The organism is Nocardia sp. NPDC005825 (genome assembly GCF_040630175.1).
Taxonomy (GTDB): Bacteria; Actinomycetota; Actinomycetes; order Mycobacteriales; family Mycobacteriaceae; genus Nocardia.
On sequence record NZ_JBEXXC010000001.1, the window covers coordinates 626686 to 684356 of the forward strand.

At 69.9% G+C, this 57671-nt stretch carries 53 protein-coding genes and 1 tRNA gene (2 of these 54 only partly in view); 32 read left to right on the forward strand and 22 right to left on the reverse strand.

What is annotated here, in order from left to right; translation table 11 throughout:
* Together ABZ382_RS02970 and ABZ382_RS02975 are read right to left on the reverse strand one after the other, a co-directional pair.
* Positions 1-89: the 5' portion of a GntR family transcriptional regulator gene (locus ABZ382_RS02970; RefSeq protein ID WP_357083038.1), read on the reverse strand. Its footprint begins 622 nt before the window's first position; the window shows 89 of its 711 coding nt (coding positions 1-89); its start codon is at positions 87-89; its stop codon lies off the left edge, out of view.
* Positions 90-130: 41 nt separating this feature from the next.
* Positions 131-481 carry a hypothetical protein gene (locus tag ABZ382_RS02975; RefSeq protein WP_357083042.1) on the reverse strand — a complete coding sequence of 117 codons (351 nt, stop codon included), beginning with the start codon at positions 479-481 and terminating at the stop codon, positions 131-133.
* 108 nt (positions 482-589) lie between these two features.
* Between ABZ382_RS02975 and ABZ382_RS02980 the strand changes: the two genes are divergently transcribed.
* Entirely contained in the window at positions 590-1555 is a 966-nt protein-coding gene (locus ABZ382_RS02980) for a quinone oxidoreductase (protein WP_357083045.1), read from the forward strand.
* Positions 1556-1563: 8 nt separating this feature from the next.
* Here the strand turns inward: ABZ382_RS02980 and ABZ382_RS02985 are convergent, their stop codons facing one another.
* Entirely contained in the window at positions 1564-2169 is a 606-nt protein-coding gene (locus ABZ382_RS02985) for a TetR/AcrR family transcriptional regulator (RefSeq protein ID WP_357083048.1), read from the reverse strand.
* A gap of 83 nt (positions 2170-2252) precedes the next feature.
* Between ABZ382_RS02985 and ABZ382_RS02990 the strand changes: the two genes are divergently transcribed.
* The 3 genes from ABZ382_RS02990 (at position 2253) to ABZ382_RS03000 (ending at position 6061) form a co-directional block, all read left to right on the forward strand.
* A complete protein-coding gene (locus ABZ382_RS02990; RefSeq protein WP_357083051.1) occupies positions 2253-3719 on the forward strand; it encodes an FAD-dependent monooxygenase in 1467 nt (488 codons plus the stop codon).
* 213 nt (positions 3720-3932) lie between these two features.
* Positions 3933-5327 (forward strand): hypothetical protein, encoded by a 1395-nt coding sequence (locus tag ABZ382_RS02995; protein ID WP_357083054.1) that lies wholly within the window; start codon positions 3933-3935, stop codon positions 5325-5327.
* A gap of 89 nt (positions 5328-5416) precedes the next feature.
* Positions 5417-6061, forward strand: a complete 645-nt coding sequence (locus ABZ382_RS03000; RefSeq protein ID WP_357083057.1) for a dihydrofolate reductase family protein — start codon at positions 5417-5419, stop codon at positions 6059-6061.
* A 138-nt stretch (positions 6062-6199) separates the two neighbouring features.
* Here the strand turns inward: ABZ382_RS03000 and ABZ382_RS03005 are convergent, their stop codons facing one another.
* Positions 6200-7072, reverse strand: coding sequence for an alpha/beta hydrolase (locus ABZ382_RS03005; RefSeq protein ID WP_357083060.1), 873 nt, complete (start codon positions 7070-7072; stop codon positions 6200-6202).
* A gap of 104 nt (positions 7073-7176) precedes the next feature.
* Complete coding sequence (locus ABZ382_RS03010; RefSeq protein WP_357083063.1) at positions 7177-8169, reverse strand: heme o synthase; 993 nt, start codon at positions 8167-8169, stop codon at positions 7177-7179.
* 315 nt (positions 8170-8484) lie between these two features.
* Here ABZ382_RS03010 and tkt point away from each other — a divergent pair, with 315 nt between their 5' ends.
* The 11 genes from tkt to ABZ382_RS03065 all read left to right on the forward strand — a co-directional run bounded on the left by tkt (position 8485) and on the right by ABZ382_RS03065 (position 25480).
* Complete coding sequence (gene tkt / locus ABZ382_RS03015) at positions 8485-10626, forward strand: transketolase (protein ID WP_357083066.1); 2142 nt, start codon at positions 8485-8487, stop codon at positions 10624-10626.
* 5 nt (positions 10627-10631) lie between these two features.
* Positions 10632-11762: a transaldolase gene (gene tal / locus ABZ382_RS03020; protein ID WP_357083069.1), complete on the forward strand. Its 1131-nt coding sequence runs from the start codon at positions 10632-10634 to the stop codon at positions 11760-11762.
* Between the two features lie 29 nt (positions 11763-11791).
* Positions 11792-13327 carry a glucose-6-phosphate dehydrogenase gene (zwf, locus tag ABZ382_RS03025; protein ID WP_357084000.1) on the forward strand — a complete coding sequence of 512 codons (1536 nt, stop codon included), beginning with the start codon at positions 11792-11794 and terminating at the stop codon, positions 13325-13327.
* A gap of 25 nt (positions 13328-13352) precedes the next feature.
* Complete coding sequence (gene opcA, locus ABZ382_RS03030; protein WP_357083072.1) at positions 13353-14261, forward strand: glucose-6-phosphate dehydrogenase assembly protein OpcA; 909 nt, start codon at positions 13353-13355, stop codon at positions 14259-14261.
* Positions 14254-14988 carry a 6-phosphogluconolactonase gene (pgl, locus tag ABZ382_RS03035; RefSeq protein ID WP_357083075.1) on the forward strand — a complete coding sequence of 245 codons (735 nt, stop codon included), beginning with the start codon at positions 14254-14256 and terminating at the stop codon, positions 14986-14988. The genes opcA and pgl overlap by 8 nt, the downstream gene beginning before the upstream one ends.
* A 196-nt stretch (positions 14989-15184) precedes the next feature.
* On the forward strand, positions 15185-15994 hold the full coding sequence (locus ABZ382_RS03040; RefSeq protein ID WP_357083078.1) for a hypothetical protein: 810 nt from the start codon (positions 15185-15187) through the stop codon (positions 15992-15994).
* Positions 15995-16113: 119 nt separating this feature from the next.
* Positions 16114-18975: a BTAD domain-containing putative transcriptional regulator gene (locus ABZ382_RS03045; protein ID WP_357083081.1), complete on the forward strand. Its 2862-nt coding sequence runs from the start codon at positions 16114-16116 to the stop codon at positions 18973-18975.
* Between the two features lie 52 nt (positions 18976-19027).
* Positions 19028-19684, forward strand: a complete 657-nt coding sequence (locus tag ABZ382_RS03050) for a hypothetical protein (RefSeq protein ID WP_357083084.1) — start codon at positions 19028-19030, stop codon at positions 19682-19684.
* A 71-nt stretch (positions 19685-19755) separates the two neighbouring features.
* Positions 19756-22677, forward strand: a complete 2922-nt coding sequence (locus ABZ382_RS03055; protein WP_357083087.1) for a BTAD domain-containing putative transcriptional regulator — start codon at positions 19756-19758, stop codon at positions 22675-22677.
* A 53-nt stretch (positions 22678-22730) separates the two neighbouring features.
* Complete coding sequence (locus tag ABZ382_RS03060; protein ID WP_357083090.1) at positions 22731-24155, forward strand: FAD-binding oxidoreductase; 1425 nt, start codon at positions 22731-22733, stop codon at positions 24153-24155.
* Positions 24156-24316: 161 nt separating this feature from the next.
* Positions 24317-25480 (forward strand): lactate 2-monooxygenase, encoded by a 1164-nt coding sequence (locus ABZ382_RS03065; RefSeq protein WP_357083093.1) that lies wholly within the window; start codon positions 24317-24319, stop codon positions 25478-25480.
* Positions 25481-25606: 126 nt separating this feature from the next.
* Here the strand turns inward: ABZ382_RS03065 and ABZ382_RS03070 are convergent, their stop codons facing one another.
* Entirely contained in the window at positions 25607-27004 is a 1398-nt protein-coding gene (locus ABZ382_RS03070; protein WP_357083096.1) for an amidase, read from the reverse strand.
* Between the two features lie 226 nt (positions 27005-27230).
* On the opposite strand from ABZ382_RS03070, the gene ABZ382_RS03075 reads away from it, so the two are divergent.
* Together ABZ382_RS03075 and ABZ382_RS03080 are read left to right on the forward strand one after the other, a co-directional pair.
* Complete coding sequence (locus ABZ382_RS03075; RefSeq protein WP_357083099.1) at positions 27231-27920, forward strand: serine/threonine-protein kinase; 690 nt, start codon at positions 27231-27233, stop codon at positions 27918-27920.
* Between the two features lie 37 nt (positions 27921-27957).
* Positions 27958-28464, forward strand: a complete 507-nt coding sequence (locus tag ABZ382_RS03080) for a hypothetical protein (RefSeq protein WP_357083102.1) — start codon at positions 27958-27960, stop codon at positions 28462-28464.
* A gap of 81 nt (positions 28465-28545) precedes the next feature.
* Here ABZ382_RS03080 and ABZ382_RS03085 read toward each other — a convergent pair whose 3' ends face one another.
* A complete protein-coding gene (locus ABZ382_RS03085) occupies positions 28546-29514 on the reverse strand; it encodes an alpha/beta hydrolase (RefSeq protein WP_357083104.1) in 969 nt (322 codons plus the stop codon).
* 53 nt (positions 29515-29567) lie between these two features.
* Here ABZ382_RS03085 and ABZ382_RS03090 point away from each other — a divergent pair, with 53 nt between their 5' ends.
* Genes ABZ382_RS03090 through fadD8 form a run of 3 tightly spaced genes read left to right on the forward strand, consistent with a single transcriptional unit; the run spans position 29568 to position 33284 of the window.
* Complete coding sequence (locus tag ABZ382_RS03090; protein WP_357083107.1) at positions 29568-30416, forward strand: SDR family NAD(P)-dependent oxidoreductase; 849 nt, start codon at positions 29568-29570, stop codon at positions 30414-30416.
* Positions 30417-30459: 43 nt separating this feature from the next.
* Positions 30460-31653 carry a Nonspecific lipid-transfer protein gene (locus ABZ382_RS03095; protein ID WP_357083109.1) on the forward strand — a complete coding sequence of 398 codons (1194 nt, stop codon included), beginning with the start codon at positions 30460-30462 and terminating at the stop codon, positions 31651-31653.
* Between the two features lie 23 nt (positions 31654-31676).
* The gene (fadD8, locus tag ABZ382_RS03100; protein WP_357083112.1) at positions 31677-33284 is read left to right on the forward strand and encodes a fatty-acid--CoA ligase FadD8; all 1608 of its coding nucleotides are present in this window, start codon (positions 31677-31679) and stop codon (positions 33282-33284) included.
* A gap of 19 nt (positions 33285-33303) precedes the next feature.
* Here the strand turns inward: fadD8 and ABZ382_RS03105 are convergent, their stop codons facing one another.
* Together ABZ382_RS03105 and ABZ382_RS03110 are read right to left on the reverse strand one after the other, a co-directional pair.
* A complete protein-coding gene (locus ABZ382_RS03105; protein WP_357083115.1) occupies positions 33304-33969 on the reverse strand; it encodes a DUF1361 domain-containing protein in 666 nt (221 codons plus the stop codon).
* A 72-nt stretch (positions 33970-34041) separates the two neighbouring features.
* Positions 34042-34836 (reverse strand): hypothetical protein, encoded by a 795-nt coding sequence (locus tag ABZ382_RS03110; RefSeq protein WP_357083118.1) that lies wholly within the window; start codon positions 34834-34836, stop codon positions 34042-34044.
* Between the two features lie 185 nt (positions 34837-35021).
* Between ABZ382_RS03110 and ABZ382_RS03115 the strand changes: the two genes are divergently transcribed.
* A complete protein-coding gene (locus ABZ382_RS03115) occupies positions 35022-35309 on the forward strand; it encodes a hypothetical protein (RefSeq protein ID WP_357083121.1) in 288 nt (95 codons plus the stop codon).
* The gene (locus ABZ382_RS03120) at positions 35302-35643 is read left to right on the forward strand and encodes a hypothetical protein (protein WP_357083123.1); all 342 of its coding nucleotides are present in this window, start codon (positions 35302-35304) and stop codon (positions 35641-35643) included. The genes ABZ382_RS03115 and ABZ382_RS03120 overlap by 8 nt, the downstream gene beginning before the upstream one ends.
* A gap of 58 nt (positions 35644-35701) precedes the next feature.
* Here the strand turns inward: ABZ382_RS03120 and secG are convergent, their stop codons facing one another.
* On the reverse strand, positions 35702-35935 hold the full coding sequence (gene secG / locus ABZ382_RS03125) for a preprotein translocase subunit SecG (RefSeq protein ID WP_154789531.1): 234 nt from the start codon (positions 35933-35935) through the stop codon (positions 35702-35704).
* A 66-nt stretch (positions 35936-36001) separates the two neighbouring features.
* Entirely contained in the window at positions 36002-36403 is a 402-nt protein-coding gene (locus ABZ382_RS03130) for a DUF6221 family protein (protein ID WP_357083128.1), read from the reverse strand.
* 992 nt (positions 36404-37395) lie between these two features.
* Between ABZ382_RS03130 and ABZ382_RS03135 the strand changes: the two genes are divergently transcribed.
* Positions 37396-37761 (forward strand): PASTA domain-containing protein, encoded by a 366-nt coding sequence (locus tag ABZ382_RS03135; protein ID WP_357083131.1) that lies wholly within the window; start codon positions 37396-37398, stop codon positions 37759-37761.
* 42 nt (positions 37762-37803) lie between these two features.
* Here ABZ382_RS03135 and ABZ382_RS03140 read toward each other — a convergent pair.
* Positions 37804-37879 (reverse strand) — tRNA-Glu (locus ABZ382_RS03140).
* Between the two features lie 756 nt (positions 37880-38635).
* Between ABZ382_RS03140 and ABZ382_RS03145 the strand changes: the two genes are divergently transcribed.
* A complete protein-coding gene (locus ABZ382_RS03145) occupies positions 38636-38755 on the forward strand; it encodes an excalibur calcium-binding domain-containing protein (RefSeq protein ID WP_357083134.1) in 120 nt (39 codons plus the stop codon).
* Between the two features lie 49 nt (positions 38756-38804).
* On the opposite strand, the gene ABZ382_RS03150 is transcribed toward ABZ382_RS03145, so the two are convergent.
* The 3 genes from ABZ382_RS03150 to ABZ382_RS03160 are packed head-to-tail and all read right to left on the reverse strand — an operon-like array spanning position 38805 to position 40726.
* Entirely contained in the window at positions 38805-39575 is a 771-nt protein-coding gene (locus tag ABZ382_RS03150) for a MerR family transcriptional regulator (protein WP_357083137.1), read from the reverse strand.
* A gap of 25 nt (positions 39576-39600) precedes the next feature.
* The gene (locus ABZ382_RS03155; RefSeq protein ID WP_357083141.1) at positions 39601-40065 is read right to left on the reverse strand and encodes a VOC family protein; all 465 of its coding nucleotides are present in this window, start codon (positions 40063-40065) and stop codon (positions 39601-39603) included.
* 34 nt (positions 40066-40099) lie between these two features.
* Positions 40100-40726, reverse strand: coding sequence for a TetR/AcrR family transcriptional regulator (locus ABZ382_RS03160; protein WP_357083144.1), 627 nt, complete (start codon positions 40724-40726; stop codon positions 40100-40102).
* 168 nt (positions 40727-40894) lie between these two features.
* Between ABZ382_RS03160 and ABZ382_RS03165 the strand changes: the two genes are divergently transcribed.
* The 6 genes from ABZ382_RS03165 (at position 40895) to ABZ382_RS03190 (ending at position 48953) form a co-directional block, all read left to right on the forward strand.
* A complete protein-coding gene (locus ABZ382_RS03165; protein WP_357083147.1) occupies positions 40895-42289 on the forward strand; it encodes a lipase family protein in 1395 nt (464 codons plus the stop codon).
* Between the two features lie 19 nt (positions 42290-42308).
* Complete coding sequence (locus ABZ382_RS03170; RefSeq protein WP_357083150.1) at positions 42309-43088, forward strand: META domain-containing protein; 780 nt, start codon at positions 42309-42311, stop codon at positions 43086-43088.
* A 61-nt stretch (positions 43089-43149) separates the two neighbouring features.
* Entirely contained in the window at positions 43150-43707 is a 558-nt protein-coding gene (locus ABZ382_RS03175; protein WP_357083153.1) for a 3'-5' exonuclease, read from the forward strand.
* Positions 43708-43861: 154 nt separating this feature from the next.
* Positions 43862-45346: an Ig-like domain-containing protein gene (locus ABZ382_RS03180; protein ID WP_357083156.1), complete on the forward strand. Its 1485-nt coding sequence runs from the start codon at positions 43862-43864 to the stop codon at positions 45344-45346.
* A gap of 281 nt (positions 45347-45627) precedes the next feature.
* Positions 45628-47718: a thiamine pyrophosphate-dependent enzyme gene (locus ABZ382_RS03185; RefSeq protein WP_357084004.1), complete on the forward strand. Its 2091-nt coding sequence runs from the start codon at positions 45628-45630 to the stop codon at positions 47716-47718.
* A gap of 293 nt (positions 47719-48011) precedes the next feature.
* The gene (locus tag ABZ382_RS03190; protein WP_357083159.1) at positions 48012-48953 is read left to right on the forward strand and encodes a M56 family metallopeptidase; all 942 of its coding nucleotides are present in this window, start codon (positions 48012-48014) and stop codon (positions 48951-48953) included.
* Positions 48954-48965: 12 nt separating this feature from the next.
* Here ABZ382_RS03190 and ABZ382_RS03195 read toward each other — a convergent pair whose 3' ends face one another.
* From ABZ382_RS03195 to ABZ382_RS03215, 5 genes are all read right to left on the reverse strand, one after another.
* Positions 48966-50237, reverse strand: coding sequence for an MFS transporter (locus ABZ382_RS03195; RefSeq protein ID WP_357084007.1), 1272 nt, complete (start codon positions 50235-50237; stop codon positions 48966-48968).
* A gap of 47 nt (positions 50238-50284) precedes the next feature.
* Entirely contained in the window at positions 50285-51391 is a 1107-nt protein-coding gene (locus ABZ382_RS03200) for a PLP-dependent cysteine synthase family protein (protein WP_357084010.1), read from the reverse strand.
* Between the two features lie 130 nt (positions 51392-51521).
* Positions 51522-51902, reverse strand: coding sequence for a hypothetical protein (locus ABZ382_RS03205; RefSeq protein ID WP_357083162.1), 381 nt, complete (start codon positions 51900-51902; stop codon positions 51522-51524).
* Positions 51903-52187: 285 nt separating this feature from the next.
* Positions 52188-52559, reverse strand: a complete 372-nt coding sequence (locus tag ABZ382_RS03210) for a BlaI/MecI/CopY family transcriptional regulator (protein WP_357083165.1) — start codon at positions 52557-52559, stop codon at positions 52188-52190.
* Between the two features lie 115 nt (positions 52560-52674).
* Complete coding sequence (locus tag ABZ382_RS03215) at positions 52675-53037, reverse strand: ACT domain-containing protein (protein WP_357083168.1); 363 nt, start codon at positions 53035-53037, stop codon at positions 52675-52677.
* Between the two features lie 118 nt (positions 53038-53155).
* Between ABZ382_RS03215 and ABZ382_RS03220 the strand changes: the two genes are divergently transcribed.
* A complete protein-coding gene (locus ABZ382_RS03220; protein ID WP_357083171.1) occupies positions 53156-53980 on the forward strand; it encodes a TIGR02452 family protein in 825 nt (274 codons plus the stop codon).
* A gap of 149 nt (positions 53981-54129) precedes the next feature.
* Here ABZ382_RS03220 and ABZ382_RS03225 read toward each other — a convergent pair whose 3' ends face one another.
* Entirely contained in the window at positions 54130-54906 is a 777-nt protein-coding gene (locus tag ABZ382_RS03225) for an enoyl-CoA hydratase-related protein (RefSeq protein ID WP_357083174.1), read from the reverse strand.
* A gap of 35 nt (positions 54907-54941) precedes the next feature.
* Positions 54942-57296 carry a galactose oxidase-like domain-containing protein gene (locus ABZ382_RS03230; protein WP_357083177.1) on the reverse strand — a complete coding sequence of 785 codons (2355 nt, stop codon included), beginning with the start codon at positions 57294-57296 and terminating at the stop codon, positions 54942-54944.
* Positions 57297-57449: 153 nt separating this feature from the next.
* Between ABZ382_RS03230 and ABZ382_RS03235 the strand changes: the two genes are divergently transcribed.
* Positions 57450-57671, forward strand: the 5' portion of a protein-coding gene (locus ABZ382_RS03235) for a hypothetical protein (protein ID WP_357083180.1). 189 nt of this gene lie beyond the right edge of the window; the window shows 222 of its 411 coding nt (coding positions 1-222); its start codon is at positions 57450-57452; its stop codon lies off the right edge, out of view.

Genomic DNA, 57671 nt, shown 5'->3' on the forward strand with positions numbered 1-57671 from the left:
CTGGGCAGCATCTCACCGGGACGCAGGGTGGCGCACAGGGTGGTGAGGGCCGACCGCAACTGCGCCTGCTTGGTCACCCGACCCGGCACGTCGTTCCGGTCCTTTCCGCCCCCGCCTGCTGCGGGCGCGGTCATTTCTCGTTGCGCGCCTTGGGGAATCGCTTCTGACGCGCGACCCAGCCCGCCATCTTGGCCCAGTGCCCCTTCGCGGGGGTCACCTTGGAGATCAGCTCGCGGTCCCATTCGTCGGCCTCGGTCAGGCCGTCGACGGTCTCGACGAGGGACTTGGCGGACTCCAGCGAGCCGACGACCCGGTCGCCCAGCACGCCGTCGGCGCCGACGAGGGTGACACGGACGCCGATGCGGCCGATGGGCTGCAGCACCGCGGTCGCGGAACCGCCGTGCTCGGCCACGAATCCCTTGACGGAATCCACGACGGACGGCGACAGCTTCTCGGGTGCCGGGGCGGCGGTAGCGCTCATGTGTCGCAGTTTACCCACCGGTAAATCAGCGTCCATGGACCGCCGTGCATCTCACACTCGGCGTGCCGCCGCGCACACCGATTCCGGGCCGGTGTCAGACTGGTCGGCATGCGCGCCATCCAGGTTTCCGAGCACGGCGGTCCCGAGGTCCTGCGGCTGGTGGAGGTGCCCGACCCGCAGGCGGGTCCCGGACAGCTGCTGGTGCGGACTCAGGCCATCGGAATCAACTTCATCGACACCTACATTCGGACCGGACGCTACCCGCAGCCGGTGCCCTACATCCCGGGTGCCGAGGGCAGCGGCGTGGTGGAGGCGATCGGCGACGGCGTCACCGACTTCCGGGTCGGGGACCGGGTGGCGTGGGCGGCCGCGCCGGGCAGTTACGCCGAACTGGTGGTCGTGCCTGCGGCCGTGGCGATTCCGGTGCCCGACGGGGTGGACCCGCCGGTGGCGGCGTCGGCGCTGCTGCAGGGCATGACCGCGCACTACCTGATCGAGTCGATCTACCGGCCCGAGCCGGGCGAGACGGTCCTCGTGCACGCGGGCGCGGGCGGGGTCGGGTTGATCCTGACCCAGCTGCTGAGCGCGCGCGGGGTGCGGGTGATCACCACGGTGTCCACCGACGACAAGGAGAAGTTGTCACGCGAGGCCGGGGCCGCCGAGGTGCTGCGCTACGACGAGGACATCGCCGCGCGCGCCCGCGAACTCACCGGCGGGGAGGGCGTGGCCGCGGCCTATGACGGGGTCGGCGCGTCCACTTTCGAATCCAGCCTGGCCGCGACCCGGATCCGGGGCATGGTGGCGCTGTTCGGCGGGGCCAGTGGGCCGGTGCCGCCGTTCGACCTGCAGCGGCTCAATCCGCTGGGCTCATTGTTCGTGACCCGGCCGACGCTGGTGCACTACACCCGCGATCGGGCCGAATTGCTGTGGCGGGCAGGCGATATCATGAACGCCATCGCCGAGGGGACGCTGCGGGTGCGGGTGGGCGGCAGCTATCCGCTCGCCGACGCCGAGCAGGCGCATCGGGACCTGGAGGGTCGCCGGACCACCGGCTCGATCGTGCTGGTGCCCTGAGGTTCTCGTCAGTCGGGATCGCGGCCGGTGAGGCCGCGGTAGACGAATCGGGTGAGGGCGTCCACGGCCTGCTCGTCGGTGAGCGCCAGGCCGCCCTCCTCCACCGCCTGCAATAGACCCATCGCCGAGGCGAACATCATGGACAGGCTCGCGTCGGCGGAGCCCGGCAGGCGCGGGCCCGACGGGCCGAAGCCGTCGAGATGGTCGGCCACCTCGTCGCGCTGTTCGGTCGCGAAACGCGTTGCGATGCGGGCGAAGTCGTCGTTGACCAGGGCGGCCTGCTGGACGGCGCGCAGCACCGGCCAGTTCTTGCGGGCGAAGGCCCAGTAGCTCGCGATGTGGTAGCGCACCGCGGCCGGGTCGGTGAAGTCGGCGATGTGCGCGGGATCGGCGGCGGAGATGTCGCTCTCGTCGGCCAGGTCCTTCAACAGCGACTGGAGCAGTTCTTCCTTGCTCGCGAAGTGGTTGTAGAACGAGCCCGCGGCGCGATCGGCCGCTGCGGTGATGTCGGTGATCTTCGTGTTCAGGTAGCCGCGCTCGGCGAACAGCCGCCGGGCGGCGGTTTTGAGCGCCTGCTCGGTCTCGGCCGACCTCTCACTGCGGCGTGCTGCCACGATCCACCTCCTTGACAGCGGAAGGTACCACCCAGAATACTGAATTCACGTTCAGTGAATTTGTATTCAGTATTGGAGTTATCATGAATCCGCAGGTCATCATTGCGGGAGCCGGGCCGACCGGACTCACCCTCGCCATCGATCTGGCGCGGCGCGGGGTGGCGGTGCGCATCGTGGACCGTGCCGCGGAGTTCTTCGCCGGATCGCGCGGGGACGGGTTGCAGCCGCGCACCCTCGAGGTCTTCGACGATCTCGGCGTACTCGACGCGGTGCTCGCCCAGGGCGCGCCGCAGGCCCCGCTGCTGGTCCACCTGGACGGGGAATTCGTGATGGAGCGGCGAATGAGCGCGTGGCGCGAGCCCACCGCCGATGTGCCGCACCCGAATCCGTGGGTGCTCGCCCAGGCCGACACCGAGCGGGTGCTGCGCGAGCGGCTGGCGGAGTTCGGGGTGCGGGTCGAATCCGGAACGGCGCTGGTCGATTTCAGCGCCGACGCGGACGGGGTGACGGTGACGTTGGAGCACGACGGCGTGACCGAGCGGGTGCGAGCCGGGTACCTGGTGGGCGCGGACGGCGGGCGCAGCACCGTGCGCAAGGCGCTCGGGATCGCGTTCGAGGGCGTCACCGACGAATCGATTCGCCTGCTGCTCGGGGATGTGTGCGCGGACGCGCTCGATCATTCGGTGGGCTACTGGTTCGCCGATTCCGACTCCCCGATGGACGGAATCGCGTTGATGCCCTTGCCGGGCGGGCGCAAGTTCCAGTTCGCGACCGGACTCGACGCCGACTCCGGGACCGGTCTGGAGGTATTGCAGGAGCATGTGACGCGCCGGTCGCGCCGCGACGACATCGTGCTCAGCGACCTCAGCTGGTCGACGGTGTGGCGGCCGAATGTCCGCCTGGCGCAGCGGTATCGGTCCGGGCGGGTGTTCCTCGCCGGGGACGCGGCGCACGTGCATCCGCCCACCGGCGGGCAGGGGCTCAATACCGGCGTTCAGGACGCCTACAACCTCGGCTGGAAACTCGCGGCCGCGCTGCGTGATCCGGGGGCCGCGACCGAGGCCCTGCTCGACAGCTACGAGACCGAGCGGCGGGCGGTGGCCGCGCGGGTGCTGGGCCTGAGTTCGGAGCTGCTCGACAAGACGGTGAAGGGCGATCCGGACGCCATGGATCGGGAGGGCACCCATCAGCTCGACATCAGTTATCGGGACGCTCAGGACAATTCACCCGGAGTGCGGCCCGGGGACCGCGCACCGGACGCGCCGCTGACCGACGCGAACGGCAAGACCGTCCGATTGTTCGACCTGTTCCGCGGTCCGCACGCCACCCTGCTGGTCTTCGGGCGGGACACGACCGGCGGTCCGGACCGCTCCCCCGTGACCGACCTGCGCACCGTGCGCCTGGTCGGAACCGAAACCGCGCTGGTCGAAGGCGAATTCAGCGATGCCGACGGGCACGCGCGACGCGCTTACGACGCCGCCGACGGCACCTGGGTGATCGTCCGCCCCGACGGCCACCTCGGCGCCGCCGACGCCGCTACCGCGCGGTAGCTCGCGCGTCCCGGGTTCCCGGCTCCGAGCTGTGCAACCCCTGGGAACCCGGGAGTCGCGTGAACCGTGCAGAATGATCATGCTGCCGCGCAAGACGATTCGCCCGGACCGAACATTTTCGGCCACGCGAGGGAGTCGCGACCCCGTAAGGTGGTCGCGGCGAGGGTTCGGGCGGCCGGCAGGTAGAGGCGCATCGGTCAGAGGTGGTCTGGGATGTTGGTGAAGGTCCGTAACGACGACCCGTCGCGGCTGTCGAGCACCGAGCGCACCGTGGTGAACTGGCTCAAATCCTGGAGCGGGCCGCACGCCGTGCCCGGAATCGCCGTGGTGCAGTGCCAGGACGCCGATGTGGTGGTGTGGACGCCGCAGACCTGTGTGGTGGTCGGGGTGCACGGATTCACCGAGCGGGTCACCGGGACGCTGTCGTGCGCGCAGGACGAGCCGTGGACCGTGGACGGGGAACCCGCACCGATCGACGGCGACGGCGATCCGCTCGACGGGGTGCACCGCCAGACCATGGACCTGGCCGAGCAATTGCGTTCGGCCCCCGGCCGGGAGGCGGTGCCGGTGAGCGGGCTGGTGCTGCTGGTTCCGCAGCTGGGCAGCCGGGTCAAGCTGGAAAAGGGCGATCTGCCAACGGGTATAGACGTACTCATCGGTGACGGCCCGTCCTCGCTGCGCGCCTATTTCACCTCGCTCGCCGAGGGCGCGCCCGCGTCGTGGCACGCCGCCCAGGTCGGGCAGGCGCTGGGCGCGCTCGGGTTCGCCGCCGCCGCAACCTATTCCGACCTGGTGTCGGAGGGCTTCCCGGTGCCGGACTCCGCGCGCGACGCACCGCTGCCGTTCGCGAACCGGCCCACCGAGGTGATGGTGCCCTCGGTGCCGTCGGCCGCGTCCACCCCCGAGGACACCAGACCCCCGCTGTCCAAGCGGGAGCCCGGCGCGACCGGGCACGGCAGCGCCGAATCCCGGAGCGGCGCCTCGCCCCGGTCGGGCGATCGTCCTGTGGCGCAACCGGAACCGGCCGCCGGGCGCGGTCCCGGTGTCGGCGCCGCCATCGCGGGCGCGACCTCCGCCACCGCCGCCGAGCGGGCCTACCGCGCACTCGCGGGCACCTCCGATCCGCAGCCGGGACCCGGCCGCACCCCGCCGCCCGCGACGCCCATTCCGGGCGCGGCGCAGGCCGGACGACCGGCGGGACCGCCGCAGGCCCAGCCGCCGGCGTCACCGCCGCGGCCGGGTATCGGCGCGGGTCCTCAAACCCGGCCCGAGCCCGCCCAGTCCGGTCCCCCGCAATGGTCGGTGCCGACCGCTCAGCAGGAACGCGACCGGTTCCCCGGCTGGAACGAGCCGCAGCCGAGCGGGGATGGCCGCAAGCGCCGCCGCGACCTGCCGATCCTCGGCGGACTGCTGCTGGCCCTGGTCATCCTCTTGATCGCCGTCGCCTGCGTGGGCGGCGGGAGCACTCCGACGAAGTCCCCGGACAAACAGCCGCAGCCGACCCATTCGTCCGTCGTCGACGCCCCGACGTCCGGGCATTCCGCCGATCCCACGCTGCCCAAGACCACGGTGCCGCCCGCCTGCTTCCCGTTGCAGCCCTGCCGCTGATCCGGTCGGTCGTGTCGATCGAGCGGATCACCGTTCGATGAGAGGGTAGGGGCGGAACCCGCCGCCCCCTCCCCCGAGAGGCTCGCGCCATGCCGAAGCTCCGCGTCCACAATTACGCCGTCTCCCTGGACGGTTTCGCCGCCGGCCCGGATCAGGGCCCCGACACGCCCCTCGGGGTCGGCGGAGAACGCCTGCACGACTGGGTGTTCCGCACCCGCTACGGCCACGAGATGATCGGCGAGCCCGGCGGCGATGCCGGACCCGACAACGACTTCCTCGCCGCCGGTGACGTCAATATCGGCGCCACCATCATGGGCCGCAATATGTTCGGCCCGGTCCGCGGCGAGTGGCCCGACCACTCCTGGACCGGCTGGTGGGGCGACAACCCGCCCTACCACCACGACACCTTCGTGATGACCCATCACCCGCGCCCGGCGCTGCCCATGAAGGGCGGCACCACCTTCCACTTCGTCTCCGGCACCCCCGAACAGGTGCTGGCGCAGGCGTTCGAGGCGGCGCAGGGGCAGGATGTGCGGCTCGGCGGCGGGGCGAGCACGGTGCGCGCCTTCCTCGCCGCCGGTCTGATCGACGACCTGCACATGACGATCGTCCCGACGCTGCTCGGCACGGGTGAGCGGCTGTTCGACAACCTCGGCACCCTGCCCGGCTACCGGGTCAGCGACATGCTCGCCACCGCGGCGGTCACGCACGTCTGGATCACCAAGACGTCCTAGCTCCCTGCCCGCCGATGAAGGCGCGGCTCATGGGAGTTCGACTCCGGTCGCTCGAGGAACCACACAGCTCCCCGAGCGCCGGAGCCGAAACCACCGGTCCGCCAATGGGACCGAGAGGTCACGACGGAATCATGCGGGTCAAGCTTGGTCTGTGTCGAGAATCTCGCGCAGTCGCCGGGCGAACGGCTCGGGCTGGCCCGGGTAGCCGGAGTCGGGGCCGGTGAAACCGCCGTGATGGCTGGGGAAGACGGCCGGGTCCGAACCGAGCAGGGCCGCGGTGGCCTCGGCGGTGCGGGCGGTGAAGGTGCCCGCGGATTCCTCGCCGACGGCGATGACGACGCGGGTGGGCGCGGCCCGCAACGCGGCGGCGTCGGGGACGTAGGAGGTGATGGCCCAGGACGCGTCGGACAGCAGCGGGTCGTCGCGGGTGCCGTCGTCCTCGGTGGGCATGCCGAACATCGCCGGATCCGCCGGGGGCTGGGCGAAGTAGGCGTCGGTGAATTCGCCCTGCCAGGAGGTCAGGGCGATGAACGCGGCCATGCCCGCGAACGAGCCCTTCGCCTGGTAGGCGTCGCGGACCTGGGCCTGGGCGCGGGCGGCGGCCTCGGCGTCGGGCAGCACGGTGATGATCGGGGGCTCGTGCGCGACGAGCGTGGTCACGGCGCCCGGATGGGCGGTGACCAGGGCCAGGGCGGTGACCGCGCCGCCGCTGCTGGCGAACAGGTCCACCGGGCCCACCTGCAGGGTGGTGAGCAGGGCGTGGAGGTCTTCGGCTTGGACGGTCGGCGAGTTGTCGGAGCGCCCGTCGGTGCGGACGCTGCGGCCGAGCCCGCGCGGGTCGTAGGTGATCACGGTGCGGTCCGGGAAATACGCTGCCAGCGCCGCGAAACCCTCCGCGGTCATGGGCTGGCCGATCATCAGCAGCGGCCGGTGCGCGCTCTCGGCCGGGGCGGGGCCCAGCAGATCGTAGGCGAGGTCGGCGTCGGGCAAGGCCAGAACGTGTTCGGTCATCAGGCGGTCGTTCCTCTCGGGCGAGGGCGGCGGGTCCGCCCTACCTTCTCATCGAACGCCGACAGGCTGAATCGACACGCGTGCCCGATTCGGGCCGGAAACGGTCAGGACCAGCCGAAGAGGGTGTGGCCGACGGTGTTCCAGCCAAGCACCGAGTCCACCGCCAGACCGCAGAACACGACGGCCAGATAGTTGTTGGACTGCAGGAACAGTCGCAGCGGCTTGACCGATTCGCCCTTGCGGACACCGGAGTACAGCTGGTGCGCCATCAGCAGGAACCACGCGCCCGCGACCAGCGCGGTCGCGGCGTAGATCACGCCCGCCGCGGGGACCAGGGCGAAGGTGGCCAGTACGGTCGCCCAGGTGTAGAGGACGATCTGCCGGGTGACGGTCTGCTCGGTGGCCACGACCGGGAGCATCGGGACGCCCGCGGCCTTGTAGTCCTCCTTGTACCGCATGGCCAGCGCCCAGGTGTGCGGCGGCGTCCAGAAGAAGATGACCAGGAACAGCACGATGGCGGGCCAGCCGATAGTGCCGGTGACCGCGGACCAGCCGACCAGGGCTGGCATACAGCCCGCCGCGCCGCCCCACACCACGTTCTGCGAGGTGCGGCGCTTGAGGCCGAGGGTGTAGACGAAGACGTAGAACAGGATGGTCGCCACGACCAGCGCGCCGGAGAGCAGGTTGGCCTGCCACCACAGCCAGGCGAACGACGCCAGGCCGAGGGTGACGCCGAACACGAACGCGTTGCGGGTGGGGACGGCCTCGCGGGCCAGCGGACGCTTGGAGGTCCGCTTCATCACCTTGTCGATGTCGGCGTCGGCGACACAGTTGAGGGTGTTGGCGCTGGCCGCGCCCATCCAGCCGCCGAACAGGGTGACCAGGATGAGGCGGATGTCGACATTGCCGCGGTCCGCCAGCAGCATGGTGGGAATCGTTGCGACGAGCAGCAATTCGATGACCCGGGGCTTGGTGAGCGCGATGTAGGCCAGGACTCGCCTGGTCGCCGCCGAGATCGGGCCGCTGCCCGTGACACGGTCGGCGAGCACCGCCCCGGAGGAGCCGTGAGCGCCACCCGGCTGTTGCCCAATCCCCACTGTTTCTCCTCGCACGCCGTGACTACTACAGAGCATGGTAGACCCACGCCGACCATGCTCCCGACCAGGTCCACCTCGACGCGCACCGAGACCGGTTCGCGACGCGTACACCGGGTAGTCACGAACAGGTCCGCGAAACGCCACGAACCAACGACACGGCCGACGGGGATTGCGGGTTCCCGTTCGAGCACGAAACGCCGCCCTTTAGGGTGGTTGTAGATCGGTGCGGCCGCGTCGCACCCGGATCGAACCGCAGCGAATCCCCCGCCGCCCACAACCGCATCGTTTGACGAGAAGGTCAGGAGAACCTCGGTCGTGTCAGTCACAGACGACATCCGCGCGCTCACTCAGCCGAACCACCCCACCGACTGGACCGATCTGGATACCAGAGCCGTCGACACGGCCCGGGTCCTCGCCGCCGATGCGGTCCAGAACGCCGGCAACGGCCACCCGGGCACCGCGATGAGCCTCGCTCCGCTGGCCTACACCCTGTTCCAGCGCGTGATGCGCCTGGATCCGGCCGATCCGTCGTGGGTGGGTCGCGACCGTTTCGTCCTGTCGTGCGGCCATTCCAGCCTCACCCTCTACATCCAGCTGTACCTGGCCGGCATGGGTCTCGAGCTGACCGACCTCGAGCACCTGCGCAAGTGGGGTTCGCTGACCCCGGGCCACCCGGAGTACCGCCACACCGATCACGTCGAGATCACCACCGGCCCGCTGGGCCAGGGTCTGGCGTCGGCGGTCGGCATGGCGATGGCGTCGCGGCGTGAGCGCGGCCTGTTCGATCCCGAAGCGGCGCAGGGCCAGAGTGCGTTCGATCACTTCATCTATGTCGTCGCCTCCGACGGTGACATGGAGGAGGGCGTCACCTCCGAGGCGTCCTCGCTGGCGGGCACCCAGCAGCTGGGCAACCTGGTCGTCTTCTACGACGACAACAAGATCTCCATCGAGGACGACACCCGCATCGCGTTCACCGAGGACGTGGCGGCGCGCTACGAGGCCTACGGCTGGCACGTGCAGACCGTCGAGGGCGGCGAGAACGTCACCGCCATCGAGGAAGCCATCGCCGCCGCGCAGGCCGTGACCGACAAGCCGTCGATCATCCTGCTGCGCACCATCATCGGCTTCCCGGCCCCGAACAAGATGAACACCGGTTCCTCGCACGGCGCCGCGCTGGGCGCCGACGAGGTCGCGGCCACCAAGAAGATCCTGGGCTTCGACCCGGCCAAGAGCTTCGACGTGGACGCCGCCGTGATCGCGCACTCGCGCGGCAATGTCGCCGACCGCGGCAAGGCCGCCCGCGCGGCCTGGCAGGAGCAGTTCGAGGCGTGGGCCACCGCGAACCCGGACAACAAGGCGCTGTTCGACCGCCTGCAGGAACGTCGCCTGCCCGAGGGCTGGACCGAGACCCTGCCGGAGCACGAGCCGGGCAAGGCCATGGCGACCCGTAAGGCGTCCGGCGCGGTGCTCGCGGCGCTGGCCCCGGTGCTGCCGGAGCTGTGGGGCGGTTCGGCCGACCTCGCCGAGTCCAACAACACCACCATGCCGGGTGCGGCGTCCTTCGGCCCGGAGTCCATCTCCACCGGCGCGTGGAAGGCCAACCCGTACGGCCGGACCCTGCACTTCGGTGTGCGTGAGCACGCCATGGGCTCGATCCTCAACGGCATCGCCCTGCACGGACCGACCCGTCCGTACGGCGGCACCTTCCTGGTGTTCTCCGACTACATGCGTCCCGCGGTGCGCCTGGGCGCGCTCATGCGCACCCCGGTCACCTACGTGTGGACCCACGACTCCATCGGCCTGGGCGAGGACGGCCCCACCCACCAGCCGATCGAGCACCTGGCCGCGCTGCGCGCCATCCCCGGCCTGAACGTGGTCCGCCCGGGTGACGCCAACGAGACCACCTACGCCTGGCGCACCATCCTGGAACGCGATAGCGCAGAACGGCATTCGCACTTCCTGGTCTCCGAGCCGCCGCACCAGGACGGCCCGTCCGCGCTGGCGCTGACCCGCCAGGACCTGCCGATCCAGGAGGGCACCAGCTACGAGGGCGTCCGCAAGGGCGGCTACATCCTGGCCGAATCCTCCACCGGCACACCGCAGGTAATCCTGATCGCCACCGGTTCGGAACTGCAGCTCGCGGTCGATGCGCGCGCTACGCTCGAGGCACAGGGCATCGGCACCCGCGTGGTGTCCATGCCGTGTGTGGAGTGGTTCGACGCGCAGGAGCAGTCCTACCGCGACGAGGTGCTGCCGCCGTCGGTGCGGGCCCGCGTCTCGGTGGAGGCCGGCATCGCGATGCCGTGGCACCGTTTCACCGGCGACGCCGGTGAGAACATCTCCATCGAGCACTTCGGTGCCTCGGCCGACTTCAAGACGCTGTTCCGCGAGTTCGGCATCACCGCCGATGCCGTGGTCGCCGCTGCCACCCGCTCGCTCGCCAAGGTGAAGGGATAGTTGTCATGACCCAGAACTCGAACACCGCGGCCCTGTCGGCCGCCGGGGTTTCGGTGTGGCTGGACGACCTGTCGCGCGATCGCATCAAGTCCGGGAATCTCCAGGGCCTGATCGACTCTCGCAATGTCGTCGGCGTCACCACCAACCCGACCATCTTCCAGGGCGCGCTGTCGGCGGGCCACGCCTACGACGAGCAGGTCACCGAGCTCGCCGCGCGCGGCGCGGACGTCGACTCGGCCATCCGCACCATCACCACCGATGACGTGCGCGCGGCCTGCGACGTGTTCGCCGACGTCTTCGCCGCGTCCAAGGGCGTCGACGGCCGCGTCTCCATCGAGGTCGACCCGCGCCTGGCCTTCGACACCGACGGCACGGTGGCCCAGGCCATCGAGCTGTGGAAGATCGTGGACCGGCCCAACCTGTTCATCAAGATCCCGGCGACCGAGGCCGGTCTCCCGGCCATCACCCGGGTCATCTCCGAGGGCATCAGCGTGAACGTGACGCTGATCTTCTCGGTGCAGCGCTACATCTCGGTGATGGGCGCCTATCTCGACGGTCTGCGCAACGCCACCACCTCCGGGCACGACATCGCCAAGGTCCAGTCCGTCGCCTCGTTCTTCGTCTCCCGCGTGGACACCGAGATCGACAAGCGGCTCGAGGCCATCGGCACCCCGGAGGCCCTGGCGCTGCGCGGCAAGGCCGGAATCGCCAACGCGCACTTGGCCTATGCCGCTTACCAGGACATCTTCGACGGCGGCAAGCACACCGACGTGTTCAACAAACTGGCGGCGCAGGGCGCCAACAAGCAGCGCGCGCTGTGGGCCTCGACCGGTGTGAAGAACCCCGAGTACTCCGACACCATGTACGTGACCGAGCTGGTCGCCCCCGACACCGTGAACACGCTGCCGGAGAAGACCCTCGAGGCCGTCGCCGACCACGGCGTGATCGTGCCGAACGCGGCGGTCGGCAAGGCGGAGCAGGCACAGGCGGTCTTCGACCGGCTGGTCGCGGTGGGCATCGACCTGGACGACGTGTTCGGTGTGCTCGAGACCGAGGGCGTCGACAAGTTCGTCGCCTCCTGGCAGGAACTGCTCGTCGCCACCACCGAAAAGCTGCAGGTCGCGGGAGGCAACTGACCGTGGCTCGCGCGGCGACGACGGTCGCGATGCCCAACCCGCTGCGCGATGATCGCGACAGCCGGGTGCCCCGCATCGCCGGACCGTGCAACGTGGTGATATTCGGCGTTACCGGTGACCTGTCGCGGCGCAAAGTGCTGCCGGCCATCTACGATCTGGCGAACCGGGGGCTGCTGCCCCCGGGCTTCTCGCTGATCGGCTTCGCGCGCCGGGACTGGACCGACGAGGACTTCGCGAACCTGGTTCACGAGTCCGTGTCGTCCTCGGCGCGCACCCCCTTCCGCGAGGAGGTGTGGCAGCAGCTCAAGGAGGGTCTGCGTTTCGTTCGCGGCACGTTCGAGGACGACGCGGCCTTCCACAAGCTGGCCACCACCCTCAAGGATCTGGACCGGGATCGCGGGACGGGCGGCAATACCGCCTTCTACCTGTCGATCCCGCCCAGCGACTTCCCCATCGTGCTGGAACAGCTGTCCAAGAACGGGCTGGCCAAACCGACCGATTCCCCTGCGGGGCAACCGGAACCGTGGCGGCGAGTGGTGATCGAGAAGCCGTTCGGGCACGACCTGAACAGCGCGCAGGAACTCAACGCGCTGGTCAACACGGTGTTCCCGGAGCGGTCGGTGTTCCGCATCGACCACTACCTGGGCAAGGAGACGGTCCAGAACATTCTGGCGCTGCGCTTCGCCAACCAGCTGTGGGATCCGATCTGGAACGCCAATTACGTGGACCACGTGCAGATCACCATGGCCGAGGACATCGGCCTGGGCGGTCGCGCGGGGTACTACGACGGCATCGGCGCGGCCCGCGACGTCATCCAGAACCACCTGCTGCAGCTGCTGGCGCTGACGGCCATGGAAGAACCCGTGAGCTTCCAGCCCAAGCAGTTGCAGATCGAGAAGATCAAGGTGCTCTCGGCGACGAAACTCGTTGCGCCGCTGGACGAGACGACCGCGCGCGGCCAGTACACGGCGGGCTGGCAGGGCAGTGAGCCGGTGGTGGGCCTGTTGCAGGAGGAGGGCTTCGACCCCAACTCCCGCACCGAGACCTACGCCGCCATCACCCTGTCCGTGGCGACCCGCCGCTGGGCGGGCGTGCCGTTCTATCTGCGCACCGGCAAACGCCTCGGGCGGCGCGTCACCGAGATCGCGGTGGTGTTCAAACGCGCCCCGCACCTGCCGTTCGACCAGACCATGACCGAGGAACTCGGGCAGAACGCGCTGGTCATCCGGGTGCAGCCGGACGAGGGCATCACCATGCGATTCGGGTCCAAGGTGCCCGGATCGTCCATGGAGGTGCGCGACGTGAACATGGACTTCAGCTACGGCGAGGCGTTCACCGAGGACTCCCCCGAGGCCTACGAGCGGCTCATCCTGGACGTGCTGCTCGGGGTGCCGTCGCTGTTCCCGGTCAACGAGGAGGTCGAATTGTCCTGGCGCATCCTCGATCCCGCGCTCGAACACTGGGCCGCGACCGGCAAACCCGACCCGTACGAGGCGGGCGGCTGGGGTCCGGAATCCGCCGACGAGATGCTCGCGCGCAGCGGGCGCGAATGGCGGCGGCCGTGACCACACCCACCCAGGAGCCCGCCCGATGATCATCGACATGCCCGACACCGACACCCGTGAGGTGTCGAAACGCCTTGTGCAACTGCGGGAATCCAATGGCGTGGTCACCATGGGCCGGGTGCTCACCCTGGTGGTGTGCACCCTCGACAGCTCCGAGGCCGAGGACGCCATCGACGCGGCCAATGACGCCAGCCGCGAACACCCCTGCCGGGTGATCGTGCTGGCCCGCGGCGACCGCATGGCCCAGACGCGGCTGGACGCGCAGATCCGCGTGGGCGGCGACGCGGGCGCGGCCGAGGTGATCGTGCTGCGGCTGCAGGGCGATCTGGTGCCGCACGAGGCCAGCGTGGTGATCCCGTTCCTGCTGCCCGACACCCCCGTGGTGGCGTGGTGGCCGCGGGGCGCGCCGGAGTTCCCGTCCAAGGATTCGGTGGGCCGCCTGGCGACTCGCCGCATCACCGACGCCACCTTCGCGGCCGATCCGCAGGCCACCATCAAGGCGCGTCGCCACTCCTACGCGACCGGGGACACCGATCTGGCGTGGAGCCGGGTCACCTACTGGCGGGCGCTGCTGGCGGCGGCGCTCGACGAAGCCCCGTTCGAAACCGTTGAGTCGGTGACGATTTCGGGTCTGAAGGAAGAACCGGCGCTGGACATGCTGGCGGGCTGGCTGGCCGCGCGGCTGGACTGCCCGGTGGTGCGGCGCACCGGCGAGCTGAAGGTGGAGATGCACCGGCCCTCGGTGTCGATCGCCATCTCCCGCCCGCAGCACGGCCGCACCGCGACCCTGTCCCGCACCGGCGAGCCCGACCAGCGTTTCGCGTTGGCGCGCCGCGAGACCAAGGACTGCCTTGCCGAGGAACTGCGTCACCTCGACGCCGACGACATCTACGCCGAGGCCCTCACCGGAATCGAAAGGGTGACCTATGAGTAAGCCCGCCGTCGAAACCTTCACCACCGTCGACGATCTGGTGATGGCCGCGGCCGCCCGCTTCGTCGCGCAGGTGGTGGAGGCGCAGCGTCTGCGCGGCTCCGCCTCGGTGGTCCTGACCGGCGGCGGCACCGGCATCGCGCTGCTGGAACTGGTGCGCAAGGCCCCCGGCGACATCGACTGGGGCAAGGTCGATATCTTCTGGGGCGACGAGCGTTTCGTGCCCACCGGGGATCCGGAGCGCAACGAACTCCAGGCCCGCCACGCGCTGCTCGACCACGTCCCGGTCGACCCGGCCCGGGTGCATCCGACCGAGACCTCGAGCGGCGACTACCCGGACCCGCTGGAGGCCGCGGGCGAGTACTCGGCCACCGTGCACGCGCACCTGGCCGAGCACGGCGCGTTCGACCTGCACCTGCTCGGGATGGGCGGGGAAGGGCACATCAACTCGCTGTTCCCGCACACCGACGCCACCCGTGAGGAACACGAGCTGGTTGTCGCCGAGACCCATTCACCCAAGCCGCCGGCCGTGCGCATCACGCTGACGCTGCCCGCGATCCGCAAGTCGCGCCACGTCATGCTGATCGTGTCCGGTGAGGCCAAGGCGGCCGCGGTGGCCGCCGCCCTGAACGGGGCGTCGCCGCTCGACATCCCGGCGGCGGGCGCGATCGGCACCGAGTCCACCACCTGGCTGCTGGACGAGACCGCCGCGGTGGACCTGCCGCGCTAGTTCCATCGAACGGCGGGCCCGGATCGATCGATCCGGGCCCGCCGTTCGTCGTTTCTGCCGAAATCCCGGCCCCCGTCCGACCCCCGGCGTCCCCGCATGCCCTGATCGCCCGAACCCGTGTAAACGGGTAGCCCACTACTCGCGATTAGCTGGTAGGACGCTTCTAGCGTCGAATCCGCGCCGAAAGGTTCGGCGCATGGAGGGGTACGCCATGATCGACATCATCACCCTGCGCGGCACCGGGGAGCCGCGCAATTCCGACGGGACACCGGCGGGCATGCTGCACGATGTCGCCAAGCTGCTGGACACGAGCAAGTTCAGCGCGTTCGAACCGGACTGGCCCGCCGAGATCGGCCCGGTGCCCAGCACGTGGGGTTCCTCGCTGAACACCTCGGTGCGGCTCGGGGTCGCGGCCGGGGTCAAGGCCATCCAGGATTCGCCGAATGTGTGCGGCCTGCTGAGCTATTCGCTCGGCGGGATCGTGGCCAGCACGATCCTGCAGGGTGTGCGCGCGGGCGTCTACACCAATGTCGACGGGTCGCCGCTCGAGATCGCGTTCACGGTGAACATCGCCAATCCCATGCGCCGCAAGGGCCAGTCGGTGGGCGACCTGTGCCCGCCGGACACCTACGGCCTGCACGGTCAGCGCGGCGCCTGGCCGGTGGGCCTTGACGTGCGCGAGTACGCCAACCCCAATGACATCATCACCTCCTCCCCCGGCGACTCCCCGTTGCGCGCCATCGACACCGCCATCTCCCCGTTCTCGCTCGTCGAGGGCGCGCGCATCGGCAACCTCACCCCGATGCTGTTCCACGAACTGCTGAACTTCCTGCTCCAGAACCCGGTGGCCAACCTGGACCGCTACACCACCGCGATGCGCGGCCTGCTCGGCTACCTGACGCCCTGGCCCGACGGCGAGCACGTCCGGTACTCCGGCCACAACATGCCCGGCACGAACGTGCTGTGGACGACCCACGCGGCGGAATACCTCAACGCCCACTACTGAACGCCCGTCCACGACGCCGCGCGGGCGGCGGGATAGATTGCGGGAGAGCAGTAGCGAGGTGATTCGTGGGTGGTCCGCCGAGTGACGCCGAGGGGGTCGGCGTTCGGCCGGAAGTGTTGGTGAATGTCCTGGGTGGACTGGCCGCGACGGTGTCGGGGCGGGCGGTCGACCTGGGCGGGTTGCGGCAACGGAGTCTGCTCGCGGCCCTGATCGCGGCCTATCCGCGGGAGGTGTCCGCGGACCGGCTGCTCGAACAGGTGTGGCACGATGCGGCCGAACCCTCGGTCGGCTCACTGCATTTCGGGATCTCGAAGCTGCGCGACCGGCTCGAACCCGATCGGCGGCGCGGCGCCGAAGGGGTGATCGTGCGGTCCGGGACCCGGTACCAGCTGGCCCTGAACGCGGATCGGATCGACGCGCACCGCTTCGCCGGGCAGCTCGCTGTCGCCGAATCGGCCTGTGCGGCCGGGGATTCCGCGGCCGGGCTGCGCGCCTACGAAACCGCGTTGCGGGAGTGGAAGGGCGCGCCGTACGCCGATATCGCCGACGCCGATTTCGTGCGCCCGGAGATCGCGCGGCTGACCGGACTGGAACTGCGGGCCCGGAAAGCCTTGGTGGAGTTGCGACTCGACACCGGCCGGATCGAGGCGGCGCTCGCCGACGCCGAGGCGCTGGTGGCCGCGCATCCCCTCGACGAGCGGGTGTGGGAGCTCGCGGCGCTGGCCCGCTACCGCGCCGGGCGGCAGTCCGAGGCGCTGGCGGCATTGCGGGATGTGAGGCGGCTGCTCGACACCGAACTCGGCATCGAGCCGGGCGTCGGGTTGCGCGAGCTCGAGACCGCGATCCTGCGCCACGACGAGGATCTGCTGCCCGGGTCGGCGGCCACGGTCCGGGCCGGCACCCCGTTGATCGCGGCGACCTGTCCGATGCCGGTTCCTCGCACCCAATTGATCGGGCGGGCGGGCGAACTCGACGAAATCTATCGCGCGGTACGCCAGAGCCGGCTGGTGACCCTGGTCGGCACCGGCGGGGTCGGCAAGACCCGGCTGGCGGTGGAGACCTGCCGTCGCCTGCTTCGCACACCGGCTGTCGAGGATCAGTCGTGGTGGGTCGATCTGGCCCCCGTCGAATCCGACGACCTGGTCGCCGCCACCGTGGCCGCGGCCATGCAGGTGTGCGGCGCGAGCACGCCCGAGCGGCTCGCCGACATCGTCGCCACGTGGGAATGCACGGTGCTGCTGGACAATTGCGAGCACGTCCTCGACGGGGTCGCCGAGGTGGTGAACGTCCTGCTGACCCGCTGCCCCCGGGTCCGGATCATCGCCACCAGCCGCGAACCGCTCGCCCTCGACGGGGAGCGCGTCATCGACGTTCCGACGCTGGACGAGTCCGAGGCCGTCCTGTTGTTCGCCGCGCGGGCCGCGGGCATGGTCGAGGGCTGGAGCCTCGACGACCGTGTGCGCGAACCGGTTCGGCGCATCTGCGCCGACCTGGACGGCATCCCGCTCGCGGTGGAGTTGGCCGCGGCCCAGCTGCGGGTGCTGTCCGAACAGCAGATCGCCGACGGTCTGGCCGACCGGTTCACCCTCCTCGAGGGAGGTTCGCGCACCGCGCCCGTGCGGCAGCGCCGTCTGGCCGACACCATCGACTGGAGTTATCGGCTGCTCGATCCCGCCGAAGCCCGGCTGCTGCGCGATATCTCGGTCTTCGCCGGCAGTTTCGACATCGACGCGGCGGCCGCCGTCCACGGGGCGACCTCGTCGATGGCCGTGCTGGCCCCGCTCACCGGTCTGGTGCGGCGGTCCCTGCTGCGGGTGCAGCCCGCCTCGTCGCCGCGCCGGTACCGGCTGCTGCAGACGATTCGCGAATTCGCGCTCACCCGTTGCGAAGCCGGGGAGCTCGAGCGCGCCCGGGCCGCGCACCGGCAGTGCGTGCTGGAGCGGGCGCAGGCCGCGGCCGCGCATCTGCGCGACGCCCGCTCGGCGCAGTCGATGGACACGCTCAACCGCGATGTCGCCGAACACCGCGCCGCCATCGCGTCCGCCTTCGCCGCCGGCGACCCCGCGTACGTGCTGCGGCTGGCGGCGGCGCTGTACTGGTTCTGGTACCGGCGCGGATTCATCGAGGAAGCCATCCCGGCCATCACGACGGCGCTCGCCTCGAGCGAACCGCCCGACCACGGCGTGGACGCCGCGACCCTGTCCCTCGCCCTGGGCGGACTGGGTGGGCTGCACTATCTTTCCGGCGATCCGGTGCGCGGCGTCGCGATGGCGGAGCGCGCGGCCGCCATCGCGAACACGGAAGGCGACCGCGACACGGCCACCTGGATGCGCACCTGGACCACCTACCTGCGCGCGGTCGCCGACCCCACGCGCGACACGGCCGCGGATGCCGCCGTGGCCGTGGCCGTCGCCCGCCGCGACGGCCGCCCCTGGCAGCTGGCCGACGCGCTCATGGTGGAGGGCCGAATCCTGCGCTACGCCAATCGTCCCGCCGCGGCGCGCGCCGCCCTGACCGAGGCGATCGCGGTCGCCGAACGCTGCGGCCATCGCCTCACCGTCGCCTCGGCCTCCTGGACCCTGACCCGCTGTGCCCTCGAGGCCGACGACCACGCCGAGGCGCGAACCGCCTTGCGCACCATGCACACCGCGGTCGAGCTCGACGGTGACGTCACCTCGTGGCTGGTGATGGCGCACCTGGCCGCGGCCCTGGCGACCCGCACCAGCCGCCCCGCCGACGGGGCCCGCCTGCTCGGCGCGGTCCGCGCCCTGGGCATCCGGATCGGATTCCAGCCGGAGGTGATGGACCCGGTCGACGCCGCTCGCGAGGCCGACGCCGTCGAGAACGCGCTGCCCCCGGCGGAATTCGAGGCGAGCCTGGCGGCGGGCGCGGCCATGTCGCGCGACGAGGTGAATGTGCTGGTCGGATCCATTCTCGACGCGTCCGCGAGGCTGCCGAGCAGGGCGCTAAGTTCGCGCTAAGCGGCAGGCCTTCTGCTGGACGTCGACGACCCCGTCGAGTGACAGGAGCTTCATGTCCAGCGTCTGCGATCCGCCCGCGCCCACCGGTGCGCGTCCGCTTCCGGCCTATCGGGTCGCCGAGCGGGTGCGGGTGGCGATCGCAGGCGCGGTGCCCACGCCGGGAGCCGACGCCTACCGGCACCCGGCCGCGGATGCCGCTCCCGCCGTCCGGGTCTCGGCCGGAGCCGGCGCGCTCTACGCGGGCGGTCTCACCTATCGCGTCGAGGACTCGGGCGTCGTGCTTCGGGCCTGGCGGCGCTGGCTGGCGGCCGCGCCGGACGGCGTCACCAGTTCCGTCGCGGTGCTGAACCTGCCCGCGGTCCCGGTCCTCCCGGCGGCGCTGCACGGGGCCACGGTCCTGCACCTGCGCTACGCCCACTCGGGAGATCCGGCGCGGGGCGCCGAGTTGCTCGCGCCGCTGCGGCAGGTGGCCACACCCTTGCTGGACACCACCTGCATCCACCATGACCCGGCGCATCCGATGCCCGTCCCGGCCGTCGACGCCTTCCTGGCGTCCGCGGCCGGGCAACCGATCGACTTCGCCGAGATCCGGGCCCTGGGCGGGGCGATCGCCCGGCAGTCGCTGTCCCCCGGCATGATCGCCGGACGCCACGCGCTGGGTCATGCGCGCGGACTGATCGGCTACCCGGCGCCCGAGCCCGACGACTGATCGCGCGGCGGTGATGCGCCTCGCGGTCCTCACAGCGATAGATTGCCGAGTGAGAGCTCGTGAGGTGATTCGTGGGTGATCTACCGGGTGACGGCGAGGAGAACGGTGCGCGGCCGCAGGTGCGTCTACACGTCCTGGGCGGACTGGCGGCCACGGTCGAAGGACGGCCGGTCGACCTGGGCGGGCTGCGGCAGCGGAGTTTGCTGGCGGCATTGAGCGCGGCGTACCCGCGGGAGGTGTCGGCGGACCGGCTGCTCGAGCAGGTGTGGCACGATGCGGCCGAACCCTCGGTCGGCTCACTGCATTTCGGGATCTCGAAGCTGCGCGATCGACTCGAGCCCGACCGGCGGCGCGGCGCGGCGGGCGTGATCGTCCGGTCCGCCACCAGCTACCAGTTGGATCTGGCCGCTGATCGGATCGACGCGCATCGCTTCACCGGGCATCTCGCGACGGCCGAAGCAGCCTGCGCCACCGGTGATTCCGCCTCCGCGCTGAGGGCCTACGCGGCTGCGCTCGACGAGTGGCGTGGCGCGCCGTACGCCGATATCGCCGATGCCGACTTCGTCCGGCCGGAGATCGCGCGGCTCACCGCGCTCGAGCTCCGGGCGCGAAAAGCGCTGGTGGAGTTGCGGCTCGACACCGGCCACGCCGAAGCCGCGCTGCTCGACGCGGAGGCCTTGGCGGTGGCGCATCCGCTCGACGAACGCGTCTGGGAGTTGACGGCGCTGGCCCGCTACCGGGCCGGACGCCAATCCGACGCGCTGGCGGCACTGCGGGATATCCGCGACCGGCTCGACACCGAGCTGGGTATCGAACCCGGGCTGCGGCTGCGTGAGCTGGAGACCGCCATCCTGCGCCACGACGAGGAGCTGCTGCGCGGATCGGAGGCCCCCGCCCGGGTTGTCGTCACCGTGCCCGAGACCGGCCCGGCCTGTCCCCTGCCGGTGCCGCGGACCCAATTGGTCGGCCGCACGGCCGAACTCGCCGACATCGGCCAGGCCGTGCGCGCCGCCCGCCTGGTGACGCTGGTCGGCACGGGCGGGGTCGGCAAGACCCGGCTCGCCGTCGAGACCTGCCGGAGGCTGCCCCGCGTGACGGGCTCCGCGGACGAGCCGTGGTGGGTCGATCTGGCCCCGGTCGAATCCGACGACCTGGTCGCGGCCACCATCGCCGAGTCGCTGCAGGTCCTCGGCGCGAGCACACCCGATCGCCTCGCCGAGGTCGTCGCGAACCGGGAAGGCCTACTGCTGCTGGACAATTGCGAACACGTCCTCGACGGGGTCGCCCCCGTGGTGCACACCCTCCTGCTGCGGTGCCCCGGCATCCGGGTCCTCGCCACCAGCCGCGAGCCGCTCGCGGTCGACGGCGAGCAGATCGTCGAGGTGCCGCCGCTCGACGAGTCCGACGCCGTCGAGCTGTTCGCCACGCGGGCGGCGGGCGTGGTGGCGGGCTGGTCATTGAACGAGTCGGTGCGCGAACCGGTCCGGCGCATCTGCGCCGACCTCGACGGCATCCCTCTCGCGGTGGAATTGGCCGCCGCGCAACTGCGGGTGCTGTCCGAGCAGCAGATCGCCGACGGCCTGGCCGACCGCTTCACGCTGCTCTCCGGAGGCGCCCGCACCGCGCCCGTGCGGCAGCGCCGCCTCGCCGACGCCATCGACTGGAGCTACCGGCTGCTCGACCCCGCAGAAGCCCGGCTGCTGCGCGACGTCGCGGTCTTCGCCGGAAGCTTCGACATCGACGCCGCCGCAGCCGTTCACGGCGTCTCGAATTCGATGGCCGTGCTGGCGCCGTTGACCGGCCTGGTACGCCGATCGCTGCTGCGGGTGCAGCCCGCGTCGTCGCCGCGCCGCTACCGGATGTTGCAGAGCATCCGCGAATTCGCGCTCGCCCGTTGCGAAGTCGACGAGCTGGAGCGGGTGCGCGCGGCGCACCGCCGCTGCGTGCTGAACCGGGCCGAGGCCGCCGCCATCCATCTGCGCGACGCGCGCTCGGCGGAGCTGTTGGACATACTCGGCGCGGATGTCGCCGAGCATCGGGCCGCCATCGCCTCCGCCTTCGCGGTCGGCGACCCCGGGTACGTGCTGCGGCTGGCCGCGGCGCTGCACTGGTTCTGGTACCGGCGCGGGTTCATCGCGGAAGGCATCGTGGCCATCACCGGCGCTCTCGACGCGACCTCAGCGCCCACGCACGGGGTCGAACCCGGCACGCTGTCCATGGCTCTCGGCGGGCTCGGCGGGCTGCGCTACCTGTCCGGCGATCCGCTGCGGGGCGCGGCGGTCACCGCGCGGGCCGAGCAGGTGGCGGCCGAGGCGGGCGATCTCGACACCGCCGCCTGGATGCGGTCGTGGACCACCTACCTGCGCGCGATCGCCGAGCCCACCGCCGAGGCGGCCGGCACCGCCTCGGCCGCTGTCGCCGCCGCCCGCGCGGACGCCAGACCGTGGCAGTTGGCGGAGGCGTTGATGATCGAGGGCATGATCCTGCGGTTCGGCAACCGTCCCGAGGAAGCGCGGGCAGCACTGCGGGAGGCGGTCGCGGTCGCCGATCGCTGCGGGCACCGCTGGTCGGGGGCTTCCGCGTCGTGGACGCTGGCCCGCTGTGCGCTGGACGCCGGTGACATCACCGACGCGCGGACCGGGTTGCGCACCATGCAGACCGCACTGGAACTGGACGGGGACGTGACGTCGTGGCTGGTGATGGTGCAGCTGGCCGGAGCGCTCGCGGCCCGCGGCGGCCGTCCCGGGGACGGTGCGCGGATGCTCGGAGCGGTGCGCGCCCTGGGTGGGCGGATCGGGTTCCTGCCGGAGGTGATGGATCCGGTCGACGCGGTCCGCGAGGCCACCGAGGTCCGGTCGGCGCTGTCGGAGGCCGAGTTCGAGGCAGGCGTGGCCGAAGGCGCGCTACTGACCCGCACCGAGGTGAACGACCTGGTCAGCGCCCTCGCCTCCGAGCCCGCCGGTGATGCTTGGCGGAAGCTAAGTTCGCGATAAGCGTCGTGCGGTCTCCTGAGTATCGATCAGCACCATCGACTTTCAGGAGCCCCATGTCCAGCGTCTTCGATCCGGCAGCGCCGACCGGTCTCGACCGACATCCGATTCCGGCCGCCACCGTCGTCGAACGCCTGCGCGCCGCCGTCGCCGGTGCCGTCCACACCCCCGGTGAGGACGGGTACGAGCGCTCGGCGGCCGGATTCAATGCCGCGATCGAGCACGCGGCCACGGCCGTCGTGGTGGCCAGCAGCGCCGCCGACGTCGCGGCCACCGTGCGCGTCGCCATCGAGACCGGCTACACCGTCGCAGTGCGGGCCACCGGTCACGGGGTGCTGCCGACACCCGCGGACAGCATCCTCGTCGACACCACCCTGCTCGACGCGATCTCGATCGACCGCGATCAGCGCACCGCGACCGTGGGTGCGGGCGTGCGCTGGCAGCAGGTCCTCGACGCCGCCGCGCCCTTCGGGCTGGCCGGGCTCGCCGGGTCCTCGACCAGCGTCGGTGTCGTCGGGTACACCCTCGGCGGTGGATTGGGCCCGATCGCGCGCACCTACGGTTTCGCCGCCGACCATGTCACCGCCATGGAGGTGGTGACCGCCGACGCGACCCTGCGCCGCGTCACCCCCGACACCGAACCCGAACTGTTCCGGGCCCTGCTGGGCGGCGGCGCGGCCTTCGGCATCGTCACCCAGATGACGTTCCGGCTCTTCCCGATCCACACCCTGTACGCCGGCAGTCTCACCTACCGCATCGAGGACGCGGCGGTCGTGCTGCGGGCATGGCGGAACTGGGTGGCGGCCGCGCCGGAGACGGTCACCAGTTCGGTCGCGATCCTGAATCTGCCGCCGCTGCCGGAGATTCCGGAACCGCTGCGCGGAGCCACGGTGCTGACCCTGCGCTACGCCCATGTCGGCGACGCCGACGAGGGGGCCGCACTGCTGGCGCCGCTGCGCCCGGTCGCCGCGCCATTGATGGATACCGTCGCCGAAATGCCATACACGGCTTTGGCTTCCATCCACAATGACCCGACCCATCCGATGCCCGCGCTGGACCGGGGGACGTTGCTGCGGGAACTGCCCGACGCCGCGCTCGACGCGCTGCTCGGGGCCGCTGTGGGGGCTCCGATCAACATGGCGGAGATCCGGGTGTACGGCGGCGCGATCGCGCGGGACCCGCAGTCGCTCAACACGATCGCGGGCCGTCACGCGGCGTATCAGGTCTTCGCCGTCGGCGTGCTGGCCCCACCGATCGCCGAACTGGTGCCCGCCGCGCTCGAGCGGGTGACCACGGCGATGGACCGGTGGAGTCTGAACGCCGCGACACCGAACTTCGGCCTGAATCCGCTCGGCGGGGCGACCGACACCTTGGCGGCCTGGACCGAGCCGCAGCGCGATCGCCTCGTCGACACGCGCCGCCGCTACGACCCGGCCGGGGTGTTCGCCCGGGCCGCGCGCTGGAACCTGCCGGTGCGCTGAGCTCCGGTTTTCCGTGCCGAGCGCCGACGGGACCTGCCGCTGGTCGAGAGACCCCGCGGGGTGCGGCAGGTCCCGCCGTCGCAACTTCTTACCCACCGGTAGGGTCTGCTGGCAGAATGACAGGGCGCTCCGGCGGCGGTGCGTGAACAAGGAGGTTGCGCGTGGCATTCGGTGATTTTCAGAACGAGATCTACTTCAACGGGCTGCGCGGGGTGGTGCCGGCGATGCCGGTGAGTTACGCGGATCTCGCCGAGCGGGCGCGGGCGGCGATGCCGCCGTCGGTGTACTCGTACGTGGCGGGCGGCGCGGGCGACGAGCGGACCCAGAATGCCAATGTGGCGGCGTTCGATCGGTGGGGGCTCATGCCGCGCATGTTCGTCGGGGCGAAAGAGCGCGACCTGTCCGTGGAGTTGTTCGGGAGCACCTGGGCCGCACCGGTTTTCATGGCGCCGGTCGGCGTGATCGGTTTGTGCGCGCAGGACGGGCACGGGGACCTGGCGACCGCGCGAGCGGCGGCGCGCACCGGGGTGCCGATGGTGGCGTCCACGCTGACCGTCGACCCGATGGAGGACGTCGCCGCCGAATTCGGCGACACCCCCGGCTTCTTCCAGCTCTACACCCCCACCGACCGTGACCTGGCCGCGAGCCTCGTCGAGCGCGCCGAGAAGGCCGGGTACAAGGGCATTGTCGTCACCCTCGACACCTGGGTGACCGGGTGGCGGCCGCGCGACCTGTCGACCGGCAACTTCCCGCAGCTGCGCGGACACTGCCTGGCCAACTACTTCACCGACCCGGTGTTCCGGGCGAGTCTGGCCAAGTCGCCCGAGGAGGATCCGCAGACGGCGATCCTGCGCTGGATCCAGGTCTTCGGCAACCCGCTCACCTGGGCCGATCTGCCGTGGCTGCGGTCACTGACCAAGCTGCCACTGATCGTGAAGGGCATCGGCCACCCCGATGACGCGCGCCGCGCCAAAGATCTGGGCGTCGACGGCATCTACTGCTCCAATCACGGTGGCCGCCAGGCCAATGGCGGGCTCCCCGCGCTGGACATGCTGCCGGGCGTGGTCGCGGCCGCGGACGGGCTGCCGGTGCTGTTCGACTCCGGGGTGCGGTCGGGCGCGGACATCATCAAGGCTTTGGCGCTGGGCGCGTCGGCGGTCGGCATCGGGCGGCCCTACGCGTACGGGCTGGCACTGGGCGGCGCGGACGGGATCGTGCACGTGCTGCGCACGCTGCTCGCGGAGGCGGATCTGATCATGGCGGTGGACGGGTATCCGACGCTGAAGGATCTGACGCCGGACGCACTGCGACCCGTCACGGTGTAGCGCGGCGATTCGGCACTGTGCACCAGCCGGACCCGCCCGGGTCCGGCAATCCGCCGAATTGCGTTGAAGGGCAATACTTCCTGTTACACGCAGGCAGTGTCCACCGTCCGCTCTCCCTCGCCGCCGTCAGTCCTGGATGCGGCGGAAGGGGCGCTCCGCCTCCAGGGTGTAGGCGAGTTCGAGCAGGGTGCGTTCGTCGCCGTGCGCGGCGGAGAACATCATGCCGATGGGGAGGCCCTCGGCGGACGCGCCCAGGGGCAGCGAAAGGGCCGGTGCGCCGGTCACATTCGCCAGCGGGGTGTAGGTGACGTAGTTCAGCAGCCGCTCGAAGACCTCGTCGAAGGGCTGGTCGGGGCTGAGGTAGCCGAGCGGCGGAGTCAGGCTCGCCAGGACCGGGGATACGACCAGTTCGATGTCGCGGAAGGACGCGGCGTAGGCCTGACGCAGGCGGGCGAGGCGGTACAGGACCGCGGGCGAGCGCAACGCTGAGCCGCGGAAGCGGTCGGCCAGGCCGCGGGTGAACGGGTCCAGGCGGGCGGCGTCGAAGGTGCGGTCGAGGGTGAGTTTGCCGGTGCGGCCCAACAGGAATGCCAGCATCGCCCAGTAGGTGGCGAAGTCATCGGCGAAGCCACGTCCCACTGGGTAGGCGATCGGGCGCACCTCGTGGCCGAGACTCTCGAGCAGTGTGATGGTGTCGTCGTGGACCGCCCGCACCTGCGGGTCGAGGGTGGCCCCGGTGATGGGTTCGGTCAGCACCCCGATGCGCAGGCGGCGCTGGGCGGGACCCTCCACGAGGCCGACCGGCGGCAACGACGGATTGCGCCAGAAGCGTTCGGCGGCCGCGAAATACGTGGCGGTGTCGCGGACCGTGCGGGTGAGAACACCCTCCGACACCAGATTGATCGGCATGGACCGGGCCTGCGGTCCGTCGATATGACGGCCCCGCGTCGGCTTCAACCCGACCAGACCGCAGCAGGCGGCGGGGATGCGGATCGAGCCGCCACCGTCATTTCCGTGCGCGATCGGCACCACACCCGCCGCGACCATGGCCGCTGCGCCACCCGAGGACGCCCCGGAGGAGTACCCGGTATCCCATGGATTGCGCGTCGGCGCGGCCGCGACGAACTCGGTGGTCGCGTTCAACCCGAACTCCGGCAGCGTGGTCTTGCCGAGCACGCTCATCCCGGTGCTGAGGAACTGTTTCGTGAAGGGGCCGTGCGCTTTCGCCGCCTGCGCCCGCCATGCCACACTGCCGTGCTGTGTCGGCAGCCCGGCCACATCGGTGTTGTCCTTGACGTAGGTGGGCACGCCATAGAGCAACGCATCCCGCTCCCCCGACGCCAGCGGCGTATCCACATCCACCACCAACGCGTTCAACTCCGGATTCACCCGAGCCGCCCGCTCCCGGGCCGCCTTGGCCACCTCGGCGGCACTGAGCTCCCCCCGCCGGATCAACCCGGCGATCGCGACGCCATCGTGCTCGCCGAGCGCATCATCGCCGAAGCCGTGAACTCGCGTCACCATCCGGGCCTCCTCATCGACTCTCCCGACTGAGCCCGACCGTACCCCTGGACTGGACGTACGAACAGAAGATGGCGGGTGGACGCCCACTCATGACCGGTTCTGCACCTGAATGTCCGGTTTTACACCCACCGGTCGAATCATCCGGGCTGATGCACGCGCACCCGGCTCACCCCACCCCGAGACAGGAAACCCTGCGGCGGCCCCGGGAAGCGGCCAGACTGTGCGCATGGTTCTGGTGCCGGGGGCAGTTTTCGCCGGATTCACGATCGAAGCGTTGCTCGGCAGCGGGGGCATGGGTGAGGTTTACCGGGCACGACATCCCCGATTGCCTCGGCAGGTCGCGATCAAGGTTCTCACCGATGTCGCGGCCCGAGATGCCTCCTTCCGCCTGCGCTTCGATCGTGAAGGCGCGCTGGCGGCTCGCGTCAACCACCGCAACCTGGTGACCGTCTACGACCGCGGCGTCGAAGGCGACCGGCCGTGGATCTGCATGGAATACGTTCCCGGACACGACGTCTCCACCCTGGTCCGCCGGGGCCCGCTGGCGGTCGAGCAGGCCGTCTACATCGTCGGGCAGGCCGCGCTGGGTATCGACCACGCCCATCGCCAGGATCTGCTGCACCGCGACATCAAGCCCGCCAACATCCTGGTGGCCCCCCGCCGATCGCTTCGTCACCGCCCGCGAACTGTCCGACGCCGCAACCGCAGTCCTCGACTCCCACCGCCCGGTCCCGTCTCGACCGCCAGTGCAGTACGCCCCACCACCGTCCGCGACGACCATCGCGCGAACACCCCCGGAGACCCGTCCGACCCAACCACCCGCCCTACCGAGGGCCACCGCCGAGCCGCCTCCTCCTACACCCCTCCGCACCCCGCCCAGCAGCGAAACCCCAGGAAGAGGAAATCCCGTCGCTGATGCGCCACTCCGCGCGCGGGCACGGCGGCGGCGATGGGTGGAGGCGGGCGTCCTGGTGTCCATCGCGGTGGTTCTCGCCGCGATTGCCGTGGGCTACAACATGATTCGGTCGCAGTTCTATGTCGGCGTGGACGCCGGGAAGGTGGTGGTGTTGCGGGGGTCGCCCGGCACCGTACTGGGTTTCACGATCCGGGAAGTGGACGGGGCAGCCTGTGTCACCCGGAGCGGTGAGCTGACGGTGCTCGACAGTGGTCGCGGGTTTCCGGCCGGGTGTGCCGAGCTGACGCGGTCCGATCTGACGGCGTCGGCGCGTGCGAGCGTCGACGGCGGGCTGCCGCCGGGGAACCGGGGTGAGGCGATGCAGGCCCTGCAGGCGCTGGTGAAGTCCGGGCTGCTGCCGCCCTGCGACAGCGCGGCGTCGCCGGGGTCGACACCTCCGGTCGCGCCGCCGACCACGACCACGGTTCCCGCACCCACGCTGGGAGCGCCGGCGGCCACGACCGCGCCGGTCACGACGGGGCAGAACTGCCGTTCCACCAACTGACCCCGACCCCGCTCACGCCCGTTCGGGGATGGACGCCGAACCTGCCGACGGCTCGGCGTCCATCCCCTGCGTTCTCAGCGATCAGGCCGGGTCGAGGCTCTTCAGCGCCCCGATGATGAAGCTGTTGACCGCGTCGGGGCGTTCGAGTTGGACGAGGTGGCCGGCACCGGGGACGTCGACGACCTCGCGGAGGTCGGTGACGTTGGCGCGCAATGTGGCGAGGGGGTCGCGGCCGGAGAAGCCTTCCATGTCCGGGTCGTTCTCGCCGTAGAGGAAGTAGGTGGGGACTTCCACCTTGGCGTCGGCGTAGGCCTCGGTGAGTTCCCAGTTGCGGTCGAGGTTGCGGTACCAGTTGAGGCCGCCGGTGAAGCCGGTGCGCTCGAAATCGGCGACCAGGGTGTCGAATTCGGCCTGGGACAGCCACGGCCAGGGCAGGGCGGGGGCCTGCGGGAGGACGTCGAGGTAGCCGAGGCCGGGCGGGTTCTTCCAGGTGTCGAGGTAGTGGTAGTCGCCGGAGAGGGAGTAGTAGACCCGGGCCAGGAAGCCGCGCGGGTCGGCGGCGAGCTCGCCGTCGGCGACGCCGGGGGTCTGGAAATAGGACAGGTGCAGGAAGTGGCGTTCGGCCGCTTTGGTCCAGAAGGCCGACGGCGGGCGCGGGGGCCGCGGGGCGAACGGGTTGTTCAGGACGACGACGCCGGCGACCCGTTCGGGGGCGCGCAGACTCAGTTCCCACACCAGTTGCGCGCCGAAGTCGAGGCCGACGAAGACGGCCTTTTCCGCGCCGATGTCGTCGAGCAGGGCCATGAGGTCGCCGATGACGGCGGCGTTGGTGTAGGCCTCGGGGTCCGCGGGGGCCTCGGTGCGGCCGTATCCGCGCAGGTCGGGGGCCAGGGCACGGTAGCCCGCGGCGGCGACCGCGTCGAGCTGGTGGTGCCACATGTACCAGGTGTGCGGGAACCCGTGACAGAAGACGACCGGGAAGCCCTCGCCCTGATCCGCGACATGCAGGCGGACCTCCCCGGTGTCGATCGTCCGATGCGTCAGTTCCACTCCGCCTCCAATTTCTAGAACACGTTCCTATTTCAAGGTAATGTCCAGAGGTCGTGAGCGAAATACCCAAGATTCTCGCCGGAAAGGTCGCGGTGGTGACCGGGGCCAGCCGGGGCATCGGCAAGGGCATCGCCCTGGAGCTGGGCGCGGCCGGGGCGACCGTGTACGTCACCGGGCGCACCGTCACGCCCGGACACCTGCCGGGCACCGTCTCCGCGACGGCCGCCGAGATCGACGCCCTCGGCGGGCACGGGGTCGCGGTGGTCTGCGATCACCGCGACGACGCCGCGGTGGAGAAACTCTTCGCGCAGATCCGCGACGAGCAGGGCCGCCTGGACGTCCTGGTCAACAATGTCTACAACTCCCCGGCCTCGGCGCGCTGGATCGGGCGCAAGTTCTGGGAGGTGCCGCCGAAGGCCTGGGACGAGGGCTTCGACATCGGCGTCCGATCCCATTACGTGGCCAGCGTTTTCGCCGCACCCCTGCTCATCGAGTCGCAGGGGCTGATCGTGAGCGTGTCCTCCCCCGGCGCGGTCCGCCACATGCACAACGCGGTCTACGGGGTCGGCAAGACCGCCGTGGACCGGCTCACCGCCGACATGGCCCACGACCTCGAGGGCACCGGCACCACCGCGGTGTCGATCTGGCCGGGCATCGTCAATACCGAACTGCTGCAGCTGGTTCCGGCCGATGCCCAGGGCCGCCGCCTGGTCACCCTGCCCGGCGAGGGCACCTTCGACCTGGATCAGGCCGAGACCCCGCACTTCGCCGGTCGCGCCGTCACCGCCCTGGCCGCGGACCCGGATCGCCTGGCGCGCACCGGGAAAGCCTGGAAGGTCGCCGACCTGGCGCAGGCGTACGGCTTCACCGATATCGACGGCCGCGTCCCGCGCGCCGACTAGACACAACGAATTACGTTCCCGAAGAACAGGAGTGGACAACCCAATGCGACGCGTTTTCGTCGTCGGCGTGAACATGACGCCGTTCGTCAAGATCGGTTCCCGCGAGTGGACCTACCCGCAGATGGTCGCCGAGGCCGTGAACGGCGCGCTGAAGGACGCGGGCGTCACCTATGACCAGGTGCAGCGCGCCGCGGTCGGCTACGTCTTCCAGCCCTCGGCCGCCGGTCAGCGGGCGCTCTACGACATCGGTCTCACCGGCATCCCGGTCGTGAACGTGAACAACAACTGCGCGACCGGCTCCACCGCGCTCATGTTCGCCCGCGAGTGGGTCGCCTCCGGCATCACCGATGTCGCCCTGGCCGTCGGCTTCGAGCAGATGACCAAGGAGGCCATGGCGGGCCCGGCCACCAAGCCGAAGGTCACCACGGTCGACCACCACCTGAAGGTGAACAAGGAGCTCTTCGAGTTCTCGGCCGCGCCGATCACCACCCAGTTCTTCGGCAATGCCGCCATCGAGCACATGAAGCGCTACGGCACCACCCCCGAGCAGCTGGCCGCGGTCGCGGTGAAGAACCACCAGCACTCGACCAACAACCCGCTGGCGCAGTTCCAGGACGCGTACACCCTCGAGCAGGTCCTCGGCGACAAGCCGGTGCACGGCCCGCTGACCCGCTCGCAGTGCTCGCCCATGTCCGACGGCGCGGCCGCCGCGGTCGTGGTGAGCGAGGAGTTCGTGAAGGCCAACGGTCTCGAGGACCAGGCCATCGAGATCCTGGCCCAGGAGCTGGCCACCGACGACGGCACCTCCTTCTCCACCGGCTCCATGATCGACGTGGTGGGCGCGCCCATGACCCGCGCCGCGTCGTCGAAGGTGTTCTCGCGCGCCGGGATCACCGTCAACGACGTCGACGTGATCGAGCTGCACGACTGCTTCTCCATCAACGAGCTGATCACCTACGAGGCGCTGGGCATGTGCGGCGAAGGCGAGTCCGGAGCCCTGGTCGAGTCGGGCGCGACGACCTACGGTGGCACCTGGGTGGTCAACCCGTCCGGCGGCCTGATCTCCAAGGGCCACCCGCTCGGCGCGACCGGCCTGGCGCAGTGCACCGAATTGAGCTGGCAGCTGCGCGGACTCGCGGGCGATCGTCAGGTCGCGGGCGCGCGCACCGCACTGGCGCACAATCTGGGCCTGGGCGGCGCGGTCGTCGTCACCCTGTACTCGGCCTACACCGCGTGACCATCGGATGAATTGAGAACCCCATGAGTGCAATCGATCCCGACACCATGCTCCGGCTGCCCGTGCACAACGGGCACGCCCTGGTGGCCGGGCTGAAGCGGCATCGCAACCGTCCGGTGCTCACCCTCGGCGACCACATCCTCACCGGCGGTGAGGTGCTCGACGGCATGAGCCGCTACATCGACGCCTTCGCCGAACACGGCGTCACCACCGGCACCCCGGTCGGCGTGCTCGCCCTGAACCGGCCCGAGGTGCTGTTCACCATCGGCGCCGGTCAGATCGTGGGCTCGCGGCGCACCGCGCTGCACCCGATCGGCGGCCTGGACGATCACGCGTATGTGCTTGCCGACGCGGGCATCTCGACGCTGATCCTGGACCCGGTGCCGGCGTTCGTGCAGCGTGCCCGCGAACTGGTCGACATGGTGCCGACGCTGACCAAGATCCTGGTGCTGGGCCCGGTGCCCGAGCAGCTCGCCGACGTCGGCGTGGACATCCTGGCCGCCGCCGACAAGTACGAGCCGCGGGCGGTCGAGGCGACCGAACTGCTGCCCTCGGATGTCATCTCGATCAGCTACACCGGCGGCACCACCGGCAAGCCCAAGGGTGTCATCGGCACGGCGCTGACCATGAACACCATGACGCAGATCCAGCTCTCCGAGTGGGAATGGCCCAAGCAGCCGAAATTCCTGATCTGCACCCCGCTCTCGCACGCGGGCGCGGCGTTCTTCCTGCCGGTCGTGCTGCTGGGCGGGCAGTGCGTGGTGCTGCCGCGTTTCGACGCGGGCGAGGTGCTGCGCGCGATCGAGGAGCACAAGATCTCGGCGACCATGCTGGTGCCGTCGATGCTGTACGCGCTGCTCGACCACCCGGACTCCAAGACGCGGGACCTGTCCTCGCTGGAGACCGTGTACTACGGCGCGTCCGCGATCGACCCGAATCGGTTGCAGGAGGCCATCGATCGGTTCGGGCCCATCTTCGCCCAGTACTTCGGGCAGTCCGAGGCGCCGATGGCGATCAGCTACCTGGGCAAGGACGAGCACGACAAGGCGCGGCTCACCTCGTGCGGCCGCCCGTCGACCGCGGTGCGCGTGGCGCTGCTCGACGGTGAGGACAAGCAGGTTCCCCAGGGCGAGGTCGGCGAGATCTGCGTCTCCGGGCCGCTGCTCGCGGGCGGGTACCTGAACCTGCCCGAGGTCACCGCGGACACCTTCAAGAACGGGTGGCTGCGCACCGGTGACCTGGCACGTCAGGACGAGGACGGATTCCTGTTCATCGTCGGGCGTTCCAAGGACATGGTCGTCACCGGCGGGTTCAACGTGTTCCCCCGGGAGGTGGAAGACGTTGTCTCCGAGCACACTCTGGTGCACGAGGTCGCGGTCGTCGGCGTGCCGGATCCGCAGTGGGGCGAGGCGGTGACCGCGGTGCTCGTGCTCGATCCCGCCACCGCCGCCGATCCCGCCGCGGTCGAGACCGTCACCGCCGAGATCCAGGCCGCGGTCAAGCAGCGCAAGGGTTCCGTGCAGGTGCCCAAGCACGTGATCGTGATCGAGCGGCTGCCGTTGACCGGTCTGGGCAAGCCGGACAAGAAAGCGATCCGGGTCCTGGCGGCCGAGCGCCTCGGCATCGCCTGATCACCCCGCGGGCGTCCGGCTAGGCGAACCTGCGGGTTCGGATCAGCCGGGCGCCCCGGCGGGCGCTGTCCACGCCCGCCTCCACCACGGCGCGGGTCACGAAGTGGCCCAACGCCGTTGCCACGAACACCGCGGCGATCAGCACCGGGGCCCAGTTCCAGCTCAACGCCAGCATCATGCGGTCGAAGGTGCCGCGCGGCTGCACCACCGGCTCCCACGAGTTCAACCGCACCCAGCGGCCCAGGAAAACGCCTACCGCGCACAGCAAATGGACCGCGAGGGTCACCGGGGTTCGCCACGCGGCCAGTCCGCGCGCCTCCAGGAAGCGGCCCATCTCGGCCAGCACCAGGTAGTAGGCGACGAATCCGGACACGATGAACACGCCGTACACCGGCAGAATCGTCGTCACCACCGGGCCGTTGCCCGCGGCGCGGATGTCGTCGCGCAGATGCACCAGATCGGTCACCACGTACGGCGCGTTCGGCAGGAACAGCAGCAACAGCACCACACCGGCCCACCAGAACGGCGAAATCGGCAGTCGTCGTTCGTCTTCGGGCGGGCGCCGGAACACCAGCAGCGCCAACGCCACCGGGATCCAGGCCAGCACGGTGTTCCACACCATCCAGAACAGATTGCGGTCCAGCACCCCCGCGAGGCTCGGCGCGACCGTTTTCACCGGGTCCATTTGTTCATGATGCCTTGTGCGGCGCGCCCCGTCCCGCGTGTCGAGGACACCGGTTCGGCAACACCCTCGCGATCAGCGCACTCGGACAGCGATTTCCGCGATGTATTTGAGGACGAGTTTGGCAATCGGCCGCCACGCGTTCTCGGCGACTTCGCGCACGGCGGTCTTCTCGAAGGTCTTCAGTCCGTTCGTGCCGCCGAGGTCGCGTTCGATCGCCTTCCACAGCGGCCGGCATTCGGACGCGACCACGAGCTTGGGTGCGGCATCGAAGAAGGATGCGGGGCGGCTGTGGTCGCCCAATTCCTCGAAGATGCCCGACGCGCCGCGCGCGCAGCTCTGCACGTCGGAGAAACGATTGGCGAAGCCGAGGCCGAGCTTCTCGATACCGGTCTTCGCCAGCGCACCGGCCAGGGTCGTCACGCTGCTGGCCGAATAGTCCATCGCGATGCGCACGCTGGACCCGCCGGTCGCACGAACAGATCCATTGGGCGCCACCAGAACCGATCCATCGGTCGCGGCCGCGGTGGGGACGAGCTCGGCTGTCAGGCCGCTGACCGCATCGGCGGCGGTGACTGTCGGCAGGAACGCCTGCAGACGTGGATTCCCGATGCCGGGCGAGACCCGCAGGACACCCTCGGAGGTGTTGGTGATGACCCAGATTCGCGCCGAGGCCCGCACCGCCGGGTCGCCCGCACAGACCCGGTAGGAGTCCTCCCATCCGGCGAGCACCTTGACCACCCGCAGCGCGGGGCACGGCGTACCGTCCTCGCCGGGCAGCGGAACCGCGCGTGCGGTCACCGGCGTGAGGATCACGGCGCCGAATGTCGTGGCACCGATCAACAGGGCGGCGGCCGATTTGACCATCATCAGAGGCTCCTCGGTTGTCTGTGATGATCATCGGCGCCGGGGACCGGACGGGCACGAGTAGCCGACTACCTGCCCGGGGTTTGCGGCCGTTGTGGCAACACGCCCGCGATCGACGCGCCCGGGTTCGACTCGAAACTGTGGTCGACAGGTGGCGACCAGCTGTTTTACGATCGTATTATGCGGCCGTGGGATATGAGATTCCCGAGTGGGCCCTCGAAGTCGCGGCCCGGCTCGGTATCGCGCCGGAAGAGGTCCTGCGGGTCCTCACCGGACCCGGCCGGCGCTGGCCGCGACCGGTGCGCGGGACGGGCGGACTACCCGCCCTCATGATCATCGGCCGCACCGGCGCCGGGCTGCCGCTCGCGGTGGTGGTTCGCCCGCTGTCGCAGTGGGACCAGCAGGTCATCGGCGTCCGGCCGGTGACCGGACGGCTTCTCGCCCAGTTCGAACAATGGGAGGCGGACCATGAGTGACCATCCGGACCAGGGGTACCCGAACACGGCGGCCGAGGCGCGCGATTTCCTCGACAGCCTCACCTTCGACGAGGACGCGCCCGAACCCGACCTCCCCGGCCCCGACACCCCCGTCACGGTGCTGCGCACGGTCCGGCTCCCCTACGCCATGGATCAACGCATCCGGGCCGAGGCCGACCACCGCGGCGTCAGCATGTCCGACCTGATCCGCGACTTCCTCACCATCGAGCTGGCCGCCCTCGACGACGACACCCCCATCAGCCGTGCCGACGCCCGCCGCGCCCTGTCGGCGGCTCTGGCGAATCTCTCACCGGTCCACGGTCATCGGAGCTGACATGACGAATCGCCCGGGCACCTTCACGGGTGCCCGGGCGATTTCGGAAGCTGTGGACTTAGGAGAACTTGATTTCGAGCCCGATCCCGAGGATCGAGATCAGCCAGATGACGCCGAGGAAGATGGTGATCCGGTCGAGGTTCTTCTCGACGACAGTGGAACCCGACAGGCTCGACTGCACTCCACCACCGAAGAGGCTGGACAGACCTCCGCCCTTGGCGCGGTGCAACAGCACCAGCAGCACCAGCAGCACGCTGGTGATAACTAGGAGGATATCCAGGAACATCCGCATACCGGAGAGTGTATGCGGTGCTTGTCGGTATCAACGAATCAGCCCTGGTCGCGCCGACGGGAAAGATCAACGCCGATCGATCGCCCACTCGGCGCGGTAGTCACGGTGGTCGGACCAGAGGGCCGCCATCTCACGCACGGTAGGGCACGGCCAGGCCACCGTGCCATCGTCGCTGGAGGCGTCAGCGACACGGCACACCGAACACCGATGGTGCTCGTCCGGCGCGTGCTCGCCGAAGATCAGCCGCAGCACGGCCACGTGCCGCAGCGTCTGTTTCGGGGTCAGCACGCCCGGCACGAACACCGCCGACGGGGCGGTGCGACTGTGTTTGGGTCGCACGAGACGAACCCACTGGTATTCGATCTCGCGGCCGGAGTCCCGGAAGTCGTGCTCCAGTTGCAGCGCGAACTCTGCGGCTTCCTGCTGCTGCTCGAGTCGCCGGTCGATGAACTGCTCGATGGTCATCATCGCCGGACCATCCACAAGACGGTCGCGATCACGACCAGAGCAGCCCACAGCACCCAATAGAGCGAGCTAGCGCCCACGGCGACGAGCACCGCGGCAGAGACGGCGAGCACTACGACCGTGGAAGTGCGCATGATCGATTGTCTCTCACCACACCCGATATGCCGCGAAGGCCCGGAGACGACGGTGCCGCGGCGCTCGATGATGAGTCGAAGGCATTGCGTTGATCCGTCAACCTAGACGACCCCACTCGGTGAGCCGTAGTAGCACCACTCGTCGTCGCAGGACTCGAGACTGTAGGCAACGACTTGCTGATGCCCCTCCGGGCCCTCTACTTCGAGGGCCGTGGGCTCACAGTCACTGCAGTCCGCGGCGTCTGCGGCGACGGAAGCCGGCGGCTGAGACGATTCGCTGCCTGCCCGGTTGCGGCGCCGCCGGAGCAGCGACGCCGTTTCGACTACTTTGCCGGTCTCGTCCACCGTGCGGACTTCCATCTTGATTGCTGTCGTGATCGTCGTAGTGCCATCCGTATTGCGGACGCTCCGCGTGGTCCATTCCGGCGTAGGCGGATATTTCAGCGACATCTGACGCGCTCCTTCGAATCGACCGGTGCTGGTTCGCTGTCTATGCGCGCGTGCGGCTCGGCGGAGGTGTGAAACCTTTCGGCCACACGGTTGGAGCGGTGTAGAAGATGTCGTCCAGTGTCGCACCTCGCGGAAGACAGAGAACTCGAATCCCAAGCTCTGAGGCTCAACACCGCTAGCAACGGGTTCCGGCCGACCTGACCGGTTTATCTTCCATCGCAGACGCACGAGATGCACCGACCCGCGGTAGGTCGTCGCGGGCCAACCGTGACTTGTCTCGATCGAGGACGCTCAGGTTCGGCGGCGGCGCTCGGATCGACTGTGGCGCTGGTGAATCGCACCGGTGTCGCGTGAAGCTGAGCGCGGCGGCGGGTGTGGCGGTAGGGTCTCGACGTCGGATGAGGAGTGAGCATGAGAGCGATTGCCGTCGTCGCGCTGTCCCTTGCTGTGCCGCTGCTGGCGGCTTGCAATCCCGGGGGCGAGACGAAGTCGAGTTCGGCGTCGTCGACGTCGGCCGCGGCGGATTCGGTGCACTGTGACGCGAAGGCGTGGCCGTTGGCGATGCCGGATCTGCGGGGGAAGCGCCTCGACGCGGCGCGGGCGGGTGGCGGGGCGTGTTTCCTGTTCGCCTCGGCTACCGCGCCCGACGGGCGCAATGTCCTCGACGGCCAGGACAACTCGGCCTGGGTCGTGAAGGATCAGTCGCCTGATCCCGGCGCGCTGGTCGCCGAGAAGCAGCCGATCACCGTGACGGTCAAGTCGGCCGGCGCGAAATAGGGTCTCCCGCCGCGCAAACCGACGGTCGCCGGCGGCATGGAGTGACGTAGGTCGGAGTCGAACCGACGTGGTTCCTGAGTGAAAATCAGGCTGCCCATCCCGACAGAGCAACTACGCCATGAGCCGCCATTCGACGGACCTCGCGGAAGACAGAGAACTCGAATCCCAAGCCCTGAGGCTCAACACCGCTAGCAACGGGTTCCGGCCGGCCTGACCGGTCTATCTTCCATCGCGGAAAGCTGAGGAGTCGAACCCCCGGGACACAATGCCCGCCTCCGGTTTTCAAGACCGGCTGGCCCCCACAGGCCGGAACCTTCCGTTTCCGCCGCTCGGTTGAGCTTGCGGTGTAATCACATTCGCAGGAGCGCGGAATGGTTGCAACCGATTTTCCGCGCACGCTGAGGGCACGAAATTCTGACTGCGCGACCGGTTTGCCGGGAAGGTCAGGATTGTGGGGACACATCGTGCCAAGGTGTTGCTGAAAGGTGTACAGGCGCGGGGAATCAGCGCAGGGTCTGTGGGCGTGAAAGTCCATCGTTTGCGATTGCTAGGTCGTAGCGTTATCGCTCTCGCCGCTGTCACGCTCGGGGCGGCGCTGATCTCCGGGTGTGGGCCGGCCTCATCGTCTCCGGCCGGTACCACCAGTCGACCGGTGACCTCCGTGAAGGCGAGTACGACTCTGGTGACACCCAGTAGCACCACCACGGTGGCACCGACTACGACTGCCGCCGCGGAGGTTCCGCCGCTCAGCACGGCGGCCGAACCCGCGCCGCCCGCGCCTGTTCCGTTCGTGGCCCCGGAGCCACGGCCAACGGTGGCACCTCCGCCTGCCGCCGCGCCTGCTCCTCCCCCGCAGACCACGAGTGCTCCGTCGGTGTATTACCGCAGTTGCGCCGAGGCGAAAAGGGCGGGTGCCGCGCCCCTGCGGGTCGGCGATCCTGGGTATCGGCCCGGACTGGATGCCGACCACGATGGGATCGCTTGCGAGAGATAGGTTTCGCGGACCGGCCGTTGCATCGGCCGCCGGGATGGAGACTTGCGCCTCACAAGGAACGACGGACGTACTCCTTGAGCGAATCCCTCACGAACGCAGCGCAGTTCGGGTTGCCGTAGGCGGCGGCGTAGTTCGGGTCGTCGGCGTACATGTCGGCCATGGCGGTGATCATGGCGATGGAGCGGTCGCGGTCGCCGTCGGCCACGGGGGTGCCGGGGATGGCTCGGAACCAGGCTATGTGGCGGGCGGCTTGGGATTGGGCGGGGGCGGAGGAGGGGGTGTGGCCGGATTTCCAGGTGGTGATCCAGGTGGCGATCATGTCGTCGAGGTCGCGTTTCCATTCGCGTCGCTGTTGCAGGGATTTGGCGTGCCACCACTGATTGCCGGCTTCGAAGGCATGCTCGCCCCAGCGGGAGATGACTTCGTCTCGGTAGGGGTCGTTGAAGCCTTCGAGCATCATCTGCGTCGACCCCTCGGCGCCTGCGCGGGTGTCGAGGGTGTGGCGGAGGGCCCGGATTCGGTCGTCGATGCGGGCCCGTTCGGCTTCCAGGAGACGAAGGTGGGTGAGCAGGGCGGTGTCCTCGGCGTGGTCGGCGTCCACGTCATCGGTTGCGCGGTCGAGGATTTCGGCGATGACGGGCAGGCTCAGGCCGAGTTCGCGCAGGAGCAGGATGCGTTGGAGGCGGGCGACGGAGTCGGCGTCGTAGTAGCGGTAGCCGTTGTGGCCGACTCGGGCGGGAGACAGGAGGCCGATGTCGTCGTAGTGGCGCAGGGTGCGGCTGGTGATGCCGGCGCTGTCGGCCAGCTGCTGAATCGTCACTCCATGAGGGCCTCCGGTCTCGTCGCTACTGCTTGCCGACCCAGTCGCCATCGAAGGTCGCCGCCCATTCCTTGGCCTGGTCGAGTTCGGCCAGGCGCGGTGCGGTGATGATGACGCGGTTGCCGTCGGGGTCGGTGAGGGTGATGTCGGTGGTGAACCACGCGGTGTCGGTGGGGCCCGCCACCGCGGTGCCGGGAAACGCGCGTGCGCGCAGGGTGTTCGCCAGCTCGGCGATGTCCTGTTCGCCCGCGGAGAAGCTGACCGTGGCGCTCCCGGGTGCGGGTTCGCCCGGGACCAGCAGCAGGTCCTGGTATTTCATACGCCGCAGGTGCACGACCGCGGGCGTGCCGTCGTCACCGGGAATGGTTGCCAGCGCGATGAATCCGGCGGCCTCGTAGAACGCCGTCGTGGCGGCGATGTCGCGCACCTGGAAGGTCGCGAACATGGGCATGGGGTAGATGGTGCGGTCGATGGCGGGGTGGTCGCTCATGGGGTCGACGGTAGGAGTTGACGTAGCGGCAAGGTCAACTCGGCGGCGCGGTGTGCCGGGAGTAAACCGCCAGCATGTCCTCGACCAGACGCAGCACGGTGACATCGAGATCGGGTCGCTGGTACACCCCTCGCACCACGGCCTCGCCGGAGAACAGGTGCAGCATCATGAAGAAGATGGGTTCGCGCAGGTCGGCGGGGAAGTCGGCGAGGACCCCGCTGTGTTCGAGGGCCGCCACGATCTCGCGGTAGTAGTTCTCGGCGATGGGCGCGATGCGGTCGCGCAGTTCGGTGTCGGAGCGGGCGGCCAGGAAGATCTCACGCAGCGCGTGGGTGAGGTTGGACTGCTGTGCCTGGCGCAGGAACCGCAGCGCCACGTCGATCGGATTGTCCTGGGCGCCAAGCTGTTCCATGGTGACGCGGTAGCCGATGAGCTGGCGGGCGAAGATCTCCTCGGCGGTGCGGACGATCAGGTCCAGGCGGGTGTCGAACTGACGGAACATGGCCCCGGCCGATAGTCCGGCGCGGCCGCAGATCTCCTGCACGGTGGTGCGCTGGTAGCCGACCTCACCGATGGCCGCGATGGTGGCGTCCACCAGCTTGGCCACGGTGGCTGCCCGGCGCTCCTGCTGGGTGCGCCGCGGGCGGGAAACTTCGCTCACGACACCCCATCCTGCCCCGTGAACACGGGTAGCAAACATCCGGCCCGGGGTGACCGTTGACACATTCGCCGCAGGCGGCATATGGTCGCCGCGCAACTTAGGAAATATCCACTCCCTTTCTTGGGCGGGTGGGTACGCGGCCGCCGCAGCGGCGTGGAGGAGTGCGATATGACGGGGACCAGGACGATCGCGCGAGTGTGTGCGGCGATCGCGGCGGGGATGACCGTGGCGTTCTGCCCGGCGGTGACGGCGGGCGCCGATCCGGTGCCGGTGCAGCCGAACCTGCCGTTCCCGATCCCGCCCGCGCCGCCCTATCTGGATCCGGGCTTCTACCAACCGGATCCGGCGCGGGTGGCGGCCGCGGAGCCCGGGGAGATCCTGGCGGCGCGGCAGGTCACCCTCGCCAATGTGTGGCTGCTGCCGCTGCATGCCGATGCCTGGCAGCTGTCCTATCGCAGCACGAACACCCGCGGCGAGCCGATCGCGGCGGTGGCGACGGTGGTCGTGCCGCAGCGGCCCGCGCCGAGCGGGCAGCGCGGGCTGGTCTCGTTCCAGATGGCCGAGGACTCCCTGTCGATCAACTGCGCACCCTCCTACACCCTGCGGACGGGTGCCCTGCCCAATCCGCTGAATCCGGTGATGGAAGCCGAATTCGTGGAGGTGCAGGCCATGTTGCAGCTCGGGCACGCGGTGGTGATCCCCGATCACGAGGGCCCGAACGCCGCGTACGCGGTGGGCCCGCTGGGCGGGCGGATCACGCTCGACGGGATTCGCGCCGCGGAGCGTTTCGATCCGGCCGGTCTGCCGGGCACCGACACGCGAGTCGCGTTGTGGGGCTACTCGGGTGGCGCGATCCCGACCGCGCATGCCGCGGAGTTGCAGCCCGCCTACGCGCCCGAACTCGCACTGGCGGGAGCGGCGGCGGGCGGCCTGATGGCCGATATCCGCGCGGCCATCGACTACAACAACGGCACCTCGAGCTTCGGCGGCGCGGTGCTGGGCGGGCTGTTCGGGGTGGCGCGGGAGTATCCGCAGGTGGATCGCTTCATCGCCGACCACATGAACCCGCTGGGCAAGGCCACTCGGCTGGTGCACGAGAACCAGTGCGTGGCGCTGCAATTCGCGGCGTTCCCGTTCGTGAACATCAAGGGCCTGTTCGACTATCCCGGTGATCCGATGCTGGCGCCGGAGGTGCAGCCGGTGCTCGACGAGCTGAGTCTGGGCCGGCGCGGGACGCCGATCGCTCCGCTCTACATCTATGAGGGCACTTTCGACGAGGTGATGCCGCTCAACGCGGTCGACAATACGTATGACATTTACTGCCACGACCCGAGCGCCCGCGTGCAGTACACGCGCGATCTGTTCAGCGAGCACGGCATCGCGGCGGTGTCGAATACCGCGAGCGCGGCGCTGTGGCTCGATGACCGTCTCCATGGTGTTCCCGCGCCGCAGGGCTGCCACAACCGCGATGTGTATTCCGGCATCCTGGATCCGGGTGCGGTCGGCGCGTTCGTGAACACGATCGGGCAGACCCTCGCGTCGGCGCTCGGGATGCCGGTGTAGCGGCCGTACGATCGGGCTCATGCCAGCACCCCGGGTTTCGATCCTGCTCGCACTGACCGCCCTGGCCGCCGCCGGATGCTCCTCGGACGGCGGCGGAAACGACATCGCGCCCGCCTCGCCGGCCGGTCGCACATTCGTCTCGACGGCGGTGTCGGGGACCCCGATCCCGGGCGGCGGGCCGTTGACGCTGACCTTCACCGAGGGCCGGGTCTCGGCGTCCTCGGGCTGCAATACCGCCACTGGTTCGGTCGACCTGCAGGGCAATACGCTGCAGGTCGGCGAGCTGTCGTCGACGTTGATGGCGTGCCCCGGCGAGCTGGCGGGCGCGGACGAATGGCAGAACTCGCTGTTGCGTTCCCAGCCCACCTGGACCCTGTCCGGTGACACGCTCACCGTGAAGGGCAGCGGCTCCACCGTGACCATGCTCGACCGCAAGGTCGCCCACCCCGACAAGCCGCTGGTCGGCACCACCTGGATCGTGACCAGCCTGCTGCGCACGCAGGCCAAGATCCGTTCGGTCACCCTCGACGAGGTCCGCCCCACGCTGACCATCACCCCCGACGGCAAGGTCTCCGGCAACGCGGGCTGCAATCAGATGACCGGCACCGCCGCGATCGACGGCGAGGACGTCACCTTCTCCATCGCCACCACCCGCATGATGTGCGCCCCCGAGGTCATGGAGGTCGAGCAGCAGGTGCTGGAGGCGCTGAACGGAAAGGTCAAGGCCACCATCGATTCCGACGTGCTGACCTTGCGCAATGCGGGCAACGACACCGGAATCGAGTTGCGCGCCGAGTAGGGCCCGGTCCGAGCGAAAATCATTGTCGCCGGACGGTATCGGCGCGCTAGCGTCCGATTCCATGACGACAACCAGATTCCTGAATGTGGTGGATGTGGAGGCCACCTGCTGGGAGGGGCCCAATCCGCCGGGACAACCCAGCGAGATCATCGAAATCGGGCTGTGCGTGCTCGATACCGTCACCGGGGAACGGGTGAGCAAGCACAGCATTCTGGTGCGGCCCGAGCATTCCACGGTGAGTGAATTCTGCACGAGCCTGACCACGCTCACGCCCGAACAGGTGAGCACGGGCATTACTTTCGCGGAAGCGTGTGAACTGCTGCGCACCGAATTCCACGCCGATTCCCGGCCGTGGGCCAGTTGGGGCGATTACGACCGCAAACAGTTCACGGCGCAATGCCGGGGGACGGGCGTGCGTTATCCGTTCGGCAGCGCGCACACCAATGCCAAGCTGGCGTTCTCCGCGGCGCACGAGACCAAACGCCGCTACGGCATGGCCGGTGCGCTGCGGCTGGCGGGTCTGCCGTTGAAGGGGACGCATCATCGCGGCGGGGACGACGCCTGGAATATCGCGGCCTTGATCGCGGATCTCATGGGCAAGGATTTGTGGCCGCACTGACGGTTCGTGCCATTGCCGGAAAACCCTGCGCAACAGGGTTTTCTATGCATCTCCGACCAACAACAGAACGTTGTGAAACAACCATTTTTTAGTGTTTCAACTCCGTGCCCCGGCGACCCTAATGTTCATTCACCCATCGAACACTAGGAAATCCATGGCACACAGAGTTACCGCCCGCGGCGTGGCCGCCTGCGCGGCGACCACCACGGCGGCGGGCGCGCTGGCGCTGTTCGGCGCCGGCGTGGCCCAGGCGGACGCGGGGACCATCACCTGGAGCGACGGCTCCTCGCAGTTCACCCGGACCGTCAGCAACTCCACGCCCGCCGAGGGCGACATCGTCACGGTCACCACCAAATTCGATCGCACCAGCTGGGTCGACGAATTCATCTACAACATCAAGGACCGCCACGCGGCCTGCCTGACCTATGTGCCGGGCTCGACCAAGATGACCGGCAACGACGGCGACCACCCGTTCGCCAACCCCGAGGTGACCGCCGACGAGGGCAATGGGACCGGGTTCGTGCGGGTGTCGTTCGGGGTCACCGACTGGGTGGTCCAGAACCGCCCGGGCTTCCACCAGAACCCCGTGCTCACCGTGCAGTACAAGGTCGGGCCCAACTGCGCCCGCGGCGTGGCGCTGGCCGGCGGCATGGATTACGGCGGGTCGCTCGGGTCGGGCAACTACGGCACCAAGGGTCCCTCGATCACGGTCGGCAAGAACGCCACGACCACCACCCTGGCCGCGGTCACGGGCGCGCGCGTCGGCGTGGCGACCACCCTGACCGCGACCGTGACCGGTGGCGCGCAGGGCGATCCGGTCGACTTCTACGACGGCGCGACCAAGATCGGTTCCGGTGCGCTGGGCGGTGCCGGCACCGCGACCTTCCAGTGGACGCCCACGGTGAAGGGCGATCACACCCTCTCCGCCCAGTACGCGGGCACGGCCGCGGCCAACGGCTCGAAGTCGGCGAATGTCACCGCGCAGGTCTCCGAGCAGAACGCGACCTCGACGGTCAGCCTGGCCGCGGGTTCCGGCGCGCAGGTCGGCAAGGCGACCACGCTGACCGCGACGGTGAACCCGGCCGCGGCGGGCGGCACCGTCGAGATCAAGGACGGCGACGCCTCGCTCGCCGTCGTCCCGGTCGGCAACGACGGCACCGCCGCCTACCAGTGGACCCCGGCCACCGCGGGCGCGCACACCCTGAGCGCGACCTTCTCCGGCCGTGACGGCGTCACCGGCTCGACCACGACCACCCAGGTCACCGTGGCCGAGGCCCCGGTTCAGAACACCGACTCCACCACCACCCTGTCCCCGGTCTCGGGCGCGCAGGTCGGCAAGGCGGTGGCGGTGACCGCGACGGTGAAGCCCGGAACCGCCGGGGGCAGCGTCACTTTCAAGGACGGCAACACCGTGGTCGGCACCGCGCAGGTCTCCGGTGACGGCACCGCCACCATCCAGTGGACCCCGGCCACCGCGGGCCAGCGCACGCTGACCGCCGAGTACTCCGGTCAGGGCACCGTGAACGCGTCCTCGGACCGGGCCTCGGTCGTGGTGGGCGCCGCCGCGGGCGGGGTCGATACCGGCAGCGGGACGGGCAGCCTCGGCTCCCTGCTCGGCGGTACCGGCTCGAGCAAGTAGCGGGAAGATGTCGCCGGGCGGTCCCCTCCCCGCCGTCCGGCGACATCTCCGCGAAATGGTCCCCGGCCGCGCCGATTCGCGGCAGGCTGGACGGACCGGCCGTGGGATCGGATGTTGCCGCAGGCAGCGCCGCTTCACCTCTACGCTGATTCCCCGGCGTACTCGATGTATCGGGCATATGGGAGGGCGTCATCAACGATCGCGAAGCGGATCTGGATCAGTGGTTTCGCGCGGAGGTCGCCGCGGCGACGCCGGGACCGGCTCGCGCGCAGGGGGAATCGATCGGCGCCGCCGGGCTCACCGGTGAGCTCGCCCTGGCGCTGTTCGACGCCCAGGCCACCTCCCGGCACCTGGATCTGGCCGCGCGGCGGCTGGGCCGCGACGGGCACGGCTACTACAGCATCGGATCGGCCGGGCACGAGGGCAACGCCGCGGTCGCGGCGGCGCTGCGGGTCACCGATCCGGCGCTGCTGCACTATCGCTCGGGCGCGTTCTTCGTGTACCGCACCCGGCAGGTGCCGGGCCTGGACCCGATCCGCGACGTCCTACTGGGCGTGACCGCGGCGGCCGCGGACCCGATTTCCGGTGGGCGGCACAAGGTTTTCGGCAGCCAGCCCGCCCACATCATCCCGCAGACCTCCACCATCGCCTCGCATCTGCCGCGCGCGGTCGGGCTGGCCTTCGCGCTGGGGCGCGCCGCCCAGCTGGGGCTGCGCACCGAATGGCCCACGGACGCGGTGGTGGTGTGCAGTTTCGGCGACGCCTCGGCCAATCACTCGACCGCGGCGGGCGCGATCAATACCGCGATCCACACCGCCCACCAGGGCGTGGCCATGCCGATCCTGTTCGTGTGCGAGGACAACGGCCTGGGCATCAGCGTGCCCACCCCGCGCACCTGGATCGAGCAGGCCTACGGCTCCCGCCCCGGACTGGCGTACTTCGACGCCGACGGCACGGACCTGCCCGCGGCGCTGGCGGCGGCGACCGCGGCCGCCGATCATGTTCGCGCCCACCGCGAACCGGCCTTCCTGCAGCTGCGCACGGTGCGGCTGCTCGGCCACGCGGGCTCCGATGTCGAATCGGCCTACCGGCGTCCGGCCGACATGGCCGCCGATCTGCGCCGCGACCCGGTGGCCGCGACCGCCCGGCTGCTGGTCACCGCCGGGGTGGCGACCCCGGACGCGATCCTGGCCCGCTACGACGAGATCGCCGAACAGGTCGCCAAGGCCGCCGACAGTGCCTGGCACGAACCGAAATTGGGCTCGGCCGCCGAGGTAGTGGCCCCCTTGGCCCCCGCCCATCCCGCGGCGGTCCGCGCCGACGCTCTGCGCGGCACCGAAAGCCCCGAGAACGGGGACCCGCTCACCCTGGCCCAGGCGGTGAATCAGACCCTGGCGCATCTGCTCGCCCGCGACCCCGACGTGCTGGTGTTCGGCGAGGACGTGGGCCGCAAGGGCGGGGTGTACGGCGTCACCAAGGGCTTGCAGCAACGTTTCGGCGCACGACGGGTTTTCGACACCCTGCTCGACGAGCAGAGCGTGCTGGGCACCGCGCTGGGCGCGGGCCTGGCCGGGTTCGTCCCGATCCCCGAGATCCAGTACCTCGCCTATGTCCACAATGCCGAGGACCAGCTGCGCGGGGAGGCGGCGACGTTGTCGTTCTTCTCCGGCGGCCGCTATCGCAATCCGGTGGTGGTGCGCATCGCGGGCCTGGGGTATCAGAAGGGGTTCGGCGGCCACTTCCACAATGACAATTCCCTTGCCGCGCTGCGGGATATCCCCGGTCTCGTGCTGGCGGTGCCGTCGCGCGCCGACGACGCCGCGGCCCTGCTGCGCACGTGTGTGGCGGCGGCGCGGGTGGACGGCCGGGTGTGCGTGTTCGTCGAACCGATCGCGCTCTATCACACCCGCGACCTGTATCTCGACGGCGACGGCGGCTGGCTGGCGCCGATTTCCGGTGTGCCCCATGCCGAGATCGGCCGGGCCCGGGTACACGGCACGGGCACGCATCTGACCATCGTGAGTTTCGGCAATGGAGTGCCGATGAGCCTGCGGGTGGCGCGGCGACTGGCCGAGCACGACATTCACGCCCGGGTGCTGGACCTGCGCTGGCTGGCCCCGCTGCCGGTGCGGGATCTGCTCGACCATGCCCGCGCCACCGGACGGGTGCTGATCGCCGACGAAACCCGCCGCAGCGGAGGCGTTTCCGAGGCGGTGTGCGCGGCGCTGCTGGACGCCGGATTCGAGGGCAGGCTCGCCCGGGTGACCAGTACCGACAGTTTCGTGCCGTTGGGCCCGGCGGCAGCGTCGGTGCTCCTGGACGAGGACGCGATCGAGGCGGCCGCGCGCAGCCTGCTGGCCGCGCCCCGGTGACCACGGACGGAGCCGGGCCTGCTCGCTTGGAAGCCCGGCCCCGCCCGTGGTCGACGCCGGTTCCGGTCGGCGTCCCGGTGCCGTCGGAGGACGACACCCAGACCATCTACGTATCAACTACGTAGATACGTAATACCGTAGACGCGGGGTCCCACGCAAGGGGCGGGTGGCGACCCGCACACGATTCGCAAACTCGTGCACGACAGTAAGGCTGTCCTCAGTTTTGCCCCCTACACTCGGGCGGATTCCACGGGAGGAGATCGGATGCGGGCCGCGCGATCGCGGGTGGGCCGATGAGTGTCGCCGTCTGCCTGTTGCTGTACGGGTTCGCGGTCGCGGTGCTCGCGCCCCGGGTGCTTCGGCGGATCAGCGCGTCGGGGGCCGCACCGCGCATCGCGGTCGCGGCGTGGGTGGCGGTGATGATCTCGACCCTGCTGGCCTGGACGGTGACGGTGACCATCATCGTGGTCGACATCGGCACCCACAAGATCTCGGTGCTACCGGCCCGCTTCCTCGACACCTGCCTGCTGCACCTGCACGACGCGGCGGTCGGCCACTACGGGCGGCACCTGCAGACGGGCCTGCTGGTCCTGTCCTTCTTCGCGGCGCTCGCGGGCCTGGTGGTGGCGTTCCGGCTCGCCACCACGCTGTGGCGATCGCGCCGCAGCACGATCGAGCACGCACGCATGGCCCGCCTGGCCGGACGCCACCACCCCGAACTGGACGCCGTGATCATCGACGTGGACCAACCCGCCGCGTATTGCCTTGCGGGCAAACCCCATACGATCGTGGTCAGCCGCGGTGCGCTCACCGCCCTCGACGACCACCACCTCGAAGCGGTGCTGTCCCACGAGCGCGCCCACCTGATCGGCCGCCACCACCTGCTGCTCACCCTGACCCGCGGCCTGGCGACCGTACTGCCGCGGATCCGACTGTTCACCATCGGCGCGGCCGAGGTGGCGCGGCTGCTGGAAATGCTGGCCGACGACGCGGCCGCACGTATCCACGGCCGCGACACGGTCCTGCAAGCGCTGCTCACCATGGCCGCGCTGCCCGAACAGTCCGACACCACCCACGCGGTGCTGCGCGCACGCGTGCGGCGACTGTCCGAACCGGCCGAGCTGGCCCGCTCCCACTCGCGCACCGCGGCCGTGGCCGCGACCCTGACCGCCATGCTGATCCCGGTGGCCGCGCTCATCGCGGCCGTCCTCGGCATCGAGGTCTGCCTGACCTGACCGCAGGCGATGTCAGCGTCGCGCCGGCAGCGGCTGGGTCGGGTAGTCGATCACCCGGCCGCTCGGGGGCATCCGACGCGGTGGCCGTTTGCGATGCCGGCCGCCCGGCGTGGGCTCGCGACTCGCACGGTCCAGCACCGCCAGCGCGACCGCCGCGATCGTGCCGATCACCACCAATCCCAGCCAGACCGCCCACTCCGCGCCCGCGGCGTGCGCCGCGCCCAGCAGCGCGCCCGTGGCCAGGTTGCCGATCAGGATGCCGATGCCCACCACGGTGTTGTAGAAGCCGTAATGCGTGGCCACCAACCGATTTCCCGACAGCGACACCACGGTGTCCATCTCGAACGGGAACACCGCCGCCGTCCCCACCGCCAGCACCGCCGCCGCCAGCAGCAGCGCGCCGAGCGCCACGGCGTCACCGAAGACGCCGCCCGACGGCACGATCGCCAACGGCAGGAACGACACCGCCAGCAATGCCACCCCCACCACCAGACCACGCCCGGTCCCCCACCGGCCGCGGAACCACGCCGTGATGCGCAACTGCCCCGCGACCGCCACGACACCGGAGATCACGAACAACGCCGAGGTGACCGTCTGCGCCCGCGCCCCCGCCAGGAATTCCGCCTGCAACGGCAGCGCGAGATACACCTGGAACGACAGCACATACGAGCCGACCATGGCCACCGCGAACGCCACGAACCGGCGATTCGCCACCACCGTGCGCCAATCCTCGAGCACCGAGGTGCGCACCGCGGGCTCGGCCGCGCGGCGCGCGGGCAACGCGAACAACTGGGCGACGGTGAGCGCCGCGAACACCACCGCCGCCGCGGCCGCCGTCACCCGGAAATCCAACGCCAGCAACGCTAATCCGACCAGCGGCCCCGCCAGCGTCCCGGCCTGATAGAAGACGTTGAACACCGCGAACGCCTCTACCCGCCGCTCCCCCGCCTCGGCGGCGAGGTAGGCGCGCACCGCCGGATTGAACAGCGCCCCCGCGAAACCCGTCGCCGCCGAGGCGATGATCAGGCTCGGCAGATCCGAGGCGAACGCCAGCAGCGCGAAACCCCCGGTCCGCAACAGACATCCGGCCACGATCAGCGGCTTGTACCCCAGCCGATCCGCCAGCGTGCCGCCCACCAGGAACATGCCCTGCTGCGAGAAGTTGCGCACGCCCAGCACCAGCCCGACCGCCCACGCCGCCAACCCGAGCGGGCCGGACAGGTATCCGGCCAGATAGGGCATGAGCATGTAGAAGCCGAGATTGATGCCGAACTGGTTGACCATGAGCAGCTGGGCCGCCCGGTCGAACCCGCGGAACTTCGCCACGACGCTCACGACCGCGGCCCCGGGGTCGCGTCACGCGGGTGGTCGGGTATGCGGGGGTCGATGACGGTCGTGCAGCGGGTCCAGCGCTCGACCTGCCGCTCGCGGGGATGGGCGATCACCTCGGGATCCGCCGGTTGACCCGCGTCAAGCAGGCCGTGTGCGGCGCAATAGGAATCGTTGTAGACGGTGTCGAAGTAGCGGTGCGGACCGTCCGGGAAGACGGCGGCGATGCGGGCGCCTTCTGGATGGGTGCGGGCCGCCCACCCGGCCACCAGCGCGACCGCGCCGACGCTCCAGCCGCCGCTGGACAGGTAGCCCGAGGCCAGGGTGCGGCAGGCCCAGACCGATTCGGCCGGTGCGACCCAATGGATTTCGGTGAAGGCGCCGTAGTCGACATTGCGCGGATGGATGCTCGAGCCCAGCCCGCGCATGAGGCGGGGACCGGCCTGCTGACCGAAGATGGTGGAGGCCACGGTGTCCACGCCGATCAGCGACAACGCGGGATTGGTGCGGCGCAGGGCGCGGGCGATGCCGGCGGAGTGCCCGCCGGTGCCGACGGCGCACACCAGCACGTCCACGCCGCCGAGCTGCTCGATCAGTTCCCGGGCGAGGGACTCATAGGCGTCCACATTGTCGGGATTGCTGTACTGGTCGGGGCACCAGGAACCCGGCTCCGCCGCCAGCAGTTCGGCCACGCGATCGCGGCGCGCCTGCTGCCAACCGCCCTCCGGATGCGGTTCGCGCACCAGGTCCACCCGCGCACCGTAGGCCGCGAGCAACTGGGCGACCATGGGTTCCAGCCCGGGATCGGTCACCACCGTCACCGGGTGCCCGTACACCAGCCCGGCCAGGGCCAACCCCAGCCCCAGAGTGCCGCTGGAGGATTCGATGACTCGCGCACCCGGCGCGAGCTCGCCGCGCTCGCGGGCGCGGCGCACCATGTGCAATGCGGGCCGGTCCTTCATACCGCCCGGATTGCGGCCTTCGAGTTTGGCCCAGAAGCCGCGCCCGGCGGGCGCGAAGGGCTCGCCCACCCACAGCACGGGCGTATTGCCGACCAGGGCGCGCGGTTCGCGGGCCAGTACGGGCACGCCGGAACTGGTGGTGAGCATGTCGAATTCATCGAGCAGACCTCGGTCCATGACTGTCGCTTTCGGTATCGGACCGCCATATGCGGCGGAATGACGTGCACGGCAACGGACTCCGGCCGTAGGCGATGAGCCCCGGCCTGCCGCTGACCGATCAGCGTCGGGCGATACACAAGCGCGTCAGCAGTATTCGGCCGCCGACCGCACCTCCTGGCGGTCCGCGCACACCGTGAACGGCGGTGGCGACGCCCTGGCTCGCGAGACCGATCTCGAAGGCCGTCCGCTCGGTGGTGAACTCCGGAGCATGCTCCTCGCCGGGTGCGGCCGAGCGGATGGCGTGTTCCACATGCGGGTCACAGTGTGCGGATTCGCCGCCCACCGGCTCGTGGGAGACACCGACGGCCTGGGCATGGCTCAATCCGGGCGAATGGTCGGCGCCCGCCCCGGCGGCACAGTCGGTGATCGCGGCGACCAGGACCAGCACGGCGAACAGCAGTCCCCACAGGAACCGGCCCGAACCGCTGCCACGGCCCACGCCGCCACCTCCTGCCCGAATTCGACTGTTCCGCCGTCACTTTCACCGATCGAGCGGTCGCGTTCGCCGTACGAGGTCATCGCCACGGAACCCGATTGACACGCTCCCGAAACAATCTACTATCTACGTACGTAGTTCGTAGCAACCCGGTGACCGGGTTCACGTCCGCGCGAGGCGAATGCGGAGCAAAAGAACAGGACACGCATGGGGTTCGCATCATCGAAACACCCGACACGCCGAACTCGCGCCATGCCTACGACAGGAAGGACCACCGGCCCCCGGCGATCAGCGCTTGCCGCGCGTGAACTTCCGCAGCGCCGCGCGCAGCCCCTCGGACTCCTCGGCGCTCATCTGCTCCACGAAATGCGCGAGCACCAACTCCGAACGGCCGCCACTGCCCAGCGCCTCACGCATGAGCCGGGCGCTGTACTCCTCGCGACTGAGACTGGCCCAGTAGCGGTAGGCCTTGCCGACCCGCTCACGCTCCAGCCAGCCCTTGCGGTGCAGGTTGTCCATGGTGGACATGACGGTGGTGTACGCGATGTCGCGCTCGGCGGCCAGCTCGTCGAACAGCTCGCGAACCGTCGTCTTCCCGGGGCGATCCCAGATCCGTTCGATGATGACGGTTTCCAGATCGCCGAAGCCTCGTGCACTCACGTCCGACGTCTCCTCACCTCGGCGCGCCATTCGTACGTTCTACGTACGTAGACAGTAATGTGGGCTGCCCGTCCTCACAACATTTGCCGTTGCCCGGGTCCGCCACGCCGCACCCTCACTCCGCCAGGCGGTGCCCCGCGTCCCGCAGTGCCGCCGACGCCTCCTCCAGCCGATGCGCCGGAACCAGAATGAGATCGGCATGGAACGTGGAGGCCACGAACACCGGGATCGACGAATCCGCCAGCGGCCCGATCAGCGCGGCCAGCGTGCCGGGCGAGTTCAGACTCCCGGCGTCGATGCCGTAGAAGCCTTTCCAGGTCTCCCCCTCGGCCCACGCCGGCGCCTCGCGAATCACGGTGAGCCCCTCCGGCGCTCGCACCAGCGCGATCCACTCGTCGTCCTCCGGAAACGTCGAATTCGGCAGATGATCCACCGCGAACTGCGACGGGACGATCCGCAAACGCTGGGAGCCGGTCATGGCCACATCGTAGGCGGCGGACCCGACAATCCCGATTCTCCCACCGGACCGACCAGTATTGGTGTTAGCGACTAAAATTCGGATGACGGTTACGGGACCGGCCCGTAGTGTCGGCGAAATGACCACCAGCCCACGACAAATCGCCACCGAGAACGAGCAGATCGCCGCTCTCGGCACCTACCGCACCAGCGACGGCACCCTCGTCGACATCAGCACCCCGCTGACCGAGGCCCGCGCCTGGACCGTCTGCCACGAGCCCGAAGAAGACCTCTATACGCCGGTCGCCGGACCGTTCACCGGGCGCCTCGAGGTCACCGGCGAAGGCAGCGTCCAAGCCGCGCGCCGGATCCACGCCGACGGTGGAAAACGCCTGGCGGTGCTCAACTTCGCGTCCGCCCGCAACCCCGGCGGCGGCTACCTTCGCGGCGCCCGCGCCCAGGAAGAGGATCTCTGCCGCAGCGCCCTGCTCTACCGGTGCCTGCTCGAGACACCCCGCTACTACGCGGCCCACCGCGCCTCCGACGACCTCGGCTACAGCCATCGGGTCATCTACGCGCCCGAGGTGCCGGTCATCCGGGACGACCGCGGCGAACTCGACCCGCACCCGTTCACGACCTCCTTCCTGACCTCCCCCGCCCCGAATGCCGGTGCGCTCGCGGACCGTTCGGGCCACCCGGTCGACGTGCGCGGCCTCCTCACCGAACGCGCCACCCGCGTACTCGCTGTCGCCGCCCACCACGGAGTGCGTGAACTGGTGCTCGGCGCCTGGGGTTGCGGCGTGTTCCGCAATGACCCGAACGACGTCGCCGAAGCCTTCGACCTCGCGCTGCGCGTGCACGGCGCCGCGTTCGAACAGGTCGTCTTCGCGGTCTGGGACCGCTCCCCCGCCTCGGCCAACCGCACGGCGTTCGAAGCCCGATTCGGCTCGCGCGCATCCTCGTAGCCGCGGTTGCCCGCGGAACCCATGCCGGGTCTCGCGGCAGCCGCGACATTCCTGCAATACATGTTTAGATTGCAATATCTACAGATGCGGATACTGGGATGTTGTAACCAGTCGCGACACGCCCCGGCTCGATGGTCGGCATGCTCCCGTCAATCGGGCCAGACGGGCGAACGCTTCTCCAGAAAGGCGGCCATTCCCTCACTCGCGCCGGGCAATTGGGAGGCGGCAGCCATGACTTCCCGCGCCAGGGTGTACGCGTCCGCTTGGGGGCGGTCGAGCTGGGCGTAGAGGGTGCGCTTACCCAGGGCCTTGCTGGCACGACTCCCCCGCGTGGCCCGGCCGAGCAGGTCGGCGACCGCGGCATCGAGGTCGGCGGCCGGGACCGCGTAATTGATCAAACCCCAGTCGACGGCCGTGCGAGCATCGATCACATCGCCGGTCAGGGCCAGTTCCATCAAGCGCTTTCGGCCGATGGATCGCGCGACGGGAACAGCCGGGGTATGGCAGAACCAGCCGCCCTTGCCGCCGGGCAGCGCGAAGCCCGCGGAGTCGGCGGCGACGGCCAGGTCGCAGGAGGCGACGAGCTGACATCCGGCCGCGGTGGCCAGCCCGTGTACCCGGGCGATCACCACCTGCGGGACCTCTTCCAGGGTGGTCATGACCTCCTGGCACTGGGTGAGCAGATCGCGAACACCGAGCAGGTCCCGCGCGGCGACATCAGCGAAATCATGGCCCGCGCTGAACACCGGCCCGGCCGCGGCCAGGACGATGCCGGACGCGTCGGTCTCCCCCGCCGCACGGAACGCCGCGAGCAGTTCGGACAGGTGATCGGCGGACAACGCATTGCGCCGATCGGGCCGGTTCATGGTGATGGTGATGGTGTCACCATCGGTTTTGACGAGCAGGTACTCGTACTCCGCGGTCATGCTTCCACGGTAGTGCGGGCGGCCCCCGTTCGCGGTCACACGGGCGAAGGCGCGGCCACCCCCAGTTGCAGCCATCGGCCGACCGAGGGAACCCCGGCGGCGTCCACGACCGCCACGAGGTACCAGCCGGGCGGAGCCAATGCCGGATTCGAGGGCATGGCCACCGAAACCGTGCCGGCCGCGGTCGCGGTGATCGGCAGATCGATCAGGCGCTGGTTGTTGTCACAGGAGTGGGTGCACGCGGTGGGATGCATCAGGCTCACCTCGCGGACGTCGGCCGATGTGGTCAGCGTCAGCGTCGCCCCGTATTCGACGGTGCCCGAGGTCATCTCGAATTCGGGTCGAGCGCCTCGGAACAGGTAGGGCGGCCAGAACACTTCGATGCGCAGCTCCTCGGTCTTGCGCTGCGGATTCGATCCGGCCGTCGCGACTTTGCCGTCGGGAGTCAGCAGCGCCACCGAGTGGTACAGCCGCGCCACCCGCTGCGGGGCGGTCGGAGTCCAGGTTCCCGCGGCCGGGTCGAAGATCTCCCCGCTGGGCGGGACCGCGTCGGCCATCTCCTCCATCGCCGAACCGCCCGTGACCAGCACGGTGCGGTCCGGCAGCACCACCGCGCAGACGTGCATGCGGGCGTAGGTCATGGGCGGACCCGCCTGGTAGGCGGGTGCGGCGGCGCTCAGGTCGGCGATGCGCGTGTCGGACAATGCCATTCCGGGGCCGTGCGCGTCGACGGTGCCGCCGCCCAGGATCATGACCCGCTGTTCCTGCGCGGGCGGCAGCAGCACGCTGGTGGACTGGCTGCGGGATTCGGGATCGTAGAGTCCGGGTACCTCGGTGACCGAACCGAGCACGGGATCCCAGATCGAGGGCCGCATCCCGTTGTTGGTGCCGTATTGCCCGCCGGTGTAGAAGATGCGGCCGTCGGCGAGCAACACCAGATGCGCGTACATCGGGATCGGCCCGGGCACCGGCAGTGTCGACCAGGTGAGCTTCTCGGGATCGAACAGCTCCGGCGTCTGCGACAGGAACCCGTCCGCGCCGAGTCCTGAAACAGCGACCACCTCACCGGTTTTCAGCGCCGTGAGGGTGGGATACCAACGCCCGTAATCCATATCGGGCTGCGCGGTCCACGCCAGCGTCGCCGGATCGAAGATCAGGGTGTCGCGCAGGCCGAAGAACGGGTCGTACCGCCCGGTTCCCCCCGCGGCCAGCACCCGCCCGTCCGGCAGGTACGCCTGACCGGAACAGAACAGGTCGATGGGTGTGGCGGGCGCGGCCAGGCCGGGATTCGGGTAATGCCAGACGCGGGTGCGGAACTCGTGGGCATCGAGCCGGTCCGGGTCGTTGCCGGATCCGGCGAAGAACAGGACGTCGCCGGTGTGCAGCAGCGCCGCGTGCACCGGATTCACCTCGGTGCCGAAATCCAGTATGCGCCAGGCGCCTTGGGTGGCCGCGGTGGCCAGGTCGGTGTCGAGGTCCAGGACGCGCAGATAACCGGAGTTGCCGCCCGCGGGGTGATCGATGGCGCCCACCACCAGTTTCGGGAGCCCGCCCGCACCGGGCAGCAGCGCGACGGCCGCGCCCTGGTTGGCGGCGAAACCCCAGTCGGGTACGCGCGACCAGCGGCTCCAGCCGTCGACGCAGTGTCCGGTCCCGTCCAGGCCCCAGCCGACGGTGTACAGCCCGCCGTTGCCGTTGCGCGGGTGGTCGACGGTGAAGACGATGAGCTCGGGGCGGCCGTCGCCGTCGAGGTCGGCGACGGTGAGGCCCGCGCCCTGGTTCTCCCAGCCCCACCAGTCGGGCACCTCGAGCCACGGCGTCCACTGCCCGACCGAGCCGTCCGCGGCCAGGCCCTTGGCCAGCCGGAATCGGCCGCTGTTCTGGCCGTCGGGATTGTCGACGGTCAGCACCACCAGGACCGGCTCGCCGTCGATGCGGGTCAGACAGATGTCGGCGCCCTGGTTCTCCCAGCCGTACCAGTCCGGGATCTGCTGCCACGGGGTCCAGCCGCCGGTGACGGTGCCGTCGGGGGCGAGGTCACGGCCGACGCGGTAGTAGCCCTGGTTCTGACCGGCGGGATTGTCGACGAGAAAGACCACCAGGTCGGGTCGGCCATTGCCGTTCAGGTCGCCGACGGCGATGCCCGCGCCCTGGTTCTCCCAGCCCCACCAGTCGGGTACCGCCAGCCAGGGTCCCCACTCCCCGACCGTGCCGTCGGCGGCGAGGGCGTGACCGACGCGGTAGTTTCCGCTGTTCTGGCCGGCGGGGTCGTCGACCATGAGGACCACGATGTCGAGTGCGCCCTGTCCGCTCAGGTCGGCGACGGCGATGCCGCAGTCCTGATTGTCACGCGAGAACCAATCGGGAATGGGAACGAATTGTCCTGCCACACAGCACATTATCGGTGTCACCGGCCGTATGCGGGAGCCGATGTCCAGATCTCGCCGATGGCCGTTTACGCCAGGTTACGGAAAACCCTCCCGACGAATGGGAAACCCATTACCCTGCGAAACGCTCTCGTTTCACACACTGAGGACTTCACCATGAACAAGGCACTCTGGGCCAACGGCCTGGCGCTCACCGCCGCGGCCCTGCTCGCGGGCGCGGGCACCGCGGAGGCGTCGCTGGCCACCGTCATCGGCTCCGACTCCACCTTCAAGGTCGGCATCGACATCCAGCCCGGCGTCTATAAGACCACGACCGCGACCCAGGCGTGCGCCTGGGCGCGACTGTCCTCGCTCGCGGGCGGCAACGGCGGCACCATC

What these genes read in the sequence shown, in the direction of transcription:
- ABZ382_RS03155 (WP_357083141.1), bottom strand. Translation starts at nt 40,065, where the DNA reads ATGAGCGACCACCCCGCCATCGACCGCACCATCTACCCCATGCCCATG.
- ABZ382_RS03165 (WP_357083147.1), top strand. Translation starts at nt 40,895, where the DNA reads ATGACGGGGACCAGGACGATCGCGCGAGTGTGTGCGGCGATCGCGGCG.
- ABZ382_RS03175 (WP_357083153.1), top strand. Translation starts at nt 43,150, where the DNA reads ATGACGACAACCAGATTCCTGAATGTGGTGGATGTGGAGGCCACCTGC.
- ABZ382_RS03050 (WP_357083084.1), top strand. Translation starts at nt 19,028, where the DNA reads ATGTCCAGCGTCTGCGATCCGCCCGCGCCCACCGGTGCGCGTCCGCTT.
- ABZ382_RS03005 (WP_357083060.1), bottom strand. Translation starts at nt 7,072, where the DNA reads ATGACCGAACACGTTCTGGCCTTGCCCGACGCCGACCTCGCCTACGAT.
- zwf (WP_357084000.1), top strand. Translation starts at nt 11,792, where the DNA reads ATGCCCAACCCGCTGCGCGATGATCGCGACAGCCGGGTGCCCCGCATC.
- tal (WP_357083069.1), top strand. Translation starts at nt 10,632, where the DNA reads ATGACCCAGAACTCGAACACCGCGGCCCTGTCGGCCGCCGGGGTTTCG.
- ABZ382_RS03180 (WP_357083156.1), top strand. Translation starts at nt 43,862, where the DNA reads ATGGCACACAGAGTTACCGCCCGCGGCGTGGCCGCCTGCGCGGCGACC.
- ABZ382_RS02990 (WP_357083051.1), top strand. Translation starts at nt 2,253, where the DNA reads ATGAATCCGCAGGTCATCATTGCGGGAGCCGGGCCGACCGGACTCACC.
- ABZ382_RS02980 (WP_357083045.1), top strand. Translation starts at nt 590, where the DNA reads ATGCGCGCCATCCAGGTTTCCGAGCACGGCGGTCCCGAGGTCCTGCGG.
- ABZ382_RS03110 (WP_357083118.1), bottom strand. Translation starts at nt 34,836, where the DNA reads ATGATGGTCAAATCGGCCGCCGCCCTGTTGATCGGTGCCACGACATTC.
- ABZ382_RS02975 (WP_357083042.1), bottom strand. Translation starts at nt 481, where the DNA reads ATGAGCGCTACCGCCGCCCCGGCACCCGAGAAGCTGTCGCCGTCCGTC.
- ABZ382_RS03195 (WP_357084007.1), bottom strand. Translation starts at nt 50,237, where the DNA reads ATGGTCAACCAGTTCGGCATCAATCTCGGCTTCTACATGCTCATGCCC.
- ABZ382_RS03060 (WP_357083090.1), top strand. Translation starts at nt 22,731, where the DNA reads ATGTCCAGCGTCTTCGATCCGGCAGCGCCGACCGGTCTCGACCGACAT.
- ABZ382_RS03130 (WP_357083128.1), bottom strand. Translation starts at nt 36,403, where the DNA reads ATGATGACCATCGAGCAGTTCATCGACCGGCGACTCGAGCAGCAGCAG.
- ABZ382_RS03070 (WP_357083096.1), bottom strand. Translation starts at nt 27,004, where the DNA reads ATGGTGACGCGAGTTCACGGCTTCGGCGATGATGCGCTCGGCGAGCAC.
- ABZ382_RS03075 (WP_357083099.1), top strand. Translation starts at nt 27,231, where the DNA reads ATGGTTCTGGTGCCGGGGGCAGTTTTCGCCGGATTCACGATCGAAGCG.
- ABZ382_RS03225 (WP_357083174.1), bottom strand. Translation starts at nt 54,906, where the DNA reads ATGACCGCGGAGTACGAGTACCTGCTCGTCAAAACCGATGGTGACACC.
- ABZ382_RS03220 (WP_357083171.1), top strand. Translation starts at nt 53,156, where the DNA reads ATGACCACCAGCCCACGACAAATCGCCACCGAGAACGAGCAGATCGCC.
- ABZ382_RS03120 (WP_357083123.1), top strand. Translation starts at nt 35,302, where the DNA reads ATGAGTGACCATCCGGACCAGGGGTACCCGAACACGGCGGCCGAGGCG.
- ABZ382_RS03095 (WP_357083109.1), top strand. Translation starts at nt 30,460, where the DNA reads ATGCGACGCGTTTTCGTCGTCGGCGTGAACATGACGCCGTTCGTCAAG.
- secG (WP_154789531.1), bottom strand. Translation starts at nt 35,935, where the DNA reads ATGCGGATGTTCCTGGATATCCTCCTAGTTATCACCAGCGTGCTGCTG.
- ABZ382_RS03105 (WP_357083115.1), bottom strand. Translation starts at nt 33,969, where the DNA reads ATGGACCCGGTGAAAACGGTCGCGCCGAGCCTCGCGGGGGTGCTGGAC.
- opcA (WP_357083072.1), top strand. Translation starts at nt 13,353, where the DNA reads ATGATCATCGACATGCCCGACACCGACACCCGTGAGGTGTCGAAACGC.
- ABZ382_RS03000 (WP_357083057.1), top strand. Translation starts at nt 5,417, where the DNA reads ATGCCGAAGCTCCGCGTCCACAATTACGCCGTCTCCCTGGACGGTTTC.
- pgl (WP_357083075.1), top strand. Translation starts at nt 14,254, where the DNA reads ATGAGTAAGCCCGCCGTCGAAACCTTCACCACCGTCGACGATCTGGTG.
- fadD8 (WP_357083112.1), top strand. Translation starts at nt 31,677, where the DNA reads ATGAGTGCAATCGATCCCGACACCATGCTCCGGCTGCCCGTGCACAAC.
- ABZ382_RS03135 (WP_357083131.1), top strand. Translation starts at nt 37,396, where the DNA reads ATGAGAGCGATTGCCGTCGTCGCGCTGTCCCTTGCTGTGCCGCTGCTG.
- ABZ382_RS03190 (WP_357083159.1), top strand. Translation starts at nt 48,012, where the DNA reads ATGAGTGTCGCCGTCTGCCTGTTGCTGTACGGGTTCGCGGTCGCGGTG.
- ABZ382_RS03200 (WP_357084010.1), bottom strand. Translation starts at nt 51,391, where the DNA reads ATGCTCACCACCAGTTCCGGCGTGCCCGTACTGGCCCGCGAACCGCGC.
- ABZ382_RS03170 (WP_357083150.1), top strand. Translation starts at nt 42,309, where the DNA reads ATGCCAGCACCCCGGGTTTCGATCCTGCTCGCACTGACCGCCCTGGCC.
- ABZ382_RS03215 (WP_357083168.1), bottom strand. Translation starts at nt 53,037, where the DNA reads ATGACCGGCTCCCAGCGTTTGCGGATCGTCCCGTCGCAGTTCGCGGTG.
- ABZ382_RS03040 (WP_357083078.1), top strand. Translation starts at nt 15,185, where the DNA reads ATGGAGGGGTACGCCATGATCGACATCATCACCCTGCGCGGCACCGGG.
- ABZ382_RS02995 (WP_357083054.1), top strand. Translation starts at nt 3,933, where the DNA reads ATGTTGGTGAAGGTCCGTAACGACGACCCGTCGCGGCTGTCGAGCACC.